Source organism: Halovenus amylolytica (assembly GCA_004015825.1).
Classification (GTDB): Archaea; Halobacteriota; Halobacteria; order Halobacteriales; family Haloarculaceae; genus Halovenus; species Halovenus amylolytica.
In genome coordinates this window covers 1-54,810 of the sequence record SAYS01000008.1, presented here as the reverse complement: position 1 = coordinate 54,810, position 54,810 = coordinate 1, and the positions used below count along the sequence as shown (strand labels likewise).

Sequence of the window (54,810 nt, the reverse complement as noted above, 5' to 3'; positions counted from 1 at the left end):
CCAGTCGAATATAGGGATCGGGCTGTTCGACGAGTGTCACACGGTACGGCGTCCCCGCCACGTCGGCAGGAAACGGCTGAGTGATGCTGATCGTCCTGTCGGTCAGGCTCCCCTCTGCGCTCTGGTTGAGTCGGTCGGCTGCATTGAGATGGGAGGTCAACTGCTCGCCGACGACGTCGAGTTCAGACTTGATGACGCGTTCGCGCTGGTCCTCGACGAAACTCCCACCGGAGATGAGCAGCCCCGACACCAGCACCGCCGTAATTGCGAGCGTCAGCGTGTATCCAAGCGTCGTCGAGAGTGCACGCGTCTCGCTCATGGTGACTCACCCGGTGCGACGGTAATATCTGTCTCGTAGAGTACACGCGGCGTTTCGTACTCCAGCTCGAACCGCGCGCTGTACATCGCTGGCCGAACGTACGGACCGGTACCCGGCCCGTCGACCGCGGAATAGTTACGATTCGTCTGGATAGTGCCTGCATCGTCGAGATTGCTGCCCGCGACCACGAGGCTGTAATTGCCCTGGATCGCGTCACCATCTTCGAATTCGATTCGATACTCGTCATCCAGTGCGTCCGCCAGCCGCATCGATTCACCGTCTCCGGTATCGACGAGTGCGGGACAGGGCTCCCCGTTGACTGTCGCACCGGTAATATCGAGCGAGTCGAGGCTGGAATAGTCGCACGTTTCGCTCGTTCCGGCAGGATTCGTTACGTTGAGATCGTCGTCGGTAACGGTGATGCTCCACTCGTCGGTACCATCGTCCGCGATCACTTCGAACGAGCCGGAGATCGACGAGACGTTCATCGTGAACGCGCGGGTGGTCTCGACGTCCGTGACGAGTGTCCAGTCTTCGTTGGTGTCGTTGTCTTCGAACGTACTCCCGTCGGTCTGATAGATCCGAGCACCCTCTCTATCTCCAACCTTCTCGAGCGAGAGCCCTGCCCCGTCTTCTGCCTGCTGAATACTGGTGTAGAGGCTGGCATCCGCAGTTCCGTCCGAGACGTTTCGCTCGATATAGTCGTACTGGCTGTTGTTGTGTTCGTTCGCGAACTCGACGATCTCACCCATATACTGTGTAACGCTGTGGCGGTATTCGAGTGCCTCCGTGGATTCGACGTTCTCGTTTCGCGTTGCGAGATTCTCCGTAAAGATCGCGGAGTTGACGATCACCGCGAGCCCGAGGAAAATCGCAGCCAGTGCCAGCGCCGTCACCAGAATGAGCTGGCCACGGCTCCGGGACCGGGAACGGTGGCCTAGATCCGCCATGCGATCACCTCTACCTGGACGACGTTGTACAGTCCGTTCCCGTCGCCGGCACCACTGGCGTCTGTGTGTGCATTTCTGATGTAGAAATTGTCGGCCTCACGGACGGTCGTCTCGTTGAGCGAGCCGTCCTCGTCGACGAGATGGTCGTCGTTGCGGAGCACAATTGTCCGCGTCGCCGAGACGGCGTTGTCGCTGGGTGTCCCCTGTGAGATCATCAGTCGTTCGTTGATTTCGGTACGCGTCGAGACGTTTGTCGTCTGGTAGTAGACGCGCACGTTGTACGCGATACCTTCCTCGGTGAACGCCCGGGAGAGCATATTCCCGAACCTGTTGTCCGGAGGATCGTTGGTGTAAAATCGCTGAACTGGGGTATTGTGGAAGGTCCCCGCCGTCTCGTTCCAGTAGAGAACTGCTTCCTGCAGGGCACCGTTGTCAGCTGCGTTGGCGAGAACGCCCTGTGCGACGGATCGTTGCTGGCTCTCGATGTGCTGGCTGGACGTACTGGCCGAAAGCGGCGTCACGATCGTAACCTGCAGCGCGAATGCGATGGCAGTCAACAGGATGACGGCCCCGACGACAGATTCCAGCGTGTGGGCCTGGCCCCGTTCCGTCTGCTCGTCTGGCGGTCGGCGCATCAGGAAACCACCACCCTGACGACGACATCCTGTTCGTGAAGTGTGACGACCCGCGTCGCCGTCGTGGTCGAACGCTCTGTTTCGACCTCGTCCCCGATCGCGAGCGTGGTGTTGCCGCTCCGTGTCTCGGTCAGCGTGCGAGTATTGGTATCCCAGTATAGCTGATCCAGGACCTGTCCATTCTCCGACGTGTTCCCCAGAATTGTGATATTCACTGTGGCCGTCGGCGGCAATCCGGTCTGGTTGGTCAGCGTCTCGTTCTCGTACCGACAGTCGTCACCGAACGGATCGTCGGGGTACTCGTCGGCGCTACGGTCGAAGAAGGCGACCGTACACCCCCGATCGAGCTTGTACGGTTGTTCCGGGCTGCCGAGTGCATCCTGTACGAGATAATCAGCCGTCCGGTCGACGGTGACTGCGTCCGACTGCCCCGTCACGGTAAACGGTGTCAGGATGCCAGGTGCGAACGAAAATATCGTGATGATGACCGCCAGAAAAATGCTGATTCCGATCGCAAAATCGAGCGTTGTCTGCCCTCTCATACCGATCCCTCGAATCCAGTCGTATAGATCATTTGTAATGCTTGATAACAGAACTGGTCTTTCACCAGGTGTTGAACTCGGAAAAAAAGATGTATTGGACTCATTTATCCGTTGTGGCCGTAAGATCAGTATCAATAAAGATACGCAAAGGACGAAAATATCAATCCTGGTTTCGCAGGCGTTTTTCGAAGTGGACGAGTTCGTACTCGCCGAAAGTCGACCGGTCGACTGCCCGGTAGCCAGCAGCCGCATAGAACTCCTGGGCGCGTTTCTGTCTGCGCGCGGTCGTCGCCAGTGCAACCTTGAACCCGGCGGCCGCTGCCCGTCGTTCGAGTGCCCCGAGAAGCTGTCGACCGTATCCACGGCCCTGAAAATCGGGGGCGACACGCATCCGATGGAGTTCCGCCGCGCCAGCGACGGTTCGCTCGTCGTCGTGTCCTGCCTCGCTCGGGAGGAATCCACCCATCGCGACAAGCGTCCCGTCGAAGGTTTCGGGTGGCGATGCTGTCCCGGCCTCCAGTGCCAGTTCGTCCTCACAGACACCGACGAGGAAATCGCCACCGCCGTCGAGGTAGGTCGATCCGATCGTCCGGAGATCATCGGTCCCCGGGATATCGGACGGGTCGGTACCGACCGCACGCATCGCTCGTTCGTGCAGTTGCCAGACTGCGTCGCAATCCCGTGGATCGTACTGACGCAGGCGGAGGGCAGCCATCGGGTGGCTACCGGTCTGTGGTCACGGACTCGCCGGCCTCGGTCTGTGCGCCGGTCGAGAGGACGACGCCCGGGTTCAGACTCGTGTTGATCCCGGTCTTGACGTCGTCGCCGAGGACGACGCCGAACTTCCGGCGCCCTGTCGAGACACGATCGCCTTTGACCGTGATCCGGACGTCCTCGTGGTCGTGACGGAGGTTCGCGACCTTCGTCCCGGCACCGAGGTTGACGTTCTGTCCGAGGACGCTGTCGCCGATATACGAGAGATGGGGGATCGTCGCCCCAGTCATGACGACGCTGTTTTTGATCTCGACGTTGTGGCCGATTTTCGCGTTTTCGTCGACCAGCGTTCGCCCGCGGACGTAGGCGTTCGGTCCGACAGTGGCACCAGATCGCACGAGGGCTGGTCCCTCGATGACCGTTCCTGGTTCGACGGTCGCGCCATCCTCGACGACGACGTTCCCCCGGATGATCGCATCATCTGCGACCTCACCGTCGAGCAGTCGGTCGAGACCGTCGAGCAGCCACTCGTTGGCTTCGAGCAGTTCCCAGGGACGGCCGACGTCGAGCCAGCGGTCGAGTTCGATCGGTGTGACGTCGTACTCCGCGATTGTCCGGTCGAGGACGTCCGTCAGTTCGTACTCGCCGCGTTCGGACTCGCCGACATCCAGCCACTCACGGGCCTCGGCGGGGAACTGGTAGGCCCCGGCGTTGGCCAGCGAGGAGGGCGGGTCGTCCGGCTTCTCGACGATGTCGGTGACGAGCCCGTCGGCCGTCGAGAGTACGCCGTAGGATGTGGGATCGTCGACTTCCATCGCGGCGATCGACGGGCCGCTCTCGAAGAGTTCGAGCACGCTGTCGTCGTAGAGGACGTCGCCGTTGAGCACAGTAAATGGGCCGTCGAGATACTCGCGTGCGGCCCGGACGGCGTCGGCGGTCCCGCGCTGTTCGGTCTGTGTCGCGAAGGTTACTGGGACACCGCGGTACTCGTCGTCGAAATACGACCGGATCTCGTCGGCCTCGTAGCCGACGACGACGATCAGTTCCTCGGAGTTGCCCTCGACTGCCCTGTCGGCAGCGTGAGCGACGAGCGGTTTGCCGGCGACCGGCAGCATCGGTTTCGGGAGCGAGTCAGTCAGGGGTCGCATCCGCGTCCCCTGTCCGGCCGCGAGAATGACAGTCTGCATACTACGAGTCATACCGTCGGTTGTAAATCGTTACTGGTAGAATAACAGTCATACTGTCGGCTGTAAGAACGTGAGCACTGTCGCCACCCCGGGGTGGCGAATATCTTCACGAATGTACAGCCGACAGTATCAGTTCGGACAGTTTAGCGCCGTTTCGAGCCGCGACGAGCGGAGACAGGCGCGCGGTCCTCGAACGATTTGCCACAGCTCGGACAGCAGCCCTCCTCGAAAAACACCGTCGGACCCTCGCGCGTCTCCGGGTTCCAGCGAACGCGGTAACCACAGCGGTCACACCGTGTCGTTTGTCGAGTCATACCGAACGTTCGTGATCCAGGATAGTAACTGTGCGGCCACATTGCAGGAACCGAACTCACTATATCCGAGAAGACACAAACAGGGAGTATGGAACTGCATCAGGACTGTCCGGAGTGTGACTCCGAGGAGTTCTATCGCGCAGCAAGCACAATGGTTCACCTGGGGGAGAAAGTGAAGTGGCGCTGTGTCGACTGTGGCTACGGGTTCGTCAGAATCGACGGTGCTGTCGATACGAGCACAGCCTGACGATGGACGAGGAGATAACGGTCCTCGTCGTCGACGAGGAGACCGACATGCTGGATCTCACCGAGACGTTTCTCGAACGGGAGAGCGAGCAGATCTCCGTCACGACCGAGCAAGACCCCGTGAGGGCAATCGAGCAGGCGGGCTCGTTCGACTGTATCGTAAGCGATCTGCGAATGCCGAAGATCAACGGCATCGAACTCGCCGAACAGATCCACGACGAAACGCCCGACCGGCCAGTCTTTCTCTTTACTGCGGCGGACGGAAACGATATCCAGTCCGACGGGGCGGATCTGGCTGGTGTCGTCCGGAAGGGGACTGGCACCGAACACTACACCGAACTCGCCGAACAGATCGTAGCGATCGTCGAGTGACGCTGGCTGATTTTGCGGCCTACTCGTTGTCGAGTGCCTGCCAGGAGAGTCGCGGATTCCGGGCAGCGCTGACCTGGTCGATTCGGCGGGCACTCGTCCGTTCTGGCGCGGTTTCGAGTGTCTCGTCGTCCTCGTCGGCGACCGCGTTGAACGCCGCGGCGAGCTGATCGAGCGTCCGTTTGTTCTCGATTTCGGTCGGTTCGGTCATCAGCGCCTCCGGGACGATCTCGGGCCACTTCGTCGTCGGCGGGTGGACACCGTAGTCGAGCATCCGCTTGGCCACGTCGGCAGCATCTTGCTCGCCCGCGCTGGCGACGAACTCGTGGTGGAACGGTCCGAACGGCACCTCGTACGCTGTCTGCTCGGCGAGGTAGTTCGCGTTCAGGACTGCCTTCGCGCTCGCGTCGGCCAGTCCCTCGTCACCGAGGCGGGCGATGTAGGCACAGGCTTTGATCAGGACGAGCCAGTTGCCCTGGAAGCCGTGGACTTTCCCGATCGTCTGTGCTGGTTCGAACAGTTCGTAGCCACCACCGGTCTCCCGAACGCGGGGTGCCGGGAGGAACTCGTCGAGTTCCTCGACGACACCGACTGGTCCTGCACCGGGACCGCCGCCGCCGTGGGGCGTCGCGAACGTCTTGTGGACGTTGTAGTGCATGATGTCGAAACCCATATCGCCCGGCCGGGCCTGGCCGAGCAGCGCGTTCAGGTTCGCGCCGTCGTAGTAGAGCAGTCCGCCGGCGTCGTGGACCAGTTCGGAGATGGCCTCGATCTCACGTTCGAACAGCCCCAGCGTGTTGGGGTTCGTCAGCATGAGCAGGGCGGTGTCGTCGCCAATGGCCGCTGCGAGTGCATCCAGATCGACGCGGCCGTCCTCGCCGCTGGGGAGTTCGACGACATCGAAGCCAGCGAGTGCCGCACTCGCGAAGTTGGTTCCGTGGGCACTGTCGGGGACGATGATCTCCGAGCGATCCGCACCGTTGTGTTCGTGGTAGGCTTTCGCAATCAGGACGCCGGTGTACTCGCCGGCCGCCCCCGCCGGCGGCTGGAGTGTCACTGCATCCATCCCGCCGATTTTCCCGAGATACTCCGACAGCGTCGCGTACAGTCCCAGTGTCCCCTGGATCGTCTCGTCGGGTCGATCCGGGTGGACTGCTGCCTCGGGTCGCGCTGCGAGGTCCTCGGTGAACTTGGGGTTGTACTTCATCGTACACGACCCGAGTGGGAAGGGTCCGCTCTCGACGCCGTAGTTCATCTGTGAGAGACGCGTGTAGTGACGCGCGAGTTCTGGCTCCGAGAGGTCGGGCAGTTCCAGCGAATCCCGTGTCAGATCGTCCGGAAGTGGCGTCTCGACGTCGACCTCGCGGCTGTTCTTCTCCGAGAGCAGTGGTTCGTACTGGTCGTCCTCGCTCCAGCGGGCCTGGTCGTACTGGAGCGTATCCCCCGGTTTGTCGTCCGGTTGCTGCTCGTCACTCATCGTGCCACCTCTTCCATTGCAGCGACGAGATCGGCCTTCACGTGCGCGTTCGTATCAGTGACACACACCCCGAGCAGGTGGTCGTCGACGGCGTGGACGGCGAAGCCACGATCGAGGAGGTCGTCCACGATCGCTGGCGCTGGCTGGTCGGTCCGGGCGAGAAACTCCCGGAAGTGGTGGCGGTCGTGGACCGGTGCTTTGATGCCCGAGATATCGTCGATCTGGGCAGCGAGTGAGTCTGCGTTCGTGATACAGTCCCGTGCGAGTTCGACGAGCCCCTCGGGACCGAGCGAGGCGGCGTGGATCGCGGTCCGGAGCGCCACCCAGGCCTGGTTCGTGCAGATGTTGCTCGTGGCCCGCTCCCGGCGGATGTGCTGTTCCCGGGTCTGGAGGGTGAGTGTAAATGCTCTCCGACCGGAGCCATCTTCGCCCACACCGACGAGTCGACCGGGGACCTGCCGGAGATACGCCTCGCGAGTAGCGAACATCCCGAGTCCCATCCCGTAAGCTGTTCCTAACCCCAGCGACGCGGCGTCACCGATCACCGTATCGACCCCGACGTCGGCCGGGACTTCGAGCACCGACAGCGCGACGGGATCGGAGCCCAGACAGAACATGGCGTCGTTCGCTTCGGCGATCGTCCCGATCTCGGCCAGTGACTCCTCGATGACACCCCTGACTGTCGGACTCTCCGCGTAGACGAGCACCGTCTCCTCGTCGGCCAACTCTGCGAGCGCGTCGGTATCGACAGCGCCGTCCTCCATCGGATAGGATTCGACTGTGAGATCTGCCCCGTCGGCGTAATTGTCGAGCACTCCTCGTTTCCCGGCCTGGAGGTGGTCGGGAACGAGTACCGTCGAACCACTCGTCTCGCGGACACGGGTCGCGAGCGTCGCCGTCTCGCCGAGCGCGGTCGCGGCGTCGTACAGCGAGCAGTTCGCGACGCCGAGTCCGGTCAGTTCGACGAGCATCGACTGAAACTCGAAGAGAGCCTGCAGGAATCCCTGTGCGACCTCGGGCTGGTACTGCGTGTACGAGGAGAGAAACTCCTGGCGGTCGGCGAGATGATCCACGAGCGAGGGGACGTAGTGGTCGTACTGGCCGCGGCCGAGAAACTCCGTGAGAGCGTCGTTGTCACCGAGCAGTCCGCCGATCTCCGCACGAACAGCCTGTTCGCTGCGGGCGTCGATGCCAAAGTCGCCGTCGAACCGGACAGAATCCGGAATATCGAACAGGTCGGCTTCCGCCTCTGCGCCGACAGCGTCGAGCATCGCTGCCGTCTCGGCGGGCGTGTGTGGTGCGTACGGACTCCCGGTGTCGTGTCCACCCATGGAGCCAAATTGGGCTCTATGTACGGAACAGTTTCGGTTCAGCCGGGGGTCCGGGTCGAGTCACCAGCGTCGTAGACGTCGTGGTCGGCCCGCCGGTCGTCGGGTCGGACGACAGCCGTGTCGGCGAACCGGGGGACCAGCCCGGCCGCAAACCAGAAGCTCGGTCGGTCCTGGAGCTGGAAATGGAGGTGTGGTTCGGTGGAGTTGCCGGAGTTGCCACAGCGACCGACGACCTCACCGCGCTGGACCTCCTGGCCGGGTTCGACCGTCACACTGTTCTCCTGGAGATGTGCGAGCAGGCTGTACTCGCCGGTCTCGTGTTCGATGACGACGTAGTTGCCGGCGATCTTCCAGGTCCGGTACTCCAGCCAGCCGGATCCGACGGTGACTGTGGTGTCGACCGATCCCGAGCGAATCGAACTCGACATCGAATCGACTCGCGGAACCGCGACGATCACCGTGACTGGCGATCTCGACGTGCTGTCGGTCAGCGTCGAAGCCTGACACGGCGTCTCCCTGGGTACTACGGTGAGCGACGGCTTCCGACCGTGGCCAGAGAGCCCGACCGGACCTCGTAGACGACGAGCAGGGCGATCGAGAGGGCGATAATCGGCCAGATGCTGACCGCCTCCCAGCGGGAAGCGGTCCCGGAGACACCGGATCCAGAGATCAACAGGACGACCGGGATGGCACGACAGACTGTCCACCCCTCCGGAAATTATACCCCACGGCGGAGTTCGAACTGCCGGCTCGGAAGGCGTCTGTGCGGTAGATTCAGTCCCAGGCTACTGCGGTCGCACAGGCTGGTCGCACTGGGAACATTCGGCGAATGCTCGCGTCTCGTCGTCGACTTCGTACTCGATGAGCACAGCGCCAGCGCTCAGCCGTGATCCACAGAACGGACAGGTTCCGAGGTGCGATGCTGATTCTGACATGGGCATCGAAAGGAGGAGTGTGTGGAGCGTGTGACAGTCTCGTAGCCCCCCCTCATTGGATGGATGTATTCACTAGTACTTTGTTATATATTTCATATGTCCTTTTGTTAGATATTAATATGATCCTAAAATAGGTGACTCAGAAGTGGGTGGCAGGGCTTTCGATGCCGGACGGACGGGTCTCGGCTTACTCCCGGAGCGCGTCCTCGCGTTCGGTTCCTTCGAGGGTTTCTTCTTCGATGTGGGTCGCGACGACTGCTGGCTTGTACGCGCCACCGTCGAAGAGGTCGTGGTCGCCGACCGAGGATTCGACGTAGCGGATGAATGCGCGCCGTTCGGGCGGGAGATGGCCGTAGATGATCTCCTCGTCGACGAGGTCGTAGACAGGGATTCGCGGGGTCAGCAGCGTGTTCTCGCCGACGACGCTTCCCTCCCCGACGACGAAACCGGAGGTGACCCGACAGCCAGCGCCCAGCGAGACGTCGTCCTCGACGACGACCGGCGCGCCCTCGACGGGTTCGAGCACGCCGCCGATCAGCGTGTTTGCGCCGAGTTTCACGTTGTCGCCGATCTGCGCACAGGAGCCGACAGTGTCACAGGAGTCGACGAGCGTGCCGTCGCCGACGCGTGCGCCGATGTTGACGAAGGACGGACTCATCATGATGACGTCCTCACCGATGGATGCGCCCCGGCGGACGACCGTGCCGTTCGGTGTGTTACGCGAGCCACGGTCGCCGTACTCGTCGGTGTCTGCGAGCGGGAGCACGTCGTTGTAGCTCACGTCGCCGTACTCGTACTCCGAGATGTTCCTGATGCCGAAGTTGAGGAGGACACCCTGTTTGACCCAGCCGTTTGCCTGCCACTCGCCGTCACGTTTCTCGGCAGCCCGGATCTCGCCGTCTTCGAGTGCGTCCAGGAAGTCCGAGAGTACCGTCAGATCTTCGATGCTCGTCTCGCCGCCGATCTCGTCGTTCTGGTACTGGTCCCACAGATTCTCTATCTCCGATTTGAGACTCATATCTACCCACTGGGAGGGTGCTCACTTGTCGATTTTTATTACGAGACGGGGCTCGTTGCTCGAAGATTTGTAAACGAGTGCTTCGTTGACAACAGTATGAGCGGACTCCCTGCCGAAGTCGTACTGCAATCCACCGACGAACTCGGTCCGTTGTTCCCGGATCTGGCGGCCCGGCTGTGGCGAGGCGCACTGTTTTTCGGTAGTTTCCTGATCGTCCTGCTCGTCGGCTGGTATCTGTTCGAACCCGCACTCTCGCGGCTGGTCGAAAAGCGAAACCCGGACAACCCGACAGTACAGGAGGCGATCACCCGGTACACCCGACTGGTGGTCACCCTCCTCGCACTGTTTGCCGGCTTCGGAGTGGCCGGGTTCACACGCGTCGTCGGTGGCTCCGCACTCGTCGTGGCCGCCGGGACCCTCGCACTCGGTGTCGCCGGACAGAGCGTGATCGGTTCGCTCGTCAGCGGGCTGGCACTCGTCGCCGACCCGCAGTTCAACGTCGGCGATTATATCTGCTGGGACGGTGGCGAGGGCGAGGTCACGTCTATCACACTCCGGGTGACCCGAGTCCGAACGGTCGACGGTGGCCTCGTCACGATTCCGAACACCACGTTGACCAGCGAGGTGATCACGCGCCCGTTCGAGGAAGGACCCAGTCGCGTGACCGAACAGATCGCTATCGCGTACGAGGAAGACGTCGACGGGGCGATCCGGTATCTCGCCGAGGCCGCACGGGAAACCGAGGGGATACTCGACGACCCAGGGCCGAACACGGGGATCGAAGAACTCGGATCCGGCGCGGTCACACTGTACGCGGAGTACTGGATAGCGAGGCCACGAGACAGGATGCGACCGGTCCGAGCGGCGTATGCGAGACGGGCGAAAGAGCTGCTCGAAAACGGCGGCGTCGAGTTGAGCCCGGCCTCGGAGCACGACCTCGAAGGACGGCTGCAGGTCGAGAATATCACCCCCTAGCTGTCGAGAAAGGCAACGCCACCGGCGAGATCCAGCGGAACCGTTCCCTCCCGGTATCCCTCGGCTTTGCCCGTCGGCCGAACGCGGTAGATAACGGCCGGGCGGTGGCCGACTGCGGGCTGGCTGTCGGCAACTGCCTGCCACTGTGTGTCGTCGAAACTCGAACAGTCGACGAAGAGGACGGCACCGCCGCCGTGTTCGGAGAGTTGCCCCCGCGTTTTCGTCGAGGCGGTATCCCGGACCGCAGCGACGGGGCCACCTGCTGCGCGCTCTCGGGGGTTCACTGGCCGGGTTACCTCCACGAGGGCCTGGCCGTCGGGGTTGCTGGCCCGGTAATCCAGTGAGTGGCCCGTCGTCACCTCGATCTCGGGCGTAATCTCGTAGCCCGCATCGGTGAGGATCTTCGCAGCGAGGAACTCAGCCATCGCGGCGTTCATGCGGGCGTGGTCGACGTCGGTACTCGTCCCGAGTTTGCCGGCCATGAGATACCGGTACTCGTCCATGATACCGGTCGCGAGGAGGTCCTCGACGAACTGCGTGGCCTGCTGCCAGTCCGTGTTCGGAAAGCCTGCCGCGTGCTCCCGGAAGAAGGTTCGTGTCGACTCTCGCCCGTCTTTGGACATGAAGACGGGGAGGAAAAACCACGAGAGATAGGGATAGGCTTCGAGCCACGGATCTTCCCCGTGCAGCGTCGCGAGCAGTTCGCGCTGTGCCCACCGTGCGACCGGGTAGGGGACGTCGTCCCAGTCGTGTTTGTTCGTCCGCCAGAGTGCCTCCGGCGTCTCCGTGTTGCCCATCCAGTAACTCCCCTCGTCGCCACTGGCAAAGAGGGCGAGGTCACCGTTTGTCATCTCGAATCGATACGTCTCCCACGAACCACTGATACCGAATCGCGGAGCGACCGATCTGGCACCGATGTTATCACGAAGCGGCTGGAGGAGCTGTTGTCGTACTCGCTGCTCATCCCAGGATTCGGGTGAGAAACGAAAGCGAAGCGGCTGCGCCACATATCACTGTAGACGACCCGCTCGAATACGTGTTGCCATCGAAAGCGCCGTTTGCCGCTACTCGTTTGCCCCGCCGGACGCTCCGCCACCCAGATGACCCTGGAACCCGTCTTCATCGTTATAGCGCATGAGGCGCTGGTAGTTAATCTCGTTCCAGAGAGCGGCGGAAGCGTCCAACAGGTCCCGTAGCACGTGCTCATCGTCGTCGGTGAGCGGTCGCACAGCGAACGTGTTGGCACGCTTCATCTGCCGTCTGAGTCAACGAGTCGGTGAAATATGAAGGTCAGCCATCCACGGTAAAAGTGAAACTTGACTCGGCAGGGTGGAGACTCAAGACAAGCAGTAACACGGCAGTTTCTCATCAGAGTTGACGCGATTCACGCCCGTCCTCAGAAATCTTTGATTTCTGATGTGCGAACGAGACGCGAAGCGTCTCGTCAACGCCGTGAACGGCGGGATTCTCTCGCTGAATCAAGATAGTACAGTCCGCTGAAATAGAGAAACGCGAACACGAACGCGAACATCACGATTTCGAGCGGTTCGACCATCGACCCACGGAGCACGGAGACGACCATCCAGAGGACGACAGCAAGCAGAGTCACGACGCTGGCAGTCAGGATGGCCCCAGTGTCCGGAACTCGACTCACAGTTTCGGTCTTTACCGCCGTCGACTATAGCTTTCGGGATACGTCCCAGTCTACTGAGAGGTACAGGCTACGAGTCCTGATAGAACTCGTAGGCATCGTAGCCGAGCGCGGTGAAGAGGAGAACTGCAGCCGCGGCACTGAGATACGGCGAGACGACGACGATGTTCGCGGTCACGAGTCCGAGCGCGAGCAGAAAGGTCCAGTGGTCCAGCTGTCGAAGGTGTGCGGTGAACTGCTCGTCGTGTTCCGACCGGCTCATACACGCCACATCGATCCGGAGCAGCAAATTCGCTCCGTTTTGTCCGGACTCATACTGGTGGCTATACGAAACTGAAGAATTTCGACCTCCGTGGGGTCGAATATCTTGACGAATGTATAGCCACCAGTATCAATCGTGGGGGTGGAGCTGTTTGATCGCGTCTTTGACCGCCTGTGTCTGGCCGAGGACAGTCAGGTGGTCGCCGTACTCGACCTGGAGATCCGGATCGGGGACGGTGTTTTCTTTATCCCGGGTAACGAGTGCGATCATACAGCCACTCGGGAGCTGGTCGTTGAGTTCGTTGATCGTCTTGTCGACAAGGCTCTCGTCGGTCACTTCGATCTCCTGGACGTCACCGGTCCTGCCCAGTTCCGTCATCCACCGGGAGAGCCCAGGTCGTTCGATGAGGTTGTCGATGGCCCAGGCCGTCGAGTCGGTCTCCGAGATCGTCTCGATGCCGAGTTCCTCGAACGCCTCCCTGTTTTCGGGCTCGTTGACGCGCGTGATGATTTTTGCAACGTCGAATTTCGACTTCGCAAGCTGGGCGACGAGCAAGTTCGTATCGTCGTCACCGGTGGCGGCGACGATCGTCTTCGCGTTCTCCGCGCCAGCCTGTAGCAACACCTCCGTATCAGTTCCGTCGCCCACCCGCACCGTGAATCCGCTACTCCTGAGTTCGTTGGCCACCTGTTCGTCTTCTTCGATGATGACGACGTTTTCCCCGCGTTCTTCGAGGCGTTCGGCAAGTTCGTTGCCGACACGTCCGCCGCCGATTATGAGTACACGCATTGGAATCACTCGTAACTTCTCCGCGATCTGTCTGGCAAATCCGCCTTCGAAAACGACCGTCAGCAAGATAACGAGAAAGACTGTTCCAGCGAGGATCTCGCCACCGACCACATTGACTGGTGGCGTATTCTCGTTTTGAAGCTGGATCGCGAACAGTGTCGCCACGGCTGCCGGAATGATCCCCCGTGGGCCGACGAAGCTCATGAACAGTTTTTCACCCCGCGTGAACCGCCCGCCTCTCGCCGAGATGAAAACCAGTGCTGGCCGCAAGACCAGCGCGACAACCGCGACGACGAGGAGCCCGGGGATACCGAGATCGATCAGCGTGTCGAACTCGATCAACGCCGCGAGTGCAATAAAGACGAAAGAGAGGACGATGATCGTCACGTCGCCTTTGAACTCCTCGATTTTGTCCTCGTACGGGAGGTTTGCGTTTCCGAGCACGAGCCCGGCCGTCGCAACCGCGGCGACGCCGGACTCGGTTCTGATCGTGTCTGCGAGCGCGAAGGCCAGAATTGCCCCGGCGAGTGTCATGAGCCGGACGTTCTGTGGCGTCCAGCCGGTCGGGAGATCGAGCCTGACCAGCAGGAACCACAGGACACTAGCCGTGATGAGGCCGATGAAGACACCGACGCTCATCCGGATGACGAACTCGACCAGATAATCCGTCGGATTTACCTCCTGCGCGGCAAGCAACTTGAAAATCACGGCAGCGAGAATCGCCGCGCTCACGTCGTTGACGATCCCCTCGGTTTCGAGTGCGGCGGCAACCCTGTCACGAACCGGGACGACCGCGAGAATCGGCGTGATAACCGTCGGCCCAGTCGCCACCAGCAACGACCCGACGAGTGCTGCGATCCCCCACTCGACGCCGAGCAGATACCGGACCGCGATCGTCGTCCCGAGAAAGGAGATCAACGCGCCGATAGTGATCAATCGGATCGCGGCCGACGGGGCCTCCTCCAGTTTCTGGATCTTGAGATGGAAGGCACCCTCGAAGACGATGATCGCGACGCTGAGCCCGACAATCGTCGTCAGGGGCCCAGCACCGAACGTCTCGATCGTGACGATCGACAACCCCTTCGGACCCACGGCCACGCCCGCGAGGATCAAAAAGAGGACACTCGGAACACGGAACTTGTCGGCGAGGACCTGTGCGGTCACGCCGAGTCCGAGGATCATCGCGACGATGATCAGGGTATTTGATCCCGCTGCTCCCGCTAGCGGAGGCAGGGTTCCGAGGGGATACTGCGTCATAACTCCGGGTAAAGCCACATCGGGAGTTGGACCGTCCAGCTATAAAAAGGCGTATACTCGCCGCTCCAGTGATTTCGGTAACCAGCAGTGTCCGCACCCGAACGGGGCGACGGACGACACCGCCCCTACGACGTCGCCTCCTTGTACTCGTTGACGAGTTCCTGCATCGATTCTTTGGCGTCGCCGAACAGCATACTCGTGTTGTCACGGGCAAACAGTGGGTTGGCGATCCCGGAGAAACCCGGACTGAGACTGCGCTTGTTGACGACGACGTGGCGGGCTTCGGTGACGTTCAGAATCGGCATCCCGGCGATCGGGCTGCTGTCGTCCTCGTTCGCCCGCGGATTGACGACGTCGTTGGCCCCGCTCACGATCACGAGATCGGTCTGGGAAAAGGTCGGGTTGACCTCCTCCAGTTCACGCATCTTCTCGTAGGGAACGTCTGCCTCAGCAAGCAGCGCGTTCATGTGGCCGGGCATCCGGCCGGCGACGGGGTGGATACCGAACTCGACGTCGACGTCGTTCTCGTCGAGCAGTTCGACGAGTTCGGCGACGGCGTGTTGGGCCTGCGCGACGGCCATCCCGTACCCCGGCACGATGACGACGCGGTTCGCCGTTTCCAGCAGCATGACGACCTCCTCGGCGGAGGTTTCGCTGATGTTGCCCTCGTAAATTGCATCCATCTCTTCGTCACTTTCACCGCCGCCACCGGTACCGAGGCCGCCGAAGAAGACGTTCGCGAGCGAGCGGTTCATCGACTCGGTCATGATGACCGTCAGGATCATCCCCGACGCGCCGACGAGCGTCCCGGCGATGATCAGCACTGTGTTGTCGAGGACGAACCCGGTCGTCGCGGCCGCAAGCCCCGAGTAGGAGTTCAGCAGGGCGATAACGACCGGCATATCCGCGCCGCCGATAGGGAGAACGAGCGCGACGCCGAGTAACAATGCAGCCCCGACGAGCAGCCAGTAGACCGGTATCCAGTCGGTCTGTAACGACTCGCCGAACAGACCTGGCTGTGCGACGAGATAGAGGCCAGCCAGGAGACTGATCGCGAGGAACACGGCCTTGATTACGTGACCGACGTTCGGGCTGACTGGTGAATCACCGACGAGTCCGTGGAGTTTCCCGGCGGCGACGAAGCTACCCGAGAAGGTGACCGAGCCGATGATACCCGCGACCGCCGCACTCGTCGTCAGCTCCAGAGACAGCGAGCCACTGGCAGAGAAAACGTCGATCAGTTCGGCGCCGGCGACGACCGCCGACGCCCCACCACCGAAGCCGTTGAACAGGCCGACGAGCTGGGGCATCTCGGTCGTTTCGACAGTGATTGCCAGATAGCCACCGATCGCCCCGCCGACGAGCAGTCCCGCGGCGAGGATCACCGGCGAGAGGATCTCGAACCAGAGGACTGTGACGACGACAGCGAGGAACATCCCGCCCGAGGAGATGAGATTCCCGCGGGTCGCCGTCCGGGGGTGGGTCATATCCCGGAGCCCCTGGATGAAGAGGATGCCGGCGATCAGATAGACGATCTGGAGTGTCTGTTCCGGCAGGAGTTCGGCGAGTATCCCGGCCATCTTATCGACCCCGCTGGCTGAACTGCGAGAGCATGAAGTGGCTCACGAGGTAGCCGCCGATGACGTTGATCGTCGCCATCACGACGGCGACGAACCCGAGCGCCGTCGCCAGCGTCGTCGATCCCGAGCCGGCGACCACGACCGAGCCGAGCAACGTGATACCCGAGATGGCGTTGGCGCCGGACATCAGCGGCGTGTGCAGATTCGTCGGAATCTTCGTGATGATCTCGTAGCCGACAAACGCCGACAGCACGAACAGCGTCAGGTTCTCGACGAACGTCATCGAACCACCCCCACCGGACGACTCGACAGGAGATCAGGCCGCATCGGTCTCACCCCCAGTCTCGTCGGCCGCGTCTGCATCCGTCTCGTCGGCTGCATCTGCGTCTGTCTCGTCGGCCGCTTCCTCGGTACCGTCGTCGCGATGTGGATTCCGGATCTGTCCGTCATGTGTGAGTAGTGTCGATTCGATAATTTCGTCCTCGAAGTCGATATCGAGATCGCCGTCAGTGAGCAGATTGTTCAGGAAGCTGTTGACGTTGTTGGCGAACTGCTGGCTCGCCGTCTTACTGACTCGCGAGGGGAGATCAGTCGGACCGTGGATCGTGACACCGTCGTGGTGGACCGTCTCACCTGCCTCCGTCGGTTCGCAGTTCCCGCCGGTCGGGGCCGCGAGATCGACGATGATCGAGCCGGCATCCATCGCCTCTATCATCTCCGTCGAGACGAGTTCGGGTGCCGGTGCGCCGGGAATGGCGGCCGTCGTGATCACGACGTCTGACTCGGGGACGACCTCCCGCATCTGCTCGCGCTGGGCCGCGTAGAACTCCTCGTCCATCTCCCGTGCGTACCCCTCCTCGTCGCCGGAGCCCTCGGTTTCGAGATCCAGTTCGACGAACTTCGCGCCGAGGCTCTCGACTTCCTGTTTGACCTCCAGCCGGATATCGTAGCCCCGAACCCTCGCACCGAGACGTTTGGCCGTCGCGATGGCTTTGAGGCCGGCGACGCCAGCGCCGATGACGAACACCTCCGCGGGCCGGATCGTCCCGGCGGCGGTCATCTCCATCGGGAACATCTTCGGAAGTCCGTCGGCCGCCAGCAGAGCAGCCTTGTAGCCGCCCAGGCTGGCCTGCGACGAGAGTGCGTCCATACTCTGGGCCCGGCTGATCCGGGGAATCAGCTCCATCGAGAACGCACTCACGTTCCGCTCGGCCAGCGCTTCGAGTTGCTCGTCCGTGATATCGTACGGGCCGAGCAGCCCAACGACAACCTGCCCGTCCTGGTAGGGATCCATCTCGATATCGGGCGCGGCCCCCAGCGCCTGGACCTGCAAGATAACAGATGCCGTCTCGAACAGTTCCTCACGGTCCGAGAGGACTGTACAGCCGACATCCTCGTAGGCCTCGTCAGCCCAGCCCGCGGGCTCGCCGGCACCGGCGGAGATATACAGTTCGTGGCCGTTGTCGACGAGTTTTTTTGCAACGGCCGGAACGAGGGCGACGCGCTTCTCGCCGGGCGCCCGTTCCGCAGGGACGCCGACGTTCACGATGCCGCCCTCCGCCTGTCCCGAGGTGAATCGACACTCTCTCTGTGATCGGTGTGTGGGATACGCTGTCTCATACCGTGTGACGTGAGATGAAGTGCCAATATTACTTTTCTTACGGTTTTGTAACCGACCGGAACCGCTGATTCAGAAACGATGGGGCTGAAACGAAGTATATGTAGCCAACAATGAGTATAACAGTATATTTGAATTCAGCTGGAAGTTACTCAGTAGCAAATTGTCGAGAGAGAACTGGAAGGAAATCGACGACCGGCTACATCACCGGGTCCGCAACAGGGAGCAATCCCGAGGCGATCATCCGGCGGATGAGGACGACGATACCGTTCTCCAGACCAGTCGCAAAGACCGCCTGCTCGTGTGATCCGTCGTTACCGTCAGCCGGGTAGAACGAACTGACCAGCAACGACGTCCGGTCGACCAGAAGCAGACGACTGATAGCGACCTCGCTGTCGTCTGCCGGTCCCTGGAGCCACCCGAGATCGGTTTCGAATACCTTCACCGACGACATCTCGGCATCGAGTTGTGAGATAACCGTGTCCGTCTTCCCACCGAGTACGACATCGACCCCGCGGTCGACTGCCTCGTGCAACCGGTCGAACAGCGCCTCCGTGAGAATCTCCTCCTCGACGACCAGCAGGACGATCTCCGACTCCGCCTGGTCAAGCAGTTTGTGCGTTCGCGACTCGATTCCCTCGCGGCCAGTCAACGACCACACCTCCTGCATACGATCGGCCGCCGCTGGCTCCGTTTCGATCTCGAGGCGTTCGAGATTCGACCGAAGTGTGTCGATCTGTGTAACGAACTGCTGACGAAGTGTCGCGGTGGCTTCGTCGATACTCACGGCACGGAACTGCTTCGGGTTCGAGTGCTGGACCTCGACCAGGCCCTGTGCCTCTAGCATCCGGATGGCATCGTAGACGCGAGTCCGCGGAACCTCAGAGATATCGCTGATCTCCTGGGCAGTCCCGCTGGCGATCTGTGTCAGGGCCAGAAACGATCGTGCCTCGTACTCTTTCAGTCCCAGATCCAGCAGCAAACGCACCGTCTCGTCGACAGTCGGTGTCTCCGACATCAGGTGTACACGGGGCTCGACGGTTGTGAGTCAGACTGGCGTTCGTCGCGGTACCACCGGACAGTTTCTTTCATTGGTTCTAGGGGAGACGAAGGGAACAGATAAGCATTATTTATCAGATAACTAGTTGTTTGTGGATATCGGTACGAGCAGGAATATTAGTAAAGAAACCGCAACATGTGTTTCGGAAATCAGTACTATTTCAAACAATGACTGTGTTTTCCGCAGCCAGTAGCTGTTCGACAGCCAGGAACTACTCTCGGTTCGATCCGTCAGGACTGCTAGGTGGATCGAAATGGAAGTGATCGAACGGCTGGACGCGCCGCTGGCGCAGGATCTCCGAACTCTCGACCGAGAGACCCAGCGCGTGGATTGCGTCCGAAATGCGAGCCATATCACCCGTATCGTCTGCGACCACCTCGACGAAGAGGTTCTGGCTCCCGGTCAACGTCTCTCGGATCTCGATCACGCCCCGGACACCGAGAAGCTGGTCGACCAGGTTGGACCGCTCCGCCGGGTCCGCTGTGCAGACGAACAGAGCCTGTAGCGGCAGACCCGCCGCCTCGTAGTTGATTTTGGGATAGTATCCCTCGATGACGCCGACCTCCTCCAGACGGTCGATGCGGTTGCGGACGGTACTTGCCGAGACACCCGTCTTGTCGGCGATCTCCTGGGCAGTCGTATCGCGCGCGTTCCGCTGGAGCTCGTAGAGAATCCCCCGGTCCACGTTGTCTATCTCGACCATATAGTGTATTTTATCGTCAAGTTGATAATATTCCCGCTGGGCGAGGGCTGTCATACCGGTGGCGATACGAAACTGAAGAGTTTCGCCACCCCGGGTGGCGCTTTTTGTGGTGTAGGGGCCGCAAAGCCTCAGAGTCAGCACGGGTAGAATGGCGTTTCAGATTCAGAAACGACTAGTCGACGGTACGATTCTAAACGTACCGCCGCCTTTCAAATTCCGTGACGGAATTGATTGCTGTCGCGATGATGACGTTCGTCTCTGCACCCGAGTACAACTGCAATGTTAGTCGGTCGTTCCGTCCCCGAGGCCGTTCCACTCGTCGTGGTCGAACGAGACTCCAAGGTGGGACAGTGCTCTCGACATGGTGTAGCTGACCATCGCATCAATAGAATCGGGGCGCTGATAGAAGGAGGGAAAGGGTGGGACGACGAGTCCGCCCGCGTCGGTGACGGAAAGCATATTTTCGAGGTGAATGCGGTTGAACGGCGTCTCCCGTGGCATCAGCACCAGCGGTCGGCGTTCCTTGAGTGTCACGTCCGCCGCGCGCGTGATGAGATTGCCGCTGAGTCCGTTCGCGATAGCAGCGAGTGTCTTCATCGAACACGGCGTAATGATCATTCCCTCCGTCTCGAACGAGCCACTCGCCGGCTCCGCGCCGATGTTGTCGACGTTGTGGACCACGTCACCGAGATCACAAACCGTGCTGACGGCGCGGTCGGTTTCCTGTCGAAGATTGATTTTCGCCGCGTTCGAGAGGACGAGATGCACCTCGACGTCGGTCTCGGCGAGCAACTCCAGCGCCGAGACGGCGTAGACCTGCCCAGTCGCACCTGTGACCCCGACGACGACGCGCTCTGTCATATTTTTTAAACTGTGTTTTAATCACTAATCAGTTACGACACGACGGGCGAAAAGAGCCCATGCCAGCCGATAGAGTCGAAAACCGCGGGTATGGAGGGATCGCTCAGAACAGGGACGGGCAATGCAGGTGATACTGGTGGCTATACGAAACGGGAGCATTTCGACCCCCGTGGGGTGAGCCGAACAACGTGCGGCGACCCTCGTGAGCACTCGTTCTCACGGTGGTCGACTATCTCGACGAATGTATCGATGAGTTCGTCGGCCATGTGGCCGGCACCCTCCGAGAAGCGCTCGGGTTCGACCCGTTCCACGGGACGCTGAACATCGAACTGTCACCCCCGGAGCCGTCGGTTCGGCTGGACGGTCTCGGCGACACCCACTGCGACGGCGTCGGCTTGACGCCGTGCCGGCTCTGGGGGTCCAGGCAGCCGTGCTCCGGCCACTCGTGCCGGGCTATCCCGACCGGAAAACCGAGGTCGTCGCCCCGGTTCACCTCCGTTCGCTGTTCGGACTGGAGTCTGGCGATTCGGTTACACTCACCGTCGACGGGACACCGTGGCTACCGGAGGGTCACTCATTCGTGCCCGCTTCTCTCGACTCGTTCGAGGCGGTCGTAGTGGACCCGTCCGGACTGTCCCTCGGCCTCCGCGACGTGCTAGCGGAACTGGACGCTCAGGTCGCGCTGTGGACTCTGGAAAGGAGCGACGCAGGTGCAGGGGGCGACAGTGCAGGAGACCGTCGACACCGTTATTCACGCTGGTACCGACTCACGGGCCGACCGACTGCAAACCTGGTTCGACTCCTCGGCACCACACCCGGAAACGGTGTGTTCATCGGCAACTCACGAGCAGACGCCGAAGCGGCCAGCGAGATCGGCGTAAGCGTCCTTCGGCCTAACTGGCTCTGAGGTCACCATTTATGTGGTGGGCGGGCAATAGCCCCGCCATGGCGGACCTCGCACAGTTGTTTCTCATGAGCACCGACCTGGGGGCCGCGCGGCGTTTCTACGAGGACGCCGTCGGGCTCGAACCGCACACAGTCGGAGACAGCAGCGTCGCCTACGACACCGGGGCGTGTGAACTGAAGATACAGGCGGACTTCGACCCCGGGGAACTGGACTCGTTTGGACTGTCACCACCACCGGCAGCGGGTCGGGGCGACGGGGCAGTCGTGGTCCTCGCTGTCGATGGACCACTGCAGGAGACCTACGATCGGATAGACAACGCCGACACAAAAGGCGAATTACTCATCGAGCCGCGCGAGGTCCCGTGGGGCGGCCAGATGTTCCTCGCTCGTGACCCCGACGGGTACGTCTTGGAGATACGACCGGGCGGTGCTACCCAGTCGTAGTTACTCCGTCACCGCAGGCTGGCGGTGCTGGTCGTGGATATAATGCTGGCCTGCCTCAACAACTGCCGCCCTCGGACCGAACCCGCAAGAAGTGGATCGGCGGCGTTACCGAGAGTGCCGACGAGCTAGCGCTGTTCGATATAGATCTGCTACGCAGGGGACGTCACTCGAAAATGTCCTCGAATGCATCCCTGCGTCGTCACTCGGCGAAGAGGTCAGCGTACTCTTCGCGGAGTCGCGTTTCGAGGTCGGAGTCGATACGGGTGTCTGCCGGGAACTCATCTTTCCAGTGGTAGGGTTTCGTCGCGTCGATGAGCATGCGGCTCTTGGTGTGGTCGCCCGACTCGGTCTGTTCCGGGGACATCCGGGGGTTAATCCGCGAACTCACACAGTTCTCGATGACCTGGAGGTCCTCCGCGGGGTCAAACCGGCTCACCGTCGCCCACAGCACCTCATCGAGGTCGAAGGCGTCGACGTCTTCGTCGACGATTATCGTAATACGGCCCTCCCAGACTCCGGCCGGCAGCGACATGGCCTGCATCCCGACTTGCGTGCTGTGGCCGGGGTACTGCTGTTCTATCGAGACGATCTGGAACCAGATACCCGGGAAGATGGTCGTCACCTCGTCGATACCCGTGATGCCGGCTTTCTCCAGTTGGTCCCACAGCTGTGCGCCCGACCGTATCGTCGTCATCGCCGTCGAAGCCATTGGGACGTTGTTATACGCAAGGACGATCGGGTCGTCGCGGTGGTAGATTCGGTCAATCTCGAACGGCCGCTGCTGGGTCTCCCCGGCCCCGTAGTAGCCCGTCCACTCGCCGAACGGACCCTCGGTTATCTCTTCGGCGTCGGGTCGAACGTGGCCCTCGATGACCAGTTCCGACCGTGCCGGGAACGGGAGGCCGCTCTCCTCCCCCTCGACGACTTCCAGTGGTTGGTCACGCTGGGCACTGACAAACTCCAGTTCGTCGACGTGGGCGGGAAACCGCTGGTTCGCTGCCATGAACAGGTCGGGCTGGTGACCCAGCGAGATGACCGCCGGGAACGACTCGTCACGGTCGAAGTAGGATTGGCGGTGCCGGTCGCCGTCCCGGCCGGGGCGGATGTTGAGCGTCGCCTTCTTGGGGCCGTGGACCTGAACGCGGTAGGTCCCCGCGTTGCGGTCCTCGCCGTCGGCGCTCTCCGTGACAACCACGTCGCCCGTTCCAATGTAGGGCCCGCCATCGTTGGTGTGCCATATCGGCGCCGCAAACTCCGTGAGGTCGATGTCAGAACCCCGCTGGACATTGTCGAGGACCGGGCCATCGGTCACCGTCTCTACGGCCCGCGTCTCCGTCTTTGCGATGTGTGCTTTCTGGGCGAGGAGAGCCTCGCGGATGTCGGATGTCGGCTCGTGACCCAGCGAAAGCGTCACATGGAGCGGAGTTTCACCGGCGTTGGTCAGGATTCGTGCCCCAGGACGAGTGTTCGGAATCTCCTCGAACAGCAACGCCGTTTCGAGTCCGTCCCGGCGCGCAATCTTCGAGATGCCGCCAATCTCCAGTTCCTCTTTCGCACCTGTGATTCGTTCGAGCTGGCCGTGCCCCTCGATAGCGTCGATGAACTCCCGGAGGTCCCTCATACCCGCCGTATTGGCAGACTGTGGCGATAAATGTAACCCCGATTCCGTCGGACGGAGACGGTCTGGGCAGCGTCGTCGGGACTTTTTTGTCGAACCGACACGAGGAGCGTCGTCACCGCTGGCCGAGTTCGTAGAACCTGATGCCGTTGCGACGCAGGATGAGCAAGAATCCGACCGTGAGGAAGATGAAAATCGACGAGATGGCTGCCACGGGTGCGAGCCCGGGGCCAAACGAGTACAGTTGGAACAACCGGACAGGGACCACGACGGTGTCAGACGTGTACGTCATGATCGGAATCGACAGCAACTGGATGGAGAGCATCGCGAGGAAAAACCAGATGACAGCGGCCGTGTTCTTGAACAGCGGGAGGAATATCTCCCGCATCTGCTGGGCCCACGTCGCACCGGCGACGCGTGCGGCCTCCTCGAGTTCGGCGTGAATCTGGACGATGTTGCCAACGGCGATGCGGGACGAGACTGGGAGATACACCACGACACAGCCGACGATGATAATGAGCAACGTCCCGTACAGATTCAGGAACGGGACGATCTCTCCCACCCAGAGGAACGTAAACAGGAGACCGGCTCCGAGAATAATTCCGGGCACTGCCAGCGGCGTCAGTGAGAGGAAATCGACAACTCCCCGAAACCGGCCGTCCGTCCGTTCGGTGTAGTAGGCCGTGCCGACGACCAGCACCGTTCCCAGCGTCGCGGCGCCCACAGCGACTATAAGGCTGTTCAGAAACGCCGTCCGTAGCTGTGGGTCGGTGACAGCGGTGACGTAGTGGTCCAACGTCAGCGCCGAGAGATTTACCTGTCCGTACCAGTCGGCGTGGACCGATGTCACCAGCAGCATGAAAATCGGAAGCACCCAGACGACCAGCAAGACAGCCCAGATGGTCGCCGCCAGCGGCCAGCGCCACCGCCCGAGGCTCCAGACGTGCGTCCGGTGTCGGCGGCCAGTAAGCGTCATAAACTCCGTTTTGCGCGCCGTCACCCGCCTGTAGTACCACACGAAGACCAGCATCAACACCAGCAGGCTACACGCGAGGGCGGCGGCTTCCCCGTATCCCGGCGGAAAGCGTCCTTTGATGGCCGTGTGTATCGTCGTCGAGTAGACGTCGAACCCACTTTTCACCCCGAGTATCGAGACGACGGCGAACTCGCCCATCCCATAGAGGAACACAACGATAGTCGCCGAAAGGATAGCCGGCTTGATGAGCGGGAGACTGATCGAGCGGACTGTCGACAACAGGCTCGCCCCGTGGACCCGGCCCACCTCTTCGAGGGCCGGGTCCATATCTTGGAGTGCCGGCACAGTGAGCAGATAGAACGTCGGAACGACGTTGATGCCCGCGATAAAGGCGATGCCCCACGGGCTGAAGATGTCTATCGGGAGCGTCTCGAGGCCGAGCGCGTTGCGGACAACAGCCGCGACGAGTCCCCTGTCTGTCCCGTAGGCGGTGACGTACATAATCGCGTAGATGTACCCCGGAATCGCCTGACAGGACAACAATACGAGCTCCATTCCGCCTTTCGTCGGGAGGTCGGTCCGGACAAACAGCCACGCCGCACCGAGTCCGAACACCAGTCCCGTCACGGTCATTCCGACGGCGATGGAAAGCGAGTTGCGAAAAATTTTCCAGACGGGGAAGAAGTCACCGAGATACACCGACTGGAAGTTCTCGACTGTCAACTCCGCCGCGAACTCGCCGGGATAGCCCGACCACACGCTCGTCCAGAGGAGAAAGAGCAGGGGGACGACAGTCAAAAACGTGACCAACAGCGTGACCACTCCGAGCACGACCCGTTTTGTCGCTCGGTCGAGAACCACCCCGAAAAGCCCTTTGACCCCGTTCCGTGTCGCCTCGAACAGCGATTGCTTCGAGCTCATTGGGAGCGGTACACTTGCAGGGTCTTCGGGGCGAATCCGAGGGTCAACCGCTCGCCCCGCGAGAGATCGCGGTACTGATCACAGTGGACCGTCAGCTCGGTGTCGGTCCCGTCGAACCCAACGGTGATTTCGTAGCGGTCGCCCAGAATTCCCTCAGCGACGACCGTACCCTCCATCTCTATCCGATCGTCCTCGCGTCCGTCGCCACAGATGTCGATATCGTCTGGACGGAGGAAACAGTCGACGTCCCCGTCCGCGCCGTTAGACATGTACTCCGTCTTCGAGAGTGGCACGTCAACGAACTCTGTCCTGACGATACGGTCACCGGCGGTATCGGTCTGAATACGGCCGCCGAATGGGTTGCGAGCGCCGACAAACCGGCGTGTGAACGGGGAGTCTGGGGAGCGGTACAGTTTCTCTGGCGGCCCGCGCTCAACCACCGCTCCGTCCCGGAGAACGACCACCCGGTCGGCCAGATAGAACGCCTCCTCCTGGTCGTGGGTGACATACAGCATGCTTACGCCCAGTTCCTGCTGTATCCGCTGAAGTTCGTAGCGCATCTGCTTTCGAAGCTCCTTGTCGAGGTTGCTAAGCGGCTCGTCCATCAACAGCAGTTCGGGCTCGTGGACGAGTGCGCGGGCCAGCGCGGTGCGCTGTTGCTGGCCACCGCTCAGGTTCGTCGCGGGTTCGTCGGCCAGTTCAGAGATCTCCATCAGTTCGAGTATCCCCTCGACGCGGTTCCGGAACTCCGACCGCGGAATCCCGTGCGAGGCGTGTTCGAGTGGAAAGATGACGTTCTCGTAGACGGTCTTGTGTGGCCAGATCGCGTAGCTCTGATAGACCATCCCAATGTGGCGCTCCTCAGGCGGTTTCGAGACCGTCGAACTCTCAACGGTGTCGCCGTCGATATTGATCGTCCCGCCTTCAGGCGTCTCGACACCGGCGATACACCGGAGTATCGTCGTCTTTCCGCACCCGCTGGGGCCGAGTAACGCGACGATCTCGTCGGAGCCGACCGTCAGATCGATGCCCGAGAGTTCGAACTCGCTCTCGAAGCGTTTTTCCAGTCCACTGATTTCCAACTGTGGCTCCGTGTTCATGATTTTAGGGGGCCGAGGTGACTCTACAGCTCGAAGACGCCGTTGTCAAGTGCGGTCTGTCCGACCTGGGAGTTTTGCCACCCATCCCAGAAGCTGACCGGTTCGAAGTCGGCGGTGAGTCGCTTTTCGGTGTAGGCATCCGGATTCTGGTCCGAGTAGTCGAGGTCGAACCGGCACGGTATTTGATTTGTAACGTCGTTTATCATCCGCCGCTGGACCGGTTCCTCTAGTACTGCACTCAGGAAGAACCTCGCAACCCACGGGTTCGGGGCCTCCTTGTTTATCGCTATCGGCGAGCCGTTCATAAACGCTTTGACATTCGCTGGGAATACCGCACCTAATGGGGTGTCGTCGCCCATGAACGGGTCCAGTACCGTCGGCCAGCAGTAAAACATTAGCGGCGCGTTCCCGTCACGCACCTCCCGGACCGCAGTCGTGGTTGAACTGGCTCCAGTGTAGTTGAGGTGTTCCCGGAGCTCGTTCGCCCACGCGAGATTGTCCATATCCATCTGGTCGGCGTGGTAGCGGACAATCCATCCGACCATGTCCGGAGCGATGTAACGGCTCGACAGGAGCGTCCGTAGCCCTTCATACTGGCCGTCGAACAGGTCGTTGTAGCTCTCCGGGATAGCAAGTCCGCGGTCCTCGAAAATATCCTCGTTTATTGGCATCGTCAGCCCGGGGCCACCATTGTACGCCGCGATGTAGAACGGGTACTGCTGGACGTCTTGAAGTTTGTCGTTGAACCAGAACTTCTGGTCTAAGTCCCACTCGAAATATTCTCGGCCAACATCCAGGCCCGCCTCCCTGCCATCATTCTGGGCCGTGATCTTCATTTCGTCGTCGATGTCGCTAGGGCTGCTCAGGATGTCTGCAGTGTCGTTGTTAGCCTGTCGTTCCTGGACGAACCGCTGGGTCATCTCACTGCCGACACTCGCAAAGACATCAGCTTCGACCGACGTTCCGAACTCGTCGTTGACCACATTGACGAGGTCGTACCACTGCTGGTCCGAACCCGTCGAGGCGTAGATGGTCAACGTAGCGTCGTCATCGATCTGTTCAGCCAAGTCCTCGGTCGTCCACGGGGGCTCGGGCCCGCCCTCTGTTCCATCGCCACTGCCGCCGCCGAGACAACCAACGAGTGTGGCGCTGGCAGCCATCCCCCCCGTTGCTAGTACCGAACGGCGTGAAACGCGGCCACGACGGTCCCCATCAATCTTTTGTGACTCGACCGGCGATTTCTGGTCACTCATATCCGCCACATATAGCACCAATATGTAAACAATTTCGGTGTATTCCACCGAGTTGGGAACGTAGATTCGGATATTGACGTGATTTAGTGGACGGTAGTTGAGGATAATAACGTGATATCCAGATTTCGACATTGAACTGGGAGCATGACGTAGCCGTTATCAAGGAAGGATGATGCCGATTGCAGAATCCTCCGGAGCTAGCGTGGAAAAGCGAGTCCGCCACTGAGCACTGTCGTTCCTGCAAACAGTCAGTCGTCGTCGGCGGTGTACGCGCCTGACCTGTGTTCGATGCTGTAGACGCGGAGCAGCTGCTCGTCGTGGCGAGCCGAACACGCCAGTCGGAACGACCCGATCCTGAGTTTCGAATACGGCGACCCGGTGAGGGGCTCCAGATACTCGTCAGGAGTCCGCCACTCGTCGGCAACTATCTCGTCTAGCTTCGAGACGATGCGGTCCTGCTGGTGGTCATCCAGCTGTCCGAAGGTGTCCTGAGCGGATTTCCGAAACTCCCAGTCCCAGTTGTCAGTCATCCTGTCCCAGTTGTGCCTTCACGTCTTCACTGCTGATAGCCTCGCCCTCACCGGTCCGCAGTTTGTGCTCTTCGGAGGCAATCTGCTTCCAGCTCTCCCGCGTGAACGAGGGGTGTTTCACCGCGTCCCGGAGAACGTATCGAATAAATTCGCTCCGCGAGTTGAACCCCTCTTGTTCCCATGTCCCATCGATGTCTTCCAGAAATGACTCGGTGATTCGGATGTTGATGTTCGTCTTGTCCGGATCTGGTGTATCATTTGTATCTGCATCCGACATACAATACCATAATTGCGCTCACAATATAAGTCTGCGGGAGCCCCGATTCGACCTCGATGAAACGGAATCGACATACCCGTCCTGCCTACCGAATGATGGTACTACGATATTCCGAGTCTCGCCCGTGTGGTTCGCGCGTTCCATCTTGCACACCTCTTTTGACAGATCTCGATCACAATAGCTCTCGAACTATCGCCACTCCTCGTGTCGTGTGTGGATAGGCCTGCAAACGTGATGTGTCTCCCAGCACTGGGAGCCAGATGGAACAGAAACGGTCAGTCGTCACCGGGTTTGTATGCGCCGCCACGCCGTTCGATCGTATACGTATCCAAAATATACTCGTCGTGGTTGCACTCTCATCGTCGTGCAGCAACTCGTCGTGCGTGGTATGGCGACTGGCAGTGCCCAGTCAAACTCCTTTCGTTCAGCAACTGGACGGTCGTTCTTTCAGAGTTTAACGAATCCTGCCGCAGTCTTTCGATTTTTGATCTACGGGCGTGCCGGGAGTGAGCAAACACGCAGTGTTTGCGAGCTACGGCACGCGGGCATAGCGAGCGTGCCGGGATTCGAACCCGGTGCAAAACCTCACTTCGTTCGGTTTTGCGTGGTTCGAATCCCGGTTCCGGTTTCGCTCCCTGCGGTCGCTGCACGGGCGTGCCGGGATTCGAACCCGGGATCGAGAGGTTAGGAACCTCTCGCCCTGTCCACTAGGCCACACGCCCTACAGCCAGGTCTGTCCGGCGCAGGAAAAACGATTACTATCAATGAGCACGCTTAAGATTCGCCGCCTGTTTTGACCGGGCATGCAAACACGGGATCTGTCGGCGCACATTCCCTACAGCGCTGGTCGCGGTGTCGAAGAAGTCGCTCGCGATCTCGGCCTCGACCCGGACGGACTGGTGAAACTCTCCTCGAACGAGAACGCCTTCGGACCGAGCCCGGCCGCCGTCGAGGCGGTCCACGAGACGGCCGACCAGATCCACACGTACCCGAAAGCCGCCCACACGGATCTCACCGACGCCATCGCCGAAAAGTGGGAGATCGACTTCGCCCAGGTGTGGCCCACAGTCGGTGGCGACGGCCTCCTGGATTACTTCGGGCGCGCCTTTCTCACCGAAGAGGATCGAGTGCTCGCACCCGACCCCGGCTTCGCGTACTACCCGATGAGCGCACGGTATCACGGCGCAGCTGTCGACCAGTACCGAATCGAAAAGGAAACCGGCTTCGAACAGTCGGCCGACAGCATCCTCGATGTATACGACGACCACCGGATCATCTACGTGACGACGCCGCACAATCCGACTGGCTCCGAGATGCCGCTCGACGAGATCGAACGACTCGCCGCGGAGACAAGCGAGGAGACACTCGTCGTCGTCGACGAAGCCTACGGCGAGTTTACAGACCAGCCATCGGCCAGGCCGCTGGTCGACGACCGCGAGGATATCGCGATCCTCCGGACGTTCTCGAAAGCCTACGGACTGGCTGGACTCCGAGTCGGCTACGGCCTCGTCCCCGCGGAGTGGGCCGATGCCTACGAGCGAATTAACACGCCGTTTGCAGTGAACACGGTCGCCTGCAAGGCAGCCTACGCAGCCCTCTCCGACGACGAACACGTCGAAGCGACCGTCGAAACGACAAAGTGGGCGCGAGAGTACATGCACGACCACCTCGACGCACCCACCTGGGAAAGCGGCGGCAACTTCGTTCTCGCAGAGGTGGGGGATGCCTCCGCAGTCGCCGACGCGACCCAGCGCGAGGGTGTCATCATCCGGGACTGTTCGAGTTTCGGCCTGCCAGCCTGTGTCCGGATTACCTGCGGGACCCGGGAAGGTACCCGCCGGGCGGTCGAGATCATAAACGAGGTGCTCGCCGAGTGAGAGTCGCCGTGACCGGGACCCCAGGAACTGGGAAAACGACCGCTGTCGAGGCCCTCGAAACTGATCTCGACGTCGTCCACCTCAACGAACTCGTCGCGGAGGAGGGGCTAACGACCGGTCACGACGACGAACGCGACTCGGCGATCGTGGATCTGGATGCGGTCCGCGAGTGGCTCGAAGGTCGTGACGGAATTCTCTTCGAGTCCCACCTCGCCCACCGGTTCGATGCAGACCGGGTCGTCGTTCTTCGGTGCCATCCAGAGACACTCGAAGACCGGCTTGCCGGCAAACGCGACGCGTCCATCGAGGAAAACGCCAAGAGCGAAGCCCTGGATGTGATCCTCGGCGAGGCGGTCGACCGCCACGGCACCGAGAACGTCTACGAGATCGACACCACGGACAGGTCGCCCGGGGAAGTCGCCGATGCGATCGACTCCGTCGTTCAGGGACGGCGCGAACCGAGCGCTGGCACCGTCTCTTTCGTAGAGTATCTATGACACTCGATAGCTTTCGCCCGCTCGCCGACCGGCTGATGGAACCGCTGATCGCCGGTGCCAAACGCGTCGGGCTGACGCCGGATTCGGTCAGCATCCTCGCGATCGTCGCCGCCATCGGTGCCGGTGTGAGTTTCTACGGTGCCGGCGAGCTGCGACTACTCTATCTCGTCGGTGCGGTGCTCGTCTTCCTGAACGGAGTGCTGGATCTCGTCGACGGCGGACTGGCGCGAGAACTCGGCACGGAGTCGGCTGCCGGCGATCTGCTGGATCACGTCCTCGACCGGTACGCAGACCTCATCCTCATCACTGGACTCGCAGCAGGCGTCGGCCAGTACGCGCTGGGACTCGCGGCGGTCACCGGTGTGTTGATGACCTCCTATCTCGGGACCCAGGCACAGGCCGTCGACCTCGATCGGGTGTACGGCGGACTCCTCGGGCGTGCGGACCGCCTCGCGCTGATGGGTGTGGTCACGACTATCGCCGCGTTCGTCGACGTGACTGCTGTCGAGTTGACGGTTGTCGGCTGGCTCCTCGTCGTCTTCGCTGTCGTCGGCCACATCACCGCCCTCCAGCGATTTTACTACGCGATGCGAGCACTCTCGGGGGAGTAGCTACCGTCTGTTTTCGATCGGCGGATTGAAAAACAGCACGTCGAAGACCAGGGTGAGACTGAGAACTGCGCCACCTGCGACAGTGACGTGAAATGAAATCGCAAACAGGATCGAAACGACTGCCGCGATGGTGAACAGTACCGGAATGGCAGTCAGGACGAGATCGTATCGCGTCAACTGATCGAACAGCCGTTCCCAGAACGTCAATTCGTGACTGTGCTCAGTGTTGCGACTAACTGCCATTGTTCTGTCACCTCCTGTTGAGTTGTACGTACTGCAACCTATTTATATTTTTTCTGAGTGACGTTGAGGGAATTCACAGTAATTGATCAAGATGCCTCTATCAAATATTGGCATAACTTATGAAAATAATATCGAGAGCGGGTCCGACCGTGGAGGTCAAAGAGGGACACGACAGTCCCGGATATGCGTGATACAATCAGTCGGCGACACACGAACGACAATCAGGATACCCCGACCTCCGTTGCAGCGATCGGAGGCGCCGGCAATCTAATCGCTCGCGCCGCGTTCGGACCGGGACGGCGGCGGGATTTCCTCCGAACTTGCAGGGGTGCCAGGCAGCACACAGCGCTGGGATTCGGTGTTGACGTGTGCATACCGGTTAGGTTCGTTCGCGAGCGGGTGTGCTGGATTTCGGTCGCCGGAGATCCGTGCGGCCCGGATTTCGGTGAACCCACAGAGCCTGGCGCGGATGCCACGCCAGTGGTTTCCACTATACTCCGGGACGGAAATCTGGTGTGGGGTGCCGTACTGGCTGTCGCGGGTGGCCAGCACCGAGGCGTTCACGTTCGCTGCAAGTTCGTCGTGGTCGATGAGGAGGCCGACCCGTGCAGTGTCCGGTGATCTCGCCGCGAGGACATCCAGCCCAAGGTGGAGTGCCTGATACTCCGCGACGTTGTTGTTCGGAGGTTCGTTCGGGACGGAGAGCCGTGTAACACGTGTTCCGTCTCGCGTTTCGATGACGACGCCGAGCCCGCCACCGGCCTGTCGAAAGGAGCCATCGGTGGCGAGGTAGAAATCTCGATGGTGTGTTGCCGGTGGGTGGGCAATGTGTGGCGTCGGTGCCTCGTCGAACAAGTCTCGTAATGACGGCCGGCCGTATGCGGCCATACACGTTGTTGGACCTCATCCCTCTTAAATTGTGCCGCTGTTGATACTCCAGTATCAGGTAGCTGAAGACGGTCTGGCGACACTCCCGTGTCCGGAACCGAGACAGATCTTTCAGAAATAGAAGAGAAGCGTTCCCCGAGCCATCCGCTGGCGGGCCGTTACTCCTGGCCGTGCCGGTGACCGAAGTACAGGGCAACGACATTCAACACAACGAGTGCAATAAATGCGGTGAGCATCGATTGCGAATCGAGTCCAGCCGTGAGCAACGACAGATGCATAAAAGGGAGGACGATCGCTGCCCAGAACGACACCCGTTTGACTGGCCGTGCAAGCAGCTGGGGGACCGAGTGACTGGACAGTGCATCACGGATAAATCCAGGATCGGTTATGGAGGAGCTCGACATTGACACTCGTGTAAAGATAGACATAGCTATTATAAATAACCGCATCAGGCTTCGTGATATTTTGGCACATTTTTCGCAGATGGACGTCCCTGAAACCCCCCGACCACAGCCTGAGAGCCAGCAAGATATTTTATCGAGCCGTGTGAGCTAGTCACTAGCAGCCCCGAGGAGTGAGACTGAAAGCTCGTGGTCACCGGCCGGTGTTTCGATCGTCGCCCGATCGCTGACAGCGTCGGGCACCTGCTCGCGCCACTGCTCGATGGCCGCTTCGTGCCGACGGCGATGACGCTCGACCGTGTACGTCGTCGACGGATCTGTCCGGAGTTCGTCCTCGGTTTCGGCCGGTTCGGGATACGCCGGGAGTGCCCCGTCGATCAGTGCTCGGGGCTGAATGTGAATCGGCTGTGGCTGTTGGCTGTATGCTGTCCCGAGATCGATGTGGAGTCGAGCGCGCATCCGGCCGCTGAACGGCGGTGTCACTCGAAGAACGGCATTTTTCGAACTCGTCCGGTTCGTCTCCAGCGCAGAGACGAGATCGTCGACAGTGACCGCGATCGACCGGATGACTGTCGGATCTGACGATTCACCTGACACAGTCCCCGTATGTACGCGAAAACAAAGTATATTGTGTGCCGTCGGCAGTGGGGGCTCGTCCGACCCAGCCGATACTATTTTAATTCCACTCTACTATACCGAATGTGTGCAGCACACAGAGAGTTACCTGGTGGATTTATTTCGACGGTGGGCGGTGGTCGGCAGACGGTTCCGACCCGTCGCTGGAAAACGGACTCTCCGTTCGGTTGGTGGCCGCTCAGGGGTCGCGACAGGACACTGATACAGCTATGAGCAACGAACAAACTACGATACTAGTTGTTGACGACGAGGAGGATATTGCTGATCTCTATACGACCTGGCTCGAGATGGACCACGAAGTCCGGACCGCGTATGGCGGCGAGGAGGCACTCGAGAAGGTAGATGGAGCGGTCGATATCGTGTTTCTCGACCGTCAGATGCCCGACCACTCCGGCGACGAGGTGCTCGAACGGATCCGCGAGCGCAACCTCGATTGCCGCGTCGTCATGGTGACCGCCGTGGACCCTGATTTCGATATCGTCTCGATGGAGTTCGACGACTATCTCACGAAACCGGTGATGCGCGAGGATCTCGACGAGGCAGTCGAGTCGATGCTCGAACGTGACGAGTACAACGAGACGTTACAGGAGTATTTTGCACTAACGTCGAAAAAAGCCACCCTGGAAGCAGAAAAAACACCCTCTGAACTCCAGGAGAGCGCGGAGTACCAGGAGATGGTCAACCGCGTCGAAGAACTGGAGTCGGAGGCTGACACGGCAGTCTCCGGTTTCGACGACGATTTCGATTCACTGTTTCAGGAGTTTCCGAGCGGCGAATAACCTGTCATTCGGCTGTTTGGGCCCAGTCACGCGTTCTCCCTGTCGATCCATCATACTGTTTTGCTTTACCGGTTACATTACCAGAAACAGCAAAGTCTAACCCGGTGGACGTAAAATAGATGGATGATGCCAACTGTAGAATACCTCAACTACGAAGTTGTAGACGACAACGACTGGGACATGTACGAACCAGGCGTATTCGACAAAGCAGCAGATGCAGGCCTCGACGACGAGGATTACGGGACGCTCGACGTCAACGAAGGGGAGTACATCCTCGAAGCAGCCGAGGCCCAGGGCTACGACTGGCCGTTCTCGTGCCGTGCAGGTGCCTGTGCGAACTGTGCCGCCATCGTCGTCGACGGCGAAATCGACATGGACATGCAGCAGATCCTCTCCGACGAGGAAGTCGAAGAGAAAGATGTCCGTCTGACCTGCATCGGATCGGCCGAGACGGACGAGGTGAAAATTGTGTACAACGCAAAACACCTCGACTACCTCCAGAACCGCGTCATCTAAGGGACGGACAACGCCGACATTTTTTCACAACCGCCCCCACAGCAGCAGGTTCGAGTATCCGGATAGCTACTGCTGTGAAACGAGGCAAACAGCAGTATTTATACAGGAACTCCAGTAACTCAGGACAATGAGATGGCGGTGTGAGTGGTGTGGTAAACCACACGAAGAGAACGACCCGCCCTGTGACAACTGTGGCCACGGGAAATTCGAGGAGGCCGTCGTCCAGCAAGCCGGAGCAGGTGACGACCAGGATTCGATGCTGGTCTGGGTCTGTACGGAGTGTGGGCGTGAACACACGAAAAACTCCCCACCCTGTAGCCGCTGTAACAACGCGACTTTCGAACGCCGGGAGAAGGTCGTCACCGATGCGGATCTGACGGATGGACCAAACGCGGAGAAGGTGGAATCTATCGAGCAGGACACGATGACCGTCTGGGTGTGCCAGAGCTGTGGCAAGGAACACACGAAAAATAACCCACCGTGTGACCGGTGTGGGACGGCAACGTTCGAACGGGAGACGAAAACGATCAGCGACGACGAACTCACGATTCCGGGCTATCTGGATCTGGTGACACCGAGATACGCTGCCGTCCTCGGTGTTGTCCTGTTGATCGCTGTGGTGTTCGGACTCGGCGCTGCGGGCGTGGTCGATCTCCCCTTCTTCCCGGACGACAGCGTACCCGAGGTAGAGAACGTACCCGGCAACGAATCAGTGGTGAGTGGGATCGCACTCGCGGACGTCGAGGGCTCGTACGTCGAACAGCTCAACGAGCGGCGGGCTGGGACAGAGAGCAGAACACTCGACCGCTCGGCGTATCTGGACGACGTTGCGACCTTCTACAACCAGCGGCGGATCAAGTCGCTACTCGGAGACGGGGCGCTGCCGACAAACGAGGAGCTCTCCGATCTCCTGCGCGAGGAGTGTTCGGCGAACCCGTCGCTAGAGACGGTTACAGTTACCATGCAAGACGGGAACTCACCCGAAGAACTCGGAACGGAGTTCGCGGACTCGGTGGACGTCGATACCCCAGGAACAGTGATCGGTGTCGACATCCACGGCGTCGAAAACGAACTGATCCTGTCGCAGTTTATCTGTGAGAGTTAGCTGGCTGTCTCGTACGCACTCTGGAGGCTCTCGGATTTCTCGATGACACGCTGTGCACCGTCTTCGAGCGCGTCGAGTGCGTCGACAGATGGCTCGGTTTTGATCGTCAGCACCGGATCGGTCTGGCCACCCGACTGCTCGGGGTTCATGTCGTACGTTGCTGCCGAGACACCCTCGGTTTCCAGCAGCGCACCCTTCAGAACGTTCATAAACGTGTGATCCTCGCCCGCAATCTCGATAGAGAGTTCAGTCTCCTCTTTGTCGATTACCCGCAGTTCCATACCGGTACATAGCAGCGTTTGCGTACCTCAACCTTTCGACTCCCGATTGAGCGGTAGGTAGTTGATTGGAGGTTCGACCAACAGCATTCAGAACAGCAAGAAAGGGGGCTTCGGGGCTTTCTTGCTGTCTCCATTAAAGCCGTTCCGACGAAACAACGAGCACCAGCGACAGCCACGAAAGCTAAGACACTCGCCGCCCCTCCATCGAATATGGAACAGCTTTCGGTCTCGGATGGGTTCGACATCCACGATTACCGGCACGGACTCAAACTCATCCAGCAGCGCCGGGAGACGATGCAACTCGAAAACCGCGAGGACAACTTCGCCTGCCCGGCCTGTGGCAAGCCGTTCGAGAAGCTGTTTATCAGCGAAACGCAGACGAACAGCTTCGGAAAGCCGGGCACCGCATTCTGTATCGCCCGAACAGACGAGAAAATCTTGCTGTTGACACACTAACGGACAACGTCAGACTTACCGCCAGCGCTCGCAGAGTATCGACTATGACTGTCCCCTGCGTTCGGGTATCCCGGGAGGCCGGCGAAGAGACACGGCAATCCCTGGCCCAGTTGGATCTCGTCGACGACGACCACGAGATCGTCCACGAGGAGGGGACGCTCTTTATTCCGGTGACCGATCCCGACGCGGTGCCGGCGGAGTACGAACTGACGGAGCGGGAACTCCCAGGGCGGCAGCGTCAGACCACGCCTGCGGATCTGGTGGATTTCACACCCGCATACGAACGACTCGGCGAGGTGATCATCATCGACGAGGACGACCCCGACCGCGCTCGCGAACTGGCCGATGCGATCGCCGCGTCGGATATTCCGACGAAGACGGTGCTCAACCGCGCCTCGAAGATCCAGGGTGTCGAACGCGTCCGTGACTGGGAGATCCTCGTCGGTGAGGAGACCGAGGCGATCCACCGCGAGTACGGCTGTGCGTTCGCCCTCGATCTAGCGGCGGTGTACTTCTCGCCACGGCTGGCGACCGAACGTCACCGCGTCACAGAGCAAGTCGGCGAGGGCGAGCAGGTGTTCGATATGTTCGCCGGCGTTGGCCCGTTCGCGATCCCGATTGCAAAACGAGGAGCCACAGTCGTCGGGACCGATATCAACGAGACGGCGATCGAGTATCTCCGCGAGAACGCCACCCGGAACGGGGTCAGCGATCGCGTGACTGCGATCCACGGCGACGTCGCCGAAGTGGCCACGGAGTACGAGAACTGGGCGGATCGGCTGGTGATGAATCTCCCCCACTCCGCCGACGAGTTCGTCGACAGCGCGGTGAAGATCGCCGGCGAGGAGGCCGTCGTTCATTATTACGATATCCAGCACGAGGACGATCTGTTCGGGCCAGGCGAGCGTGCGTTGCGGGCGGCAGCCGAGCCGGAGTACGAGGTGACAGTCGAGAATCGGCACACAGTTCGCTCGTATGCCCCCCACGAGTACAACGTCGTGCTAGATGTTCGGCTGGAGCGGAGATAGGGGCGGGCGGATTCGCAACGCTTATTGGTCGTATCGATACTACGTTTGCGTGAGTGCCGGTGCCCTGCGAGTCGTGCAGGGCTCGGGACGAGCGAAAGCGAGTGCCGGTGTAGCTCAGACTGGCAGAGCGATTCCTTCGTAAGGAATAGGCCGAGGGTTCAAATCCCTCCACCGGCTTTCTGCTGTGAACGAACGTGAACAGCGAAAGCCACGAGGGATTTGAAGCAGGGAGGAGCGAAGCTCCGACCGTGGTTCACAATACCTCCACCGGCTTGCTTCTGCAGACGATCTACAAAGGGGGAGCCACCAGTTATACTACTCCACTCACTGTTCGGATTGCTGTTTTTCCGAGACGTAAGATACTGTCAGTTGTGGAGGCGTGTCGCTGTTCGACGTCATGAAGTCCCAGCCATCATCACCGAGGGGCAGGACTGCCCAGCCGTCGTTCTGGGCTCCATCGGCCCACTGCTGGACACTCCGGGTCACGTCGATCGAGGTCGAACCCTCCGGGACCTCACCCGTCTCAAACTCGGGATCAGTCGTCGCCTCGTTCCCGTCGGCCTGGATCCCACCGTCGAGCGAGGTCCACGTATCCTCACCGCTCCAGTCAGTGAGTATCCGATGGACTGCACCGCCGTCTCCGTCGTTGATGGTTTCGACCGTGAGTGTCGCGTCTTCGACGATTGCGTCGGGCGGTAGCTGCTGCCCGCCGTCACCAATGAGATTGTCGAACCGGATCAGCGCTTGAGCCTCGTTATTCGTGGAGTGTGGGTCCTGTGTATCTATCGTGACTGATTCAGCTGTACTGAACGACTGCTCCGGCTCGTTCTCACGGAGGTTGGTGTCGACGGTTGCGCTGTACCCATCTGAACCCTGCTGGAGGGAGATACGCTCCGACTGGTCAGAGCTGTTATCTGCGTCGGGGTCGTATGAAATCGTCAACTTCGGTGGTGTGTCAGAGTTTGAAGTCGCAAAGTCCCAGCCATTGTCACCGAGGGGCAGGACTGCCCAGCCGTAGTTGGGCTCGCCGTTGATCCACTGCTGGACACTCTGGGTCACGTCGATCGACGTCGTTCCAGTCGAGATCTCGCCGGTCTCGAACTCTGGATCTGTCGTCGCCTCGTTTCCATCGGGCTCGATGCCACCGTCAAGAGAGACCCAAGTGTCCTCACCGTTCCAGTCAGTTAGCATCCGATGGCCTACGCCACCGTCCCCCTCGTCGGTGGTCTCGACCGTGAGTGTGGCCGACTCGATTGTCGTGCCGGGCGAGACCTGCCCATCATCGTTGCCTATGATATCGTTGAACCGGAGTAGCGCCTGTGTCCGGTTGTCCGTGGAGTGGGGCTCCTGTGTATCGACTGTGACGCCTCCAGCCGTATTGAACGACTGGTTTGGCTCTGCCTCGGCGAGAGTGGTGTCGACGGTTCCACTGTACCCGTCGCTCCCCTGCTGGAACGAGATCTGTTCGGAGCCGTCCTCCCGTGAAGAAAACCGGCTGTCGAAGTCGAGATCAAACGTGAACTCGCTGTCACTGTCAGTCTCGTACTCGTCCAGACTCGGCGAGTAGGATCGGACGCGGATTCGGTCGGCTGCCTCTCGTCCACCGCCCGGGACGAACTGGAGGAGTCGTACCCAGCCATTGCCTCCGTTTGCCCGATCCTGATAGTCTGCAACGATCTCGTAGACCGGAAGATCGGCCCGGTTCGTAGAGACCTGATGGTTCTCCCCGTCCGTCTCGTGCCAGTGGCCGTTCAGGACCATGAAAATTTGCGGGTTCGGTTCGATCAGTTCCTGCCAGACCGCCTCACCGGTGTTGGCATCGTCGCTTCGATCTTGCACCGAACTCGTCCGGCCGCCGTCGTCACGAAGATAGGAGTGTGTCGTCACGATCGTCGGTCGGTCGGGATACTCGTCAATGATAGACTGTGCCCAGCCAAGCGGTGTCGACGGTTCCGAGGCGGTCCCAGCTGGTTCCCACTCCAGTGCGAGGTGGAGAAAGTCGTAGCCACCAGCCGAAAACAGCTGATAGGAGTTGCGGCCATCGTCTCCGGGGCCTGCACCCCCGTACCAGGATCGATCTTCGAATCTGGACTGGCCGAAGTACTCGGTGTAGTTCGCAGTGGACGACGATTTGTCGTTCGTAACGGCCCAGTCGTGGTTTCCAGGGAGCACCGAGTACGGCACCGCCCCATCCAGCGTCGACATGGTCGCATCGATCCGATCCCACTCCTGTTCACTCCCGCCGTCGTCGACCAGGTCCCCCTCGTGGGTGACGAACTGGATCGACTCGCTGTCGAGATTGTCGACGATCCAGTCCGTCTGATCAGTTGCGTAGGAGGCCAGATCAGTACTAGCAGCGTAAAACTGCGTATCGGGGATAGCTACAACAGTCCAGTAGGTCTCCTGGTCTTGCCCAGCCACTGCGGTCGTCTGAACCGTCGCCAGTATTCCGCTGGCTAGGAGACCGAGAACGGTCCGTCGAGAGCACCCCGATCTCACGGGAGCAAGGTCAGTTGAATCGGCGTCGGGCTGTGAGCGTGTGCGTGGGATGCGGTCGAATCGGGCCATTGGTAGGTAAATCAAATAAATGCACAGCTCATGCGGTGAAAAGTATAGGCCAACTTTAGTCAGAATAGAGCGAGCTTACGTGGTCATATGAGTTTCCTGACCAGGTTCGACTTCCGTCGGCAGATCGCTAAACGCGTCGGTAATCTGAGTTCTGATTCCGTCCGCTTCCCAGATTCGCGTCCGGGGAATCCGAGCGATGAGCGTAGGGGTCGATTGCAAGAACTGGCGCTGAACCTGTGCTTCCTCCGTACGAATCGACTCGAAGACCTCTGTCCGGTCTGCCGCCGGGAACAATGAATCAGTCGCCATCGCGTACTCCTCAAGTTGTTCGTTCCACTCGTAGTGATGAATCGTCCGCAGTGCTCTGACAACCTGCGAGGTCGGGATCTGTTCGACATTTACCCTGGCCTGCTTGGGCGCAGCCCGTAGTAAGACGACTGCGTCGACACTTGCCTTATCCACGTATTTCGCACCAGGCACCATCGAGTGGAGATCCTGAAACGTTCGTTCGCTGTCGATGTACTGACTCGCGAGATACGAAGCGACCTTGTCGAAAAAAGAGCGCGACGGATCAATCTTGGCATCGACGAAGTTCTCGACTTTCTCGTCTAACTTCTCTTCGGGAGTCTCGAGTTCGGTGAACGACTCTAGCTGCTCGGTACCGACGTTGACTGGGGTCGGATATCCCTGCACCGATCCATCCTCATCGACCCACAACCTGTCGTCAGAGAGGTAGTCTCCTCCAGCAAATAGCAACGAGAGTAGCGTGTTCGTCTTGCCCGCAGACCGCCACGCGGGAAAGAGGATCGTCTGCCCCTCGAACTGGACACCGGAGGCATGGATCAGTGCCTGGCGATTTTCGAGGAGTCGACGACGGAGTTCGAACTCGATCATGTAGACCGTTTTGAACGGTTCCCAGCCGGGCGAGCGGTTCATCGCGAACTCCTGCCAGTCGGGGTCCGTCACGAGGTAGTTCGAGCCGCTCTGAACGACGAAGTTGTTGCCGTCGCGGCCGTAGTTGTCTCGCGGATGGCCGAGAACCTCGTCACTCTGTGGCTTCTCGTCCGAGAGGACACAGCAGATGTCCGGCGTCCTATTGGGCTCCTCGACACGGAACCTGTCGTACATTCTTCGAATCTGATCAACCGATCGGCCAGACTCGCCGATGATCTCGACGAGCAATGTATCCAATATATTATGATAGGTAGTAACCATGCGATCAAGTACACGCTATGTGAACCGCTTGATGAGACCTTGTTATATTGAACTTATTTGAAACTTCGGGCGTTATGCCGGGCTTTGTAGTGGTATGTAGGTCTAAATAGCTGATTCTGGTTGTGAGAGAAGTTATCTTCAATCAGCAGATATTGAGAGTGATACAGAGCAAGATCAGTCTATTTTTACGAGACAGATCGTGCTACACGCGACATTAACTTTCACAAACAGAATAAGATTGGATTTAGATTGTTCTGTGTAATAATGGACTTACATCGGGATGCTAAATTACGCTAACTCAGGGAACAGGTCAGTTAGTTTTGATGGTCGGTGAGGGACCGTCTGGAGGGTTGATTGGGGGCAGCTGGGTGCCTATGCGGTTACTCGGTACGTGTTTTTGGGGTCGATCTCGGTTCGGTGGCAGTTCGGACACACATACTCGACGAGTTTCGTTGTTTCATCGTTGTGGTTCATCCGGGCCCCGCACCGTTTGCAATCGGTCATTACATTCTAACATCAAACACCACTATTACTAAAAGATTATGGTATTAATTAGAGTTTGGCGCTACATTCAAATTAGAATTACTTCGAAAGCTCGGATATTGTCCAGACAATCGAGTACAGACGTCTGTTCCAGCAGAAACCTGCCGCTACGAGTTGCTATCTCCGGAAGTTTGTCCAGAGAGTCACTCGAAGGTGAGTTCGAGAGTGCTCTCGACTGTCGCGATGTCGTACTCCGGCGGTTCGTCAACCCGGCGGATGCGTTTCAGCGCTTGCGACAGTTCCTGTAGCTCCGCGACGGCAACCCCGAGATCGAGCGCCTCGATGACGGCCCGGTCGATCCCGTCCCGGCCCGACTGGTCACCATCGGCGAGTCGCTCGACCCCTTCGGTGATCGCCGCTGCCTGCTCGGCGGAGAGTATCTCCGGATCGGGAACACAGAACGTTTCGAGATCACTGCCGGAGAGGTTGATCGCGCCGCCGCCGGTGACCCGGCCGTGGCTCTCGACGACGATCTGTGAGAGGCTGCTGTTCAACAGGCCGAGCAACAGGGTCTCGTCGACGGTCGGTGCCGGATCGACCAGCAAGAAGCGGTTACTCGGCACCACTGCACAGTCAGTCCGGAACAAAAATCGGCGCGTGTCCATCGCCTGTGGGCAGACGATGGGAGCGGTCTCGCCGGCGAGCGACCCCATGTCGAACCACGGCTCGTTGGCCTCGAGTGAGCTATTTTTCCGGGCGGGCTGGTCTGCGGCCCACGAGAGATACGAGCAGACACCGTCGTATCCCTCCTCGCGGAGCGCGGCTCTGACAGCCGTCGCGGTGGGATCGTCCACGTCCAGACTGGTGACATAGCCGCCGAGATCCAGCAGCCAGCGCTCGGCATCGCTGGCCGTGTACTCGAAGCCATCGACTGCACGGACACTTTTGATCGCCGGCCGGCAGAAGCGGTCGTCGATCCCGTGGGTTTCGATCGTCGCCCCGTCGAGGACGAAGATCGGATTCGCACCGGTTTTCACGCCGCGAGTGATCGTCGCCAGTTCCGACAACGAGCAGACGTCGTCGCGTTCGGAGAGGGCGAGATACAGCGCAGGGGCAGTGAGATAGGGCTGCAGTTTCTGTCCGAGTCGCTCGACGAGCGTCGACTGCCGGACCACGACGGTTCGGGATTCAGGGGTTGTCTCGACTGTCAGCGAGCTGTCGTCGGGAATCTCGTAGTCGGAATTGATTATCTCTAGCACTGTGTCCGGCGAGCACGGTTCTGTGAGACGAACGAAGTTCGTGTTCGTGGCCAGCCGTTCCGATTCGCTCTCCCGTCGTTCTGCCAGCAGCAACACCGTGTCGACGAGCGCGTCCTCGAACAGGCGCGTCGGAAAGCCGACGACCGCCTCGACGCTGTATCGGTCGAACAGAAACTGCTGGAAGGAGGGGCCGTAATCGGCAGTCAGCCACTTCGTCGGAACGATCCACGCGAGTCGCCCACCCTCGTCCAGAAACTGCGTCGCGTGGGAAAGAAAGTAACAGTACAGATCGGATCGCCGGTCGAGCAGTGGCGCACCCGCTGTCGAAGACGCGTCGGGATCGAACGCCGCGAGATGAGCGCGAAAGTGCGCTCGCTGGGCAGAGATATCTTCCTGGCGCACGTACGGAGGGTTGGCGACAGTCGCATCGAACCGCCCGAGGGTCGTCGACCCGGACGCACCGTCGAAGCCAACCCGCCGATCAACGGACTGGGGAGTGTCCGGATCGGTTCCCGGATCGAGGTCGAAAAAGTCGGCGTTGGCGGTGGAGAGACCCGTCGCCGAGCTACCTGTCGTCCGGAGTCGAAGATTCAGTGCGGTCAACTGGAGTGGAAACGCCTGGATATCTACGGCGGTAACGCCGTCGGCTGGGGCCGAGTCGCTGGCGGGTCCGAGTTCACCGAGCCGTCTGGACGCCGGTACGGTGAGCGCTCCCGGCCCACTGCAGGGATCGAGCACCCGATCCTCGGCCGACTGGATCGCCCACCCGGCGAGGATGGTCCCAATCTTCTCGGGTGTGTAGAACTGGCCGAGTGAGTCCCGCTCCGACTGTGAATGGAGTTGCTCGTACAACCGGCGCAGGATATCGGGATCGGCGCTGCCGATCGGTTCCCGTCCGAGACTTTCGATGAAGCTGTGCCATCGGCAGCGGGTTCGCTCGTCGTCGGGGATCGCCTGCAGGAACACGGAGTCGATTCGGAAGATCGCGTCGTAGCCGTACTCCGTGACAGCGGATTCGAACTGGTCCGCGAACTGGTCGTCGATTCGCGAGGGAGGACAGCCTTCGATCAGCGGATCGAGTGATCCGTCCACTTGCCGGAGCAGTTCGTAACAGAGAATCCGATTGATGCGAAGATACGCGTACTGCTTGGCCGCGATCCGGACTGTCCGGGTCACATCCGGCAGTTCGGAAGGGTACTGATTGTCGTGTGCCCACGCAGCGAACAGGTTCTGAAATTGCTCGTCAGAGTGAATCCGCGTCTCGATACGGTCTTGGTACACCGAGACGAGACTCCAGTGAAAACTCTGCAGACGACCGAGCAGAAACGCCTCGAATGGTTCGGTCTTCCAGCCATCGCCTGCCACGCTTTCGTCGAGAACTGCCGGCACGACGGTATCGAGCGCACTGTCGTGCAGGTCGTAGTGACGGCGGTCGAGATCCGCCGGCGCTGTCCTCGAACCGTCGGTCCGAAAGACGAACAGATCGTTCGCATTCGCGGTGGCGAATAGCTCCGCGTCGTATTCGCGGGCGCGGCTGTGAGCGCGCTGGACCAGATCTGGTGTGTGGGGGTCAGTGTCGACAGTCGTCCCAACGAGAAGAAAATCGGCGCTGTCGGAACGGAGAAGCAGTGTGTCAGACTGGTCCGGACTGTCCACGATGTCGACGGCAGATTCGTCGGCGGACCACTCGAGGAGTGGCTCGAACAGTTGTGACGCCGCCGCGGACATAGCTCTATCCAGAGAAGCCAGTCGTATTAAGCTTCGTCACGTGTCGGCAATGCCACACAGCCCCGAAGCCGTGCTATGCTTCGGCAGCGAAGATATCGTCGTACTCGCCGTCGTCGATACGCTCTTTGAACTCGCGTGGGTCGTTGCCTTCGATAGTGACACCGAGAGTAACGCAGGTGCCGACGACCTCTTTGGTCGCATTTTTCAGATCGTAGGAGAGCAGGTCAGTCTGTTTCTGCTCGGCGATCTGTCGGACCTGATCGACGGAGAGATCCGCGACGAAGTTCTCCTGGGGTTCGCCACTGCCGGTCTCGAAGCCAGCCTCGTCTTTGATCAGTTCCGCCGTCGGCGGAACACCGACCTCGATCTCGAAGGAGCCGTCCTCCTCGTAGGTGACCGTGACGGGCACTTCCGTGCCGTCGAATGCTTCGGTCTGGTCGTTGATCTGCTGTACCACAGCCTGGACGTCCACGGGTGTCGGGCCGAGCTCCGGGCCCAGTGGCGGCCCCGGGTCAACCTGCCCGCCAGGGACGAGCACTTCGATCGTATCAGCCATACCAGTTACTCCGTCGGCGTGGGTTTAAGAATTCCTTTTCGCGGCCAGAGTAAAACGGCCCCCAGACACCCCTACGCGACCGCAATCCCGTTTCGAGCCAGAAAATCGCTGACACTTTTGATTTCGACTGGACTCCCGATGATTCGAACCTGCGTCTCCTCCCGTCTGACCGTGACGGTAAACCGTTCTTCCAGATCCCCCCTGAGTCCGGAAAGAGAGTCACCCGGTAGCAGGATCTGCGTGCTGTTACGCAGTCGAGCTACATCTGTCATCATCGTATGTTGGGTAGTGTCTTCGTATAGGTGTGTCGAAACTGCCACAGAGAGCAGCACATATCAACAGGGATACAAAATGATTCAACCCTCGGGGGAGATAAAGACGGCCTATGGGCTCACGGATACTGCTACCGGTAGACCAGTCGGACCAGGCCATCGCCGCCTGTGATCTGGCGATCGAGCTGTTCGAAGACGGAACGATCGTGTTGTTGCACGTCATCGATCCGGCCGAGGCGAGTTTCAGCGCCGAAACGGCGATTCCGAACATCCCGGACAGCTGGTACGAGCGGGAAAAAGAGCGGGCCGACGAACAGTTCGCGGAACTGGAAAGCCAGGCATCGGCGGCCGGTGTCGACACCGAACGGCTCGTCGAGGTCGGCAAGCCCGCACAGACCATCGTCGAGATGGCGACCGAGACGGATATCGACCACGTCGTGATGGGAAGCCACGGACGGCAGGGAGTCTCCCGACTGCTGCTCGGTAGCGTCGCAGAAAACGTCGTTCGACGGTCGCCAGTCCCCGTCACCGTCGCCCGGAGTGACCCCGAGGAGACGGAGACGTAGGCGTCGGTCACAGCCAGTGGGGGTCACTCCGCACTCGGCGAGTTCTCTGGACCACACCGGGGAGAGTGATATAAAGATTCCGGCGATTATCGGCGAGTTAGATTCGAAGGTAAGTTTTTGCAGACTGGTATTAGAGTAATCGCCATGGAAAATCCACTTCCACGGACACCGGAAGGGATCGTCGTCAGCACGGTCATGCTGTTCGTGTTCGTCTGGCAGACGAAAAGCGCATTACTGCTCGCCGGGATCGAGGTCGATTCGATGGTCCACCTGTGGGTGATGCTGTCGACGCTGGCCTTCTATCTTGTATTCGTCGTCGTTGCGATCGGAGCGACGGAGGCTCAGCTAGCAGAGTCACGCGAACCCGGCGGGACGACCGAGTCACAGACTACCACAGAGATGACACAGTAGGATCAAAAATCGGTCAGTGAGGACTGATCGACCGCGTTGAGAACGTCCTGACTCGTTTGCCAGGACCTGCGGGCACAGGCCGGCAGCCGACCGTGTTCTTCGACGAACGATTCCAGAAATGTCCGGGTCGTCGGATCGCTCGGATAGCCACTGCCCACCTCGCCGTAGTCGGCTGCGAGTTCGTCGACGTGGCGCTCCCTGGCGACTTTCGCGAGAATACTCGCTGCGCCGACGATCCGGTAGCTCTCGTCGGCCCCGTGTTCGGCACGGAGATCGAGTTCGTAGTCGATCTGTTTTCCCACCCGGCGTTCGAATCGGACGGCGTTGGTGTCACAGGCGTCCACGTAGCCAGCACCACCGGCCTCGGCCACGGCAGAGACAGCCTCGGCGTGGCCAGCGACGGTCAGCCCGTTCATATCCGTCTCGGGGTCGTCGATCCGCTCGACGGGGATTTCGACGACTTCGGTGGCCGCGGCCTGCTCTCGGATCGCTGCCGCGAGTGCCTGGCGCTTTGCCGACGCGATCGATTTCGAGTCCCCGACGTCGTCGGGCAGTTCGGTGGGCTCTGCTCGGACGGCGGCGACGAACATCGAGCCAAGCACTGGCCCCTTGCCGGCCTCGTCGGCACCGAAGTGCATACGACGAGTGGTAGACGGGGGAAGTTAAGTATGCTTCTCTCCGGCACGGCTGGCGAGCAAGCCGAGGAAGACGACCACCGTGACCGCGACGGCCACGCCGAAGCCAGGTCCGATCGCGTCGTCGCCTTGCTGTGTGTCTGACTCGTCGGACCCAGTACTCGAATCGTCCGCCTGCGGATCGGATGGGCCAGTACTGGTATTTCCATCGTCGGGTTCGGTCTGGTCGGTCGGCTCGGCTTCCGTGACCGAAATCGAACGACTCGCTGTCCCGGTCCGGCCGTCGACGGTGACGACAGCAACGGAGAGGTTGTACTCCCCGGCCGACCCGAACGTGTACTCGATCGCCCGATCGGTCGAGGTGGCCTGCTCGCTACCGACTGTGAACTCGTACTGTTCGATCCGGTCGTCCCCGATGTTACTGTCGGCGACGAGTTCGACGGGGTCACCCGCTGCGACAGTGGCAGGACTCTCCAGCGTCGCTTCGACAGCAGGGAGTTCTTCGAAGGAGACGATTGCGCTGTCGCCCTGGCCACTCATATCCTCGACCGAGAGATCGACAGTCGCCTCGTCAGGGACCGCCGCCTCGACAGTGATCGTGGCGGTCTGCGTCTCCCCGGATTCGATGTGTTCGAACACCCAGCCATCCGCGACCTCGCTCACTGTGCCGTCGGCCGAGATTAGCTCGATAGCCGCCGAACTCTCGGCCGCGAGTCGGGGTGCGAGACTCGTCTCGGAGCCCGTATTTTCGATAGTCAACGGAATCTCGGTCAGACCGTTCGGATCGAATTCGACGTCGTCGAGGTGGATTTCTGGGGCTGCACCGTCGTTTGGCCCGTCGTAGACGACCGGCGAGGGAACGTCGATGTCGGGCGGTGTCGACCGGACGTACGCCTCGAAGAATCCACCGAGATCGCGTCCTGCAGCGTCCGAAGAGATCGATTCGAAACGATCGGCGGAAATCTCGCCGTCGTATTCGTTTTTCGCCCGGAGAACGTCCAGAAGTGTGTTCGCACTGTTCTCACGGATGACGCCGTCGAGTGCAGCGAGCACCATCGCACCCTGTTCGTAGTCACCGTCCGTCCCGACCCAGCTACTCCGATCCGCGAGGACGACGTCGTCGTACTCCGTCCCGCGGTCGAGCCGTTCCCGAAACTCGTGGTACTGGATATCGCCCTGTGTGAGCGCCAGCAGCGAACCGTAGTACTCCGCACCGCCCTCGATCGTCCACGCGACGGCGTCTGTCGGTCGGTACTGCTGTCGCGTGTGTGCGAACTCGTGGTGGAGGACGGTCTCCGGTGGAAGCGTCTCGTCGTGGAGCCAGAAATCACCCCCGACCGAGAGCCCGCCCAGCCGGAGCGGCGAGGTGACGACGAAGGCCGTGACATCACCGTCGGTCCCGGCGGTGAACCCCGCCGAGAGCTGTTCGAGTGTCCGTCCGAGCTCGTCGATGTCCGCCTGCGACCCTGGATCGGCGGGGTCGCTGACGACGACATCGATCCCGTTGTCGAACCCGTAGCGGTCGTAGCCCCCGAAGTAGACGATGCCATCACCGGCGATCCCCTCGCTCTCACCAGCGACAGTTACCCAGTCGATTTCGATATCGTCGAGATCGGACTCCAGTGCAACGGGTCGAATCTCCGTTCTCGGGAGTGCGTTGGTACCAATGATCGCCCACTCGCCGGTGTCGACAGATGCGAGACCGTCGTTGCGCGAATCCGATCGGTTCGCCTCGATACCGAACTCGAAGGAAGGACTCTCGGTCTGTTCGTCCCACTCGTAGACGTTCGGCTCACCGGTCGGTTCGAACCCGTCCACACTGGTTGGCTCCTCACCGGAGAGAACCGACACGGTGAGTTCTCGCGTTTTCTCACCGATATGATAGCTGTATCTTGCTCGCAACTCTCCGGTGTCGGTGTTCTCCGCTGTCACCGTTCGAACCTCGATGACATCGTACTCGTCGGTCTGCTCGCCGTGTTCGGCCCCAGCGATCCCGACCGAACCGGCCGAAAGCACCACTGCGAAAAGGACGACGGCAACGACAACACGAACTCGTCTGTTCACAGGCCAGTTCTGGGCTCGATTAAAATAGGTGTACTGGCTACTCGCGGAAGTATTCCGGCTGTTCGAACGACTCCGCTTCGCCCTCGACGGAAAGGACGTCGAGTGCAGTGACGGTCGCTCCGACGCCGAGTGTCCCCGCGAGACTCGGTTCGGTTCGGCCCTCGTCGCTGCTGACGAGTTCTTTGACGTAGAGTCCGCCCTCGCCGTGGACGGTGAGTGTCGCCGTCCGGTCGTCTTCGAGTTCACCCTCGATATCGTAGACTTCACGTGTGCGCGTCTTCGCAGCCCGCCGGTGTGAGACGCGTTGCGGGGTGTCCTGGTAGATCGTCGCGCCGTCGAGTTCGTCGAGTGCATCGTCGAACGCCGCCTGGTCGACTGCCTCGTCGAGGGCGACGTCCATCCGGTAGGTCTTGCTCGCATCGTGTTCCTTGACGCGTTCGACCATCTCGTGGGTCGCGAGTCGGAGCCCCTCGACCTCGGCCTTGCCGTCGGCAAAGTCGTTGATCTCGGCTTCGAGTTCGTCGGGGTCGACGTTCCGGCGCCGTGGCTCTTTGACCTCGATGACGAACGGACGGCCGGTCCCGAGCATCAGCGCGTCGACGTCCTCGCGGCCAGCGCCGTGGAAGGTGCTCTCGGTGCCGTCCATCGCCTCCTCGACGACCGGTGCAGTCAGCTGCTCGACGCTCTCGTCGTAGCGGAACCCGGTGCCATCACAGCCACTGCATTTCTCGTCGCGGTCGATCCCGGTGCCGTTACAGTCCCGGCAGGGCCATTTCGTCTGGGGAATGTCGCGTTCGAGTTTCCGATACCGGCCGTAGACGAACGCCGAGTTGACCTGCAGTTCGATCTCGTCGGTCGCCAGATCACAGAGCAAGAGGACGTCCGGCCGTCCGAAATCGACCTCGGTGCCGGTCGCCTCGCCGAACCGTTTGCCGACCTCGCGGTTGAACTCGCTTTTCATGAGTTCGCCAGCCTCGGGCTCCAGGCCGACGTCCTCGCGCAGCAGTCGGTCGTTCTCTTCGAGCAGCGGTGGCACCTTCGTCCCGATCTGGTAGCTGTCGAACTCGTAGCCGTGGACCATCCCGACAGCCTGGTCTGCCCACCACTCGAAACGGTCACACTCCTCTTCACAGACCCAACAGTCCCCCTCGTGGGGTTCGAAATCCGTGTCGTCGGCGAGCGCGACGGTCGTCCGTAGTCCAGCTCCACGGTCCCGATTCGAGAGCCCAAAACTTCGGTCGGCGACCAGCCGGCCGAGGCAGGGATCACAGATCGGGCCGGAAGAAAGCGCCCCGCGAGCGATCTCCAGTATCTCCATTATCCGAGGGTTGTCCCCACCGCGTAATTCCCTTTCGGAGCAGTTCGAAAGAACAGCACAGGAGACAGAATCTACAATTGCCGCTATCTATGACGGTTCGGGAGCTTCGAAATAGATGGTTTGCGGTCGTACAGTCGAAGATACCGAGATGGGGGCAGTCTTGAACCCGCCCAGATAGCCGTAGATATCGCCGTCACAGGGACACAGATAGGTTACACTCCCGAAACAGTTACAGGCGCAGTTATCTCTGCGCGCAAGTAATGAGTTCACCCGAATCCAGAATCGACGCCGGACAGTTCGTCACGAATCTCTTCGAGTTTCAGTATCGCGAGGTGATGATGGTGTTCGCGACGCTCACAGTGCTCTCGTGTTCAGTCGTCTTCTTTCCGGGCTTCGACAGCCTCGACAGGGGCCTCGAGTCCGAGATCTCGCTGGGGCTGCTCGGGGGGTTCGTACTCGTAGCGATCACGGCCGGGGTCGTCAAGGGGATGGTCGGATTCGGCTACGCGCTCATCACGACGCCGATATTCGCGACGGTGATCGATCCGACAGTTGCCGTCGTCGTCCTGGCGATTCCACCGTGGATGCTCAACATGTTCCAGATCGGCGAGACCGATACCGGACTCGCGTTCATCCGGGAGGAGTGGCTCCTGCTGCTTACCGCCGTCGTCGGGACGATCATCGGAGTCGGGTTTCTCGCCGAGTACAGCACCGGCCCGATCGTTCCCTTCCTCATCGGGCTCGTCATTCTCGCGTACGTGGTCTTCCAGCTCATCCAGGATTTCGTCGTGGTCGAACGGACACACAACCCCGTCGCACTGAGTGTCGCCGGCTTCCTCCAGGGGTTTTTGCTCTCGGTTGCCAATCTCGGCCCGCTCCTCCCGACGTACTTCCACACCTTCGAGCGGGATACCGAGCGCTACATCGGCGGACTCTCGATGGTTCTCGGAACGATATTTACGGTTCGGATCGTCCAGATGGCGCTGTTTACTGATCTGCTGACGACGTACCGCCTGTGGCTCGGCTCGGTCATCGCTGTCGTCACGATCGTCGGCCTGCTCGTGGGAAGCTACCTGCGACGGCTCGAGGTAGACGAGGAGAAATTCAACTGGTTCGTCGTCGCCCTCCTGTTCGTCATCTCGCTCAACATCTTCCGGAACACTGTGCCGGCACTCTTCTTTTGATCGTGCCGTCCGGAGTGGTCTCCTACGTTGCAGATCGGGTCCCGACACAGAACGTTCATTTCGACGAACACTCTAGAAGCGATCAGTGCCCCCGATGACCGCTTCAGACAGACTCCACCGACGAGCGTTCCTGAAACTGAGTACAGCAACGGGATGTATCGGCGTTGCGGGCTGTCTCGAATCCCGGGGTGAGAATGGAGAGTCCGGAGACGGCGAGCAACCGGAACAGTCAGCGGACGACGAGCACGGGACGGCAGCGTTCGAACTCGACGAACTGACACGGACGGTGAGTTACCCGTGGGGGATGGCGTTTCTCGACGAATCGGCACTGCTCGTCACGGAAAAAGCCGGCGGTCTGAAACTGCTCGACACCGAGGCTGGTGCTGTCGAATCGATCGACGGCACGCCCGAGGTCTACGATGCTGGCCAGGGTGGACTCCTCGACGTTGCTGTCCACCCCGACTTCCCCGACCCATCCTGGATATATCTGACCTACGCCGCGAGAAACGACGCCGGCGAGACGGCGACACACCTCGGTCGGGGCCGCCTCGATCGCGAGGGAGGGACACTCGGGGCGTTCGAGCAGATTCACGTCGCAGAGCCGTACGTCGATTCGACCGGCCACTACGGCTCCAGAGTGGTCTTCGGCGAGGACGGGATGGTGTATATGACCGTCGGTGACCGGCAGTTCAAGAACTTCGGCCCGGACCACGTCGCACAGGACAGGACGAACGAACTGGGGACGACGCTGCGACTCGAACCCGACGGAACGATCCCGGAGGACAACCCCTTCGTCGACGATCCCGATACTGTGGACTCGATTTTCAGCTACGGTCACCGGAACGCACAGGGGATGACCGTCCACCCCGAGACCGGCGCACTCTGGCAGAGCGAACACGGCGAGCGCGACGGCGACGAGATCAACATCGTGGAAGCGGGCGAGAACTACGGCTGGCCGATCGCAGACGAGGCCTGTGAGTACGGCACCGACGAGCGGGTCGCCGTCGGCCACGCCGAGCGCGACGACGTGACAGCACCAGTGTACTACTGGGAGTGTGGTAGCGGTGGTTTCCCGCCCGCCGGGACAACCTTCTACGACGGTGCGGCCTTCCCGGCGTGGCAGGGCGATCTGTTCGTCGGTAACCTGGCCGGCAGCTATCTCGGCCGGTTCACCGTCGACGGCCGGGATGTCACCGAAGTCGATCCGCTGCTGGCCGAGGAAAACTGGCGGATCCGTGACGTGGCTGTCGCGCCGGATTCGGGCCACCTGTACGTCGCTGTGGACACGGCCGAAGGACCGATCGTCCGGCTCACGCCCGAGTGAATCAGTCGAAAAACCAGCCGGACCGTTAACTGCGACGTCGTCTGGTTGCGTGGACACCGTACAGCGCAACGGCGTATCCGGCCGCCGCGAGTCCGGCCGCAAAGAGCAGATTACCGAGGAAGAGTCGGACGAGAACGTCGGTGCCGGCAGACAGCGAGACATCACTGGCTGATACGCCGGGAATCGGACCGAGAATTGTCGCCCCGAGCCCGAAACTGACCACGTAGACAGTCCCTTTCGCGAGTGGGTTCAGAATCATCACCGCGGCAAGCAACGCCATCCGGTTGATCCAGTCGTACCGGTATCCGATCGCTCCGAGCAAGAGGACACTCACACCGAGATTGGGCAGCGCCATCAGAAAGATGCCAAGCGAGAGGCTCATCGCGGTCTGGTGTGGTGGAAACTCCTGTGTGAATGCACGTCGGAGTCGCGCCTGGAGCCGTCTACTGTACTCTCCAGGCGAAACGAGATTCATCGTAGAACAGCATTGGACTGGGGACTAATGAACGCTTGGGCCGAAAAGAACGAAAAAAACGGCTCTGTTGAAATCCTCAACCGGTGATATGTTCTTGGAGCCGTGCTGAATACAGAGCGCGAGTCTTGCACGTCGCAAACCGAGAATCGGGGTCGTCTGATTCGGTCAGTACAGGGTTTTGAGTGAACACAATTGTTTTTTGATTTCACTCGATAGCTTTGTTCATGAGCCGCGCCACTTCAACCGAGGTCTCACCACAACAGAAATTGATTATAACGGGGATACTGGGGGTACAGGGTGTCGTGTTGCTCGGTTTCGGAGCCGCTCGAGCGGACACAGCCAGTATTGCTATTGGTGGTGGAGCATTAATGATTGCTCTGGCAATATACTCAGCGATGGGGGAAACGTGGCAGTAAGCACACGCAGTGAGCAGCCGATCCATTCGAGAAAGCGTAGAATGAAGATGTGAGCCGTGCTGACTTGATCCTCTGAGGGCACCGTAGAAAGGGGTGTTCCGCCGGGAACACCCCGCCCCAATCACCAGTGAATATTACACCGGAAGCGAGCCGTCACCACAGAAGATCTAGCTGACAGCGACAAACAGAATTGTCTGCCC

60 protein-coding genes, 2 tRNA genes and 1 pseudogene (1 of these 63 only partly in view) are annotated in these 54,810 nt (G+C 60.4%); 18 read left to right on the top strand and 45 right to left on the bottom strand.

Annotated elements, in window-relative coordinates; genetic code table 11:
• From EOW68_RS08360 to EOW68_RS18620, 7 genes are all read right to left on the bottom strand, one after another.
• Nucleotides 1-319: the 5' portion of a DUF7266 family protein gene (locus EOW68_RS08360; RefSeq protein ID WP_128224707.1), read on the bottom strand. 137 nt of this gene lie to the left of the window's left edge; the window shows 319 of its 456 coding nt (coding positions 1-319); it begins with the start codon at nt 317-319; the stop codon falls past the left edge of the window.
• On the bottom strand, nt 316-1,269 hold the full coding sequence (locus EOW68_RS08355) for a hypothetical protein (protein ID WP_128224706.1): 954 nt from the start codon (nt 1,267-1,269) through the stop codon (nt 316-318). The genes EOW68_RS08360 and EOW68_RS08355 overlap by 4 nt, the downstream gene beginning before the upstream one ends.
• Nucleotides 1,257-1,904: a DUF7288 family protein gene (locus EOW68_RS08350; RefSeq protein ID WP_128224705.1), complete on the bottom strand. Its 648-nt coding sequence runs from the start codon at nt 1,902-1,904 to the stop codon at nt 1,257-1,259. Before EOW68_RS08350 ends, EOW68_RS08355 begins: the two co-directional genes overlap by 13 nt.
• Nucleotides 1,904-2,446: a DUF7287 family protein gene (locus EOW68_RS08345; RefSeq protein ID WP_128224704.1), complete on the bottom strand. Its 543-nt coding sequence runs from the start codon at nt 2,444-2,446 to the stop codon at nt 1,904-1,906. Before EOW68_RS08345 ends, EOW68_RS08350 begins: the two co-directional genes overlap by 1 nt.
• 160 nt (nt 2,447-2,606) lie before the next feature.
• Nucleotides 2,607-3,161, bottom strand: coding sequence for a GNAT family N-acetyltransferase (locus EOW68_RS08340; RefSeq protein WP_128224703.1), 555 nt, complete (start codon nt 3,159-3,161; stop codon nt 2,607-2,609).
• Between the two features lie 7 nt (nt 3,162-3,168).
• Entirely contained in the window at nt 3,169-4,347 is a 1,179-nt protein-coding gene (gene glmU, locus EOW68_RS08335) for a bifunctional sugar-1-phosphate nucleotidylyltransferase/acetyltransferase (protein WP_128224702.1), read from the bottom strand.
• Between the two features lie 143 nt (nt 4,348-4,490).
• Entirely contained in the window at nt 4,491-4,661 is a 171-nt protein-coding gene (locus tag EOW68_RS18620; protein ID WP_431358819.1) for a hypothetical protein, read from the bottom strand.
• 88 nt (nt 4,662-4,749) lie between these two features.
• Here EOW68_RS18620 and EOW68_RS18615 point away from each other — a divergent pair, with 88 nt between their 5' ends.
• Nucleotides 4,750-4,908, top strand: a complete 159-nt coding sequence (locus EOW68_RS18615; protein ID WP_431358818.1) for a DUF7838 family putative zinc beta-ribbon protein — start codon at nt 4,750-4,752, stop codon at nt 4,906-4,908.
• Nucleotides 4,909-4,910: 2 nt separating this feature from the next.
• A complete protein-coding gene (locus EOW68_RS08330) occupies nt 4,911-5,279 on the top strand; it encodes a response regulator (RefSeq protein ID WP_128224701.1) in 369 nt (122 codons plus the stop codon).
• Between the two features lie 19 nt (nt 5,280-5,298).
• On the opposite strand, the gene gcvPB is transcribed toward EOW68_RS08330, so the two are convergent.
• The 6 genes from gcvPB to EOW68_RS08310 form a co-directional block, all read right to left on the bottom strand.
• Nucleotides 5,299-6,753, bottom strand: coding sequence for an aminomethyl-transferring glycine dehydrogenase subunit GcvPB (gcvPB, locus tag EOW68_RS08325; RefSeq protein WP_128224700.1), 1,455 nt, complete (start codon nt 6,751-6,753; stop codon nt 5,299-5,301).
• On the bottom strand, nt 6,750-8,084 hold the full coding sequence (gene gcvPA, locus EOW68_RS08320; RefSeq protein WP_128224699.1) for an aminomethyl-transferring glycine dehydrogenase subunit GcvPA: 1,335 nt from the start codon (nt 8,082-8,084) through the stop codon (nt 6,750-6,752). Before gcvPA ends, gcvPB begins: the two co-directional genes overlap by 4 nt.
• Before the next feature lie 38 nt (nt 8,085-8,122).
• Nucleotides 8,123-8,512, bottom strand: coding sequence for a M23 family metallopeptidase (locus EOW68_RS08315; RefSeq protein WP_128224698.1), 390 nt, complete (start codon nt 8,510-8,512; stop codon nt 8,123-8,125).
• A gap of 95 nt (nt 8,513-8,607) precedes the next feature.
• Complete coding sequence (locus EOW68_RS18610) at nt 8,608-8,757, bottom strand: hypothetical protein (RefSeq protein WP_431358817.1); 150 nt, start codon at nt 8,755-8,757, stop codon at nt 8,608-8,610.
• Nucleotides 8,758-8,869: 112 nt separating this feature from the next.
• Nucleotides 8,870-9,019, bottom strand: a complete 150-nt coding sequence (locus EOW68_RS19080) for a DUF7837 family putative zinc-binding protein (RefSeq protein ID WP_436933458.1) — start codon at nt 9,017-9,019, stop codon at nt 8,870-8,872.
• A gap of 187 nt (nt 9,020-9,206) precedes the next feature.
• Nucleotides 9,207-10,037, bottom strand: a complete 831-nt coding sequence (locus EOW68_RS08310; protein ID WP_128224697.1) for a 2,3,4,5-tetrahydropyridine-2,6-dicarboxylate N-succinyltransferase — start codon at nt 10,035-10,037, stop codon at nt 9,207-9,209.
• 96 nt (nt 10,038-10,133) lie between these two features.
• Here EOW68_RS08310 and EOW68_RS08305 point away from each other — a divergent pair, with 96 nt between their 5' ends.
• On the top strand, nt 10,134-11,012 hold the full coding sequence (locus EOW68_RS08305) for a mechanosensitive ion channel family protein (RefSeq protein ID WP_128224696.1): 879 nt from the start codon (nt 10,134-10,136) through the stop codon (nt 11,010-11,012).
• Here the strand turns inward: EOW68_RS08305 and EOW68_RS08300 are convergent.
• From EOW68_RS08300 to EOW68_RS08250, 11 genes and pseudogenes are all read right to left on the bottom strand, one after another.
• Entirely contained in the window at nt 11,009-12,019 is a 1,011-nt protein-coding gene (locus EOW68_RS08300; RefSeq protein WP_128224695.1) for a DUF5784 family protein, read from the bottom strand. The genes EOW68_RS08305 and EOW68_RS08300 overlap by 4 nt on opposite strands.
• A gap of 96 nt (nt 12,020-12,115) precedes the next feature.
• Nucleotides 12,116-12,265, bottom strand: a pseudogene (locus tag EOW68_RS08295) (RNA-guided endonuclease TnpB family protein); the annotation flags it as partial.
• 191 nt (nt 12,266-12,456) lie between these two features.
• A complete protein-coding gene (locus EOW68_RS08290; RefSeq protein WP_128224694.1) occupies nt 12,457-12,666 on the bottom strand; it encodes a hypothetical protein in 210 nt (69 codons plus the stop codon).
• Nucleotides 12,667-12,733: 67 nt separating this feature from the next.
• Nucleotides 12,734-12,925: a hypothetical protein gene (locus tag EOW68_RS08285; RefSeq protein WP_128224693.1), complete on the bottom strand. Its 192-nt coding sequence runs from the start codon at nt 12,923-12,925 to the stop codon at nt 12,734-12,736.
• A 129-nt stretch (nt 12,926-13,054) separates the two neighbouring features.
• Nucleotides 13,055-14,971: a cation:proton antiporter domain-containing protein gene (locus tag EOW68_RS08280; protein ID WP_128224692.1), complete on the bottom strand. Its 1,917-nt coding sequence runs from the start codon at nt 14,969-14,971 to the stop codon at nt 13,055-13,057.
• A gap of 125 nt (nt 14,972-15,096) precedes the next feature.
• On the bottom strand, nt 15,097-16,551 hold the full coding sequence (locus EOW68_RS08275; protein WP_128224691.1) for an NAD(P)(+) transhydrogenase (Re/Si-specific) subunit beta: 1,455 nt from the start codon (nt 16,549-16,551) through the stop codon (nt 15,097-15,099).
• A gap of 1 nt (nt 16,552) precedes the next feature.
• The gene (locus EOW68_RS08270) at nt 16,553-16,834 is read right to left on the bottom strand and encodes an NAD(P) transhydrogenase subunit alpha part 2 (protein WP_128224690.1); all 282 of its coding nucleotides are present in this window, start codon (nt 16,832-16,834) and stop codon (nt 16,553-16,555) included.
• A gap of 33 nt (nt 16,835-16,867) precedes the next feature.
• Entirely contained in the window at nt 16,868-18,097 is a 1,230-nt protein-coding gene (locus tag EOW68_RS08265) for a Re/Si-specific NAD(P)(+) transhydrogenase subunit alpha (RefSeq protein WP_128224689.1), read from the bottom strand.
• A 271-nt stretch (nt 18,098-18,368) separates the two neighbouring features.
• Nucleotides 18,369-19,187: a TrmB family transcriptional regulator gene (locus EOW68_RS08260; protein WP_128224688.1), complete on the bottom strand. Its 819-nt coding sequence runs from the start codon at nt 19,185-19,187 to the stop codon at nt 18,369-18,371.
• 253 nt (nt 19,188-19,440) lie between these two features.
• A complete protein-coding gene (locus EOW68_RS08255; RefSeq protein ID WP_128224687.1) occupies nt 19,441-19,932 on the bottom strand; it encodes an Lrp/AsnC family transcriptional regulator in 492 nt (163 codons plus the stop codon).
• Between the two features lie 282 nt (nt 19,933-20,214).
• The gene (locus EOW68_RS08250) at nt 20,215-20,793 is read right to left on the bottom strand and encodes a UbiX family flavin prenyltransferase (protein WP_128224686.1); all 579 of its coding nucleotides are present in this window, start codon (nt 20,791-20,793) and stop codon (nt 20,215-20,217) included.
• A gap of 403 nt (nt 20,794-21,196) precedes the next feature.
• On the opposite strand from EOW68_RS08250, the gene EOW68_RS08245 reads away from it, so the two are divergent.
• Both EOW68_RS08245 and EOW68_RS08240 read left to right on the top strand, forming a co-directional pair.
• Complete coding sequence (locus EOW68_RS08245) at nt 21,197-21,700, top strand: DUF120 domain-containing protein (protein WP_128224685.1); 504 nt, start codon at nt 21,197-21,199, stop codon at nt 21,698-21,700.
• A gap of 38 nt (nt 21,701-21,738) precedes the next feature.
• Entirely contained in the window at nt 21,739-22,143 is a 405-nt protein-coding gene (locus EOW68_RS08240; RefSeq protein ID WP_431358816.1) for a VOC family protein, read from the top strand.
• 199 nt (nt 22,144-22,342) lie between these two features.
• Here EOW68_RS08240 and EOW68_RS08235 read toward each other — a convergent pair whose 3' ends face one another.
• The 7 genes from EOW68_RS08235 to EOW68_RS08200 form a co-directional block, all read right to left on the bottom strand.
• A complete protein-coding gene (locus EOW68_RS08235) occupies nt 22,343-23,764 on the bottom strand; it encodes a UbiD family decarboxylase (protein ID WP_128224683.1) in 1,422 nt (473 codons plus the stop codon).
• Between the two features lie 112 nt (nt 23,765-23,876).
• Nucleotides 23,877-25,658, bottom strand: coding sequence for an ABC transporter permease (locus tag EOW68_RS08230; protein ID WP_128224682.1), 1,782 nt, complete (start codon nt 25,656-25,658; stop codon nt 23,877-23,879).
• Nucleotides 25,655-26,758 carry an ABC transporter ATP-binding protein gene (locus tag EOW68_RS08225; RefSeq protein ID WP_128224681.1) on the bottom strand — a complete coding sequence of 368 codons (1,104 nt, stop codon included), beginning with the start codon at nt 26,756-26,758 and terminating at the stop codon, nt 25,655-25,657. The genes EOW68_RS08230 and EOW68_RS08225 overlap by 4 nt, the downstream gene beginning before the upstream one ends.
• Before the next feature lie 23 nt (nt 26,759-26,781).
• A complete protein-coding gene (locus EOW68_RS18605) occupies nt 26,782-28,011 on the bottom strand; it encodes a transporter (RefSeq protein ID WP_431358815.1) in 1,230 nt (409 codons plus the stop codon).
• A gap of 248 nt (nt 28,012-28,259) precedes the next feature.
• Nucleotides 28,260-28,541, bottom strand: coding sequence for a type II toxin-antitoxin system RelE family toxin (locus EOW68_RS08215; protein ID WP_128224680.1), 282 nt, complete (start codon nt 28,539-28,541; stop codon nt 28,260-28,262).
• Nucleotides 28,534-28,818, bottom strand: a complete 285-nt coding sequence (locus tag EOW68_RS08210; RefSeq protein WP_128224679.1) for a ribbon-helix-helix domain-containing protein — start codon at nt 28,816-28,818, stop codon at nt 28,534-28,536. The genes EOW68_RS08215 and EOW68_RS08210 overlap by 8 nt, the downstream gene beginning before the upstream one ends.
• A 649-nt stretch (nt 28,819-29,467) precedes the next feature.
• Nucleotides 29,468-29,540: transfer RNA gene (locus tag EOW68_RS08200), tRNA-Arg, on the bottom strand.
• An 81-nt stretch (nt 29,541-29,621) separates the two neighbouring features.
• Here EOW68_RS08200 and hisC point away from each other — a divergent pair.
• The 3 genes from hisC to EOW68_RS08185 are packed head-to-tail and all read left to right on the top strand — an operon-like array spanning nt 29,622 to nt 31,803.
• Nucleotides 29,622-30,695 (top strand): histidinol-phosphate transaminase, encoded by a 1,074-nt coding sequence (gene hisC, locus EOW68_RS08195; RefSeq protein WP_128224678.1) that lies wholly within the window; start codon nt 29,622-29,624, stop codon nt 30,693-30,695.
• Entirely contained in the window at nt 30,692-31,192 is a 501-nt protein-coding gene (locus EOW68_RS08190) for an adenylate kinase family protein (protein ID WP_128224677.1), read from the top strand. Before hisC ends, EOW68_RS08190 begins: the two co-directional genes overlap by 4 nt.
• The gene (locus EOW68_RS08185) at nt 31,189-31,803 is read left to right on the top strand and encodes a CDP-alcohol phosphatidyltransferase family protein (protein WP_128224676.1); all 615 of its coding nucleotides are present in this window, start codon (nt 31,189-31,191) and stop codon (nt 31,801-31,803) included. Before EOW68_RS08190 ends, EOW68_RS08185 begins: the two co-directional genes overlap by 4 nt.
• On the opposite strand, the gene EOW68_RS08180 is transcribed toward EOW68_RS08185, so the two are convergent.
• The 4 genes from EOW68_RS08180 to EOW68_RS08165 all read right to left on the bottom strand — a co-directional run bounded on the left by EOW68_RS08180 (nt 31,804) and on the right by EOW68_RS08165 (nt 33,932).
• Entirely contained in the window at nt 31,804-32,046 is a 243-nt protein-coding gene (locus EOW68_RS08180) for a DUF8015 family protein (RefSeq protein ID WP_128224675.1), read from the bottom strand.
• Nucleotides 32,047-32,313: 267 nt separating this feature from the next.
• Nucleotides 32,314-32,934: a ribonuclease H family protein gene (locus EOW68_RS08175; RefSeq protein ID WP_128224674.1), complete on the bottom strand. Its 621-nt coding sequence runs from the start codon at nt 32,932-32,934 to the stop codon at nt 32,314-32,316.
• 158 nt (nt 32,935-33,092) lie between these two features.
• Nucleotides 33,093-33,338, bottom strand: coding sequence for a DUF8028 family protein (locus EOW68_RS08170; protein ID WP_128224673.1), 246 nt, complete (start codon nt 33,336-33,338; stop codon nt 33,093-33,095).
• Between the two features lie 147 nt (nt 33,339-33,485).
• On the bottom strand, nt 33,486-33,932 hold the full coding sequence (locus tag EOW68_RS08165) for a DUF8009 family protein (RefSeq protein WP_128224672.1): 447 nt from the start codon (nt 33,930-33,932) through the stop codon (nt 33,486-33,488).
• A 248-nt stretch (nt 33,933-34,180) separates the two neighbouring features.
• Here EOW68_RS08165 and EOW68_RS08160 point away from each other — a divergent pair, with 248 nt between their 5' ends.
• From EOW68_RS08160 to EOW68_RS08150, 3 genes are all read left to right on the top strand, one after another.
• The gene (locus EOW68_RS08160; RefSeq protein WP_128224671.1) at nt 34,181-34,750 is read left to right on the top strand and encodes a HalX domain-containing protein; all 570 of its coding nucleotides are present in this window, start codon (nt 34,181-34,183) and stop codon (nt 34,748-34,750) included.
• 126 nt (nt 34,751-34,876) lie between these two features.
• On the top strand, nt 34,877-35,266 hold the full coding sequence (gene fer, locus EOW68_RS08155; protein WP_128224670.1) for a ferredoxin Fer: 390 nt from the start codon (nt 34,877-34,879) through the stop codon (nt 35,264-35,266).
• A 127-nt stretch (nt 35,267-35,393) separates the two neighbouring features.
• On the top strand, nt 35,394-36,371 hold the full coding sequence (locus EOW68_RS08150) for a zinc ribbon domain-containing protein (protein ID WP_128224669.1): 978 nt from the start codon (nt 35,394-35,396) through the stop codon (nt 36,369-36,371).
• On the opposite strand, the gene EOW68_RS08145 is transcribed toward EOW68_RS08150, so the two are convergent.
• Nucleotides 36,368-36,652, bottom strand: a complete 285-nt coding sequence (locus EOW68_RS08145) for a DNA-directed RNA polymerase subunit L (RefSeq protein ID WP_128224668.1) — start codon at nt 36,650-36,652, stop codon at nt 36,368-36,370. The two genes, EOW68_RS08150 and EOW68_RS08145, sit on opposite strands and share 4 nt — an antisense overlap.
• Before the next feature lie 210 nt (nt 36,653-36,862).
• Between EOW68_RS08145 and EOW68_RS08140 the strand changes: the two genes are divergently transcribed.
• The 3 genes from EOW68_RS08140 to EOW68_RS08130 all read left to right on the top strand — a co-directional run bounded on the left by EOW68_RS08140 (nt 36,863) and on the right by EOW68_RS08130 (nt 38,313).
• Entirely contained in the window at nt 36,863-37,108 is a 246-nt protein-coding gene (locus tag EOW68_RS08140) for a DUF7385 family protein (protein WP_128224667.1), read from the top strand.
• A gap of 44 nt (nt 37,109-37,152) precedes the next feature.
• Complete coding sequence (locus EOW68_RS08135; protein ID WP_128224666.1) at nt 37,153-38,136, top strand: class I SAM-dependent methyltransferase; 984 nt, start codon at nt 37,153-37,155, stop codon at nt 38,134-38,136.
• Nucleotides 38,137-38,239: 103 nt separating this feature from the next.
• A tRNA-Thr gene (locus tag EOW68_RS08130) sits at nt 38,240-38,313 on the top strand.
• Nucleotides 38,314-38,460: 147 nt separating this feature from the next.
• Here the strand turns inward: EOW68_RS08130 and EOW68_RS08125 are convergent.
• The 5 genes from EOW68_RS08125 to EOW68_RS08105 all read right to left on the bottom strand — a co-directional run bounded on the left by EOW68_RS08125 (nt 38,461) and on the right by EOW68_RS08105 (nt 46,217).
• On the bottom strand, nt 38,461-40,557 hold the full coding sequence (locus tag EOW68_RS08125; RefSeq protein ID WP_431358814.1) for a DNRLRE domain-containing protein: 2,097 nt from the start codon (nt 40,555-40,557) through the stop codon (nt 38,461-38,463).
• Nucleotides 40,558-40,779: 222 nt separating this feature from the next.
• Nucleotides 40,780-41,832: a hypothetical protein gene (locus EOW68_RS08120; protein ID WP_128224664.1), complete on the bottom strand. Its 1,053-nt coding sequence runs from the start codon at nt 41,830-41,832 to the stop codon at nt 40,780-40,782.
• Between the two features lie 773 nt (nt 41,833-42,605).
• Nucleotides 42,606-45,389, bottom strand: a complete 2,784-nt coding sequence (locus EOW68_RS08115) for an HsdM family class I SAM-dependent methyltransferase (RefSeq protein ID WP_128224663.1) — start codon at nt 45,387-45,389, stop codon at nt 42,606-42,608.
• A 73-nt stretch (nt 45,390-45,462) separates the two neighbouring features.
• Nucleotides 45,463-45,945, bottom strand: a complete 483-nt coding sequence (locus EOW68_RS08110) for a 50S ribosomal protein L11 (protein WP_128224662.1) — start codon at nt 45,943-45,945, stop codon at nt 45,463-45,465.
• A gap of 71 nt (nt 45,946-46,016) precedes the next feature.
• On the bottom strand, nt 46,017-46,217 hold the full coding sequence (locus tag EOW68_RS08105; RefSeq protein WP_128224661.1) for a VNG_1110C family protein: 201 nt from the start codon (nt 46,215-46,217) through the stop codon (nt 46,017-46,019).
• A 113-nt stretch (nt 46,218-46,330) separates the two neighbouring features.
• On the opposite strand from EOW68_RS08105, the gene EOW68_RS08100 reads away from it, so the two are divergent.
• On the top strand, nt 46,331-46,783 hold the full coding sequence (locus EOW68_RS08100; RefSeq protein ID WP_128224660.1) for a universal stress protein: 453 nt from the start codon (nt 46,331-46,333) through the stop codon (nt 46,781-46,783).
• Nucleotides 46,784-46,927: 144 nt separating this feature from the next.
• Nucleotides 46,928-47,194: a hypothetical protein gene (locus EOW68_RS08095; protein WP_128224659.1), complete on the top strand. Its 267-nt coding sequence runs from the start codon at nt 46,928-46,930 to the stop codon at nt 47,192-47,194.
• Nucleotides 47,195-47,196: 2 nt separating this feature from the next.
• Here EOW68_RS08095 and rnhB read toward each other — a convergent pair whose 3' ends face one another.
• The 3 genes from rnhB to EOW68_RS08080 are packed head-to-tail and all read right to left on the bottom strand — an operon-like array spanning nt 47,197 to nt 51,211.
• A complete protein-coding gene (gene rnhB / locus EOW68_RS08090; RefSeq protein ID WP_128224658.1) occupies nt 47,197-47,832 on the bottom strand; it encodes a ribonuclease HII in 636 nt (211 codons plus the stop codon).
• Between the two features lie 24 nt (nt 47,833-47,856).
• Nucleotides 47,857-49,893 (bottom strand): gluzincin family metallopeptidase, encoded by a 2,037-nt coding sequence (locus EOW68_RS08085; protein WP_128224657.1) that lies wholly within the window; start codon nt 49,891-49,893, stop codon nt 47,857-47,859.
• Between the two features lie 37 nt (nt 49,894-49,930).
• Complete coding sequence (locus tag EOW68_RS08080) at nt 49,931-51,211, bottom strand: tRNA pseudouridine(54/55) synthase Pus10 (RefSeq protein ID WP_128224656.1); 1,281 nt, start codon at nt 51,209-51,211, stop codon at nt 49,931-49,933.
• A gap of 260 nt (nt 51,212-51,471) precedes the next feature.
• On the opposite strand from EOW68_RS08080, the gene EOW68_RS08075 reads away from it, so the two are divergent.
• Together EOW68_RS08075 and EOW68_RS08070 are read left to right on the top strand one after the other, a co-directional pair.
• Complete coding sequence (locus EOW68_RS08075) at nt 51,472-52,395, top strand: sulfite exporter TauE/SafE family protein (protein WP_128224655.1); 924 nt, start codon at nt 51,472-51,474, stop codon at nt 52,393-52,395.
• A 94-nt stretch (nt 52,396-52,489) separates the two neighbouring features.
• Nucleotides 52,490-53,719, top strand: coding sequence for a PQQ-dependent sugar dehydrogenase (locus EOW68_RS08070; protein ID WP_128224654.1), 1,230 nt, complete (start codon nt 52,490-52,492; stop codon nt 53,717-53,719).
• Nucleotides 53,720-53,744: 25 nt separating this feature from the next.
• Here the strand turns inward: EOW68_RS08070 and EOW68_RS08065 are convergent, their stop codons facing one another.
• Nucleotides 53,745-54,194, bottom strand: a complete 450-nt coding sequence (locus EOW68_RS08065) for a DUF2062 domain-containing protein (RefSeq protein ID WP_128224653.1) — start codon at nt 54,192-54,194, stop codon at nt 53,745-53,747.
• Nucleotides 54,195-54,810 lie beyond the last annotated feature (616 nt).

Bases quoted from the DNA above. Each gene is read 5' to 3' on its own strand.
- EOW68_RS08350 (WP_128224705.1), bottom strand. From the start codon at position 1,904: ATGCGCCGACCGCCAGACGAGCAGACGGAACGGGGCCAGGCCCACACG.
- EOW68_RS08120 (WP_128224664.1), bottom strand. From the start codon at position 41,832: ATGTACGACAGGTTCCGTGTCGAGGAGCCCAATAGGACGCCGGACATC.
- EOW68_RS08310 (WP_128224697.1), bottom strand. From the start codon at position 10,037: ATGAGTCTCAAATCGGAGATAGAGAATCTGTGGGACCAGTACCAGAAC.
- EOW68_RS08285 (WP_128224693.1), bottom strand. From the start codon at position 12,925: ATGAGCCGGTCGGAACACGACGAGCAGTTCACCGCACACCTTCGACAG.
- EOW68_RS08255 (WP_128224687.1), bottom strand. From the start codon at position 19,932: ATGGTCGAGATAGACAACGTGGACCGGGGGATTCTCTACGAGCTCCAG.
- EOW68_RS08100 (WP_128224660.1), top strand. From the start codon at position 46,331: ATGGGCTCACGGATACTGCTACCGGTAGACCAGTCGGACCAGGCCATC.
- EOW68_RS08070 (WP_128224654.1), top strand. From the start codon at position 52,490: ATGACCGCTTCAGACAGACTCCACCGACGAGCGTTCCTGAAACTGAGT.
- EOW68_RS18620 (WP_431358819.1), bottom strand. From the start codon at position 4,661: ATGACTCGACAAACGACACGGTGTGACCGCTGTGGTTACCGCGTTCGC.
- EOW68_RS08345 (WP_128224704.1), bottom strand. From the start codon at position 2,446: ATGAGAGGGCAGACAACGCTCGATTTTGCGATCGGAATCAGCATTTTT.
- rnhB (WP_128224658.1), bottom strand. From the start codon at position 47,832: ATGCACTTCGGTGCCGACGAGGCCGGCAAGGGGCCAGTGCTTGGCTCG.
- EOW68_RS08230 (WP_128224682.1), bottom strand. From the start codon at position 25,658: ATGAGCTCGAAGCAATCGCTGTTCGAGGCGACACGGAACGGGGTCAAA.
- gcvPA (WP_128224699.1), bottom strand. From the start codon at position 8,084: ATGGGTGGACACGACACCGGGAGTCCGTACGCACCACACACGCCCGCC.
- EOW68_RS08235 (WP_128224683.1), bottom strand. From the start codon at position 23,764: ATGAGGGACCTCCGGGAGTTCATCGACGCTATCGAGGGGCACGGCCAG.
- EOW68_RS18605 (WP_431358815.1), bottom strand. From the start codon at position 28,011: ATGAGTGACCAGAAATCGCCGGTCGAGTCACAAAAGATTGATGGGGAC.
- hisC (WP_128224678.1), top strand. From the start codon at position 29,622: ATGCAAACACGGGATCTGTCGGCGCACATTCCCTACAGCGCTGGTCGC.
- EOW68_RS08210 (WP_128224679.1), bottom strand. From the start codon at position 28,818: ATGTCGGATGCAGATACAAATGATACACCAGATCCGGACAAGACGAAC.
- EOW68_RS08145 (WP_128224668.1), bottom strand. From the start codon at position 36,652: ATGGAACTGCGGGTAATCGACAAAGAGGAGACTGAACTCTCTATCGAG.
- EOW68_RS08135 (WP_128224666.1), top strand. From the start codon at position 37,153: ATGACTGTCCCCTGCGTTCGGGTATCCCGGGAGGCCGGCGAAGAGACA.
- EOW68_RS08065 (WP_128224653.1), bottom strand. From the start codon at position 54,194: ATGAATCTCGTTTCGCCTGGAGAGTACAGTAGACGGCTCCAGGCGCGA.
- EOW68_RS08250 (WP_128224686.1), bottom strand. From the start codon at position 20,793: ATGACAGAGCGCGTCGTCGTCGGGGTCACAGGTGCGACTGGGCAGGTC.
- EOW68_RS08270 (WP_128224690.1), bottom strand. From the start codon at position 16,834: ATGACGTTCGTCGAGAACCTGACGCTGTTCGTGCTGTCGGCGTTTGTC.
- gcvPB (WP_128224700.1), bottom strand. From the start codon at position 6,753: ATGAGTGACGAGCAGCAACCGGACGACAAACCGGGGGATACGCTCCAG.
- EOW68_RS08115 (WP_128224663.1), bottom strand. From the start codon at position 45,389: ATGTCCGCGGCGGCGTCACAACTGTTCGAGCCACTCCTCGAGTGGTCC.
- EOW68_RS08110 (WP_128224662.1), bottom strand. From the start codon at position 45,945: ATGGCTGATACGATCGAAGTGCTCGTCCCTGGCGGGCAGGTTGACCCG.
- EOW68_RS08315 (WP_128224698.1), bottom strand. From the start codon at position 8,512: ATGTCGAGTTCGATTCGCTCGGGATCGGTCGACACCACAGTCACCGTC.
- EOW68_RS08185 (WP_128224676.1), top strand. From the start codon at position 31,189: ATGACACTCGATAGCTTTCGCCCGCTCGCCGACCGGCTGATGGAACCG.
- EOW68_RS08215 (WP_128224680.1), bottom strand. From the start codon at position 28,541: ATGACTGACAACTGGGACTGGGAGTTTCGGAAATCCGCTCAGGACACC.
- EOW68_RS08175 (WP_128224674.1), bottom strand. From the start codon at position 32,934: ATGGCCGCATACGGCCGGCCGTCATTACGAGACTTGTTCGACGAGGCA.
- EOW68_RS08355 (WP_128224706.1), bottom strand. From the start codon at position 1,269: ATGGCGGATCTAGGCCACCGTTCCCGGTCCCGGAGCCGTGGCCAGCTC.
- EOW68_RS08095 (WP_128224659.1), top strand. From the start codon at position 46,928: ATGGAAAATCCACTTCCACGGACACCGGAAGGGATCGTCGTCAGCACG.
- EOW68_RS08260 (WP_128224688.1), bottom strand. From the start codon at position 19,187: ATGTCGGAGACACCGACTGTCGACGAGACGGTGCGTTTGCTGCTGGAT.
- EOW68_RS08330 (WP_128224701.1), top strand. From the start codon at position 4,911: ATGGACGAGGAGATAACGGTCCTCGTCGTCGACGAGGAGACCGACATG.
- EOW68_RS08170 (WP_128224673.1), bottom strand. From the start codon at position 33,338: ATGTCGAGCTCCTCCATAACCGATCCTGGATTTATCCGTGATGCACTG.
- EOW68_RS08225 (WP_128224681.1), bottom strand. From the start codon at position 26,758: ATGAACACGGAGCCACAGTTGGAAATCAGTGGACTGGAAAAACGCTTC.
- fer (WP_128224670.1), top strand. From the start codon at position 34,877: ATGCCAACTGTAGAATACCTCAACTACGAAGTTGTAGACGACAACGAC.
- EOW68_RS18615 (WP_431358818.1), top strand. From the start codon at position 4,750: ATGGAACTGCATCAGGACTGTCCGGAGTGTGACTCCGAGGAGTTCTAT.
- EOW68_RS08160 (WP_128224671.1), top strand. From the start codon at position 34,181: ATGAGCAACGAACAAACTACGATACTAGTTGTTGACGACGAGGAGGAT.
- EOW68_RS08140 (WP_128224667.1), top strand. From the start codon at position 36,863: ATGGAACAGCTTTCGGTCTCGGATGGGTTCGACATCCACGATTACCGG.
- EOW68_RS19080 (WP_436933458.1), bottom strand. From the start codon at position 9,019: ATGTCAGAATCAGCATCGCACCTCGGAACCTGTCCGTTCTGTGGATCA.
- EOW68_RS08180 (WP_128224675.1), bottom strand. From the start codon at position 32,046: ATGGCAGTTAGTCGCAACACTGAGCACAGTCACGAATTGACGTTCTGG.
- EOW68_RS08075 (WP_128224655.1), top strand. From the start codon at position 51,472: ATGAGTTCACCCGAATCCAGAATCGACGCCGGACAGTTCGTCACGAAT.
- EOW68_RS08305 (WP_128224696.1), top strand. From the start codon at position 10,134: ATGAGCGGACTCCCTGCCGAAGTCGTACTGCAATCCACCGACGAACTC.
- glmU (WP_128224702.1), bottom strand. From the start codon at position 4,347: ATGCAGACTGTCATTCTCGCGGCCGGACAGGGGACGCGGATGCGACCC.
- EOW68_RS08105 (WP_128224661.1), bottom strand. From the start codon at position 46,217: ATGACAGATGTAGCTCGACTGCGTAACAGCACGCAGATCCTGCTACCG.
- EOW68_RS08280 (WP_128224692.1), bottom strand. From the start codon at position 14,971: ATGACGCAGTATCCCCTCGGAACCCTGCCTCCGCTAGCGGGAGCAGCG.
- EOW68_RS08240 (WP_431358816.1), top strand. From the start codon at position 21,739: ATGGCGGACCTCGCACAGTTGTTTCTCATGAGCACCGACCTGGGGGCC.
- EOW68_RS08340 (WP_128224703.1), bottom strand. From the start codon at position 3,161: ATGGCTGCCCTCCGCCTGCGTCAGTACGATCCACGGGATTGCGACGCA.
- EOW68_RS08150 (WP_128224669.1), top strand. From the start codon at position 35,394: ATGAGATGGCGGTGTGAGTGGTGTGGTAAACCACACGAAGAGAACGAC.
- EOW68_RS08275 (WP_128224691.1), bottom strand. From the start codon at position 16,551: ATGGCCGGGATACTCGCCGAACTCCTGCCGGAACAGACACTCCAGATC.
- EOW68_RS08080 (WP_128224656.1), bottom strand. From the start codon at position 51,211: ATGGAGATACTGGAGATCGCTCGCGGGGCGCTTTCTTCCGGCCCGATC.